The sequence below is a fragment of the Metabacillus bambusae genome (assembly GCF_017497975.1).
GTDB lineage: Bacteria > Bacillota > Bacilli > Bacillales > Bacillaceae > Metabacillus > Metabacillus bambusae.
In genome coordinates, this window is sequence record NZ_JAGDEL010000019.1 from 1 (window position 1) to 57,671 (window position 57,671).

Below are 57,671 nucleotides of genomic sequence, written 5' to 3' on the forward strand. Positions count from 1 at the left end.
AATCAAATGTTTTCTGGATCCAATCAGTCACATCATTAGGGCCAAAAAATGCTGCAATCGTTGGTGGTGTAATGATGAATGACACCGCAAAGATAACAGGAATAACGCCAGCAGGATTAACTTTCAACGGAAGATGAGTCGATTGCCCTCCAGCCATATTGTTATTCCCAGAACGCTTAGCGTATTGAATTGGTATCTTACGAAGTGCTTGTTGAATGAAGATAACTCCAACCACAACTGCTAATATTGCCAATAAAAGAATGACGACTGTTACGATTCTAATAAATAGTTGGTCACCCGCATCTTCAAATTGTTGTGCATAGATTTGGTTAATTGTTGAGGGAATTCCTGCAACGATCCCAGCAAAGATGATAATGGAAATACCATTACCAACACCTTTAGAAGTGATCTGTTCTCCTAACCACATTAAAAATGCTGTACCAGCAGTTAATACAATTGCAATTAATAAGTATGTTCCAATCCCAGGATTCTCAATAAGCAATCCACCTGACTGAGTATTAAATCCGTAGGACATACCTAACGCCTGGATGAATCCTAATATGATCGTAAAGTATCGTGTAAATTGAGCGAGTTTACGACGCCCAACATCACCTTGTTTTGACCACTCAGTAAATTTTGGTACAACATCCATCTGTAAAAGTTGAATGATGATCGAAGCAGTGATATATGGCATAATCCCCATCGCTAGGATAGAAAAATTATACAACGCACCGCCACCGAATGTGTTTAAGATTCCGAATACATTCAGCTCATCCTGTGCTTGAAGAACATCTGCATTAACATTTGGCACAGGAATGAACGTACCAATACGAAATACCACTAACATTAAAAGGGTGAATATGATCTTACTTCTAATATCACCTACGCGCATAAAATTGGAGATTGTTTTAAACATTAGATCACCTCAAGCTTTAGCTCTAGTAAATTCAATAACCTTTTCGCAGGGAATTTGTTAACTTTCCCTATCAGATCAATTTTGCTTTTTCCACTTAACTTTATAACTTAATCAGCAATTATTGTATTTGTTGATACAAAGACATAGACGTTAAGTAAAAAATTTGCTGATAATAGTAACACATCTTAATTAGTTATTTAAAAAAAACGAATAAGAAATGAAATACATAAGTCAATAATTGCAAAAAAAGCACTTGTTACTATTACAGTAGATAGAACTATAATTGTATACCTTGATAATTCTTTTCTCTTTGGCCAACTAACCTTCTTCATTTCACGATTTATATCACCGAAAAAATTCACAATACCTTTTTTTCCTTCTACTACATCTACTTTTAGAACATCCTTATAAATAAGAACCACCCCCTAATTTTTTATTGATCGTTCTTTTTTATTGGCTCTTTTCTAAGAGATTGTTACTTTTAAAACAAAAACTGTTGAAGGTTGATTGGAGCAGAAGTGCGAGACTCCTGCGGGAGCAGCGGGACAGGTGAGACCCCGCAGGCGTTTACGCTGAGGAGGCTCACCGCCCGCCCCGCGGAAAGCGAGCAACTCTCGCTGCAATCAACCACACCGCAATTCTTGGTAAATAGCAACAAAGTTTGCGAAAACAGCCTTTTTATTAAATGATATATATACTATATTGTAAAGCGCTTTCACGATTAAGGAAATAGAAATTTTTTTGAGAAAAGTATAATTTATTTCGCTCTCCCTACTAATGAGTAATATTCTGTAATTATGTAAGGAATATAAACTATGGTCCAAAATCATATTACATATAAAAAACTAGCTTCTTGTTCTAAGACTTGGAAGCTAGTTTTTATCGTTTTTACTCTTTCATTTGTTTTAATAAATTTATCAATATTTTTGTATTTTCCTCTGAAATTGATTTTCCACTTTGAGCTTTTAATTGATTTTCATAAGCATTTAATTGACCATTCATCGCCTGATTATTATCCTTTGCTGCTGATTCTTTCGCAGATTGAAGCTTTTTCACTAGTGATTCAGCGACTCCTTCTTTCGTGACTAGAGCTTCCGTTAAACGACCTAAACTATCAAAGTCAACAGTCACTGTAAATTCGATTTCAGCTTTCGCAGTATTTCCAGCGTTATCTGTCGCTGTTGCCGTAATTTTATTTATTCGCAGTTCAAATTCATAGGCTGGTCCTTCAACATTTTCACATTCTTTTGAAGCAATCCCTGACAGCTCATCAATAATACTGCAAGTGATTTTAATAGACGAATCAACGGAATAAGTTTCTTTATAACCCGTAAACTCTATCACTGGTGCAGTTGTATCTAGAGTTATCTTCTGTTGATATGACTCGCTGATATTTCCAGCATGGTCTTTAAATTCAACAAAGACTGTTTTCTCTCCATCACCAGCTGGCAACGTTAATTCTATTGAAGGTTTAAATTCTTCCCATTCACTCCACTCTTTTGCATTAGTTGAATAGCGTACCTGACTAACTCCGCTTATATCATCCTTCGCTTCTAGAGATAGATTGGCAGTTGATTTATTCGTAAACTCTGCACCATTATTAATGGTAAACTGACCTTCTGGAGGTGTTTCGTCAGCCTCTTCGCCTGGCTCTTCTGGATCTTGATTGAATACGTGATTAACCTGATCATCTGTTAACGCTCGGTTATAAACACGAACATTATCAAAAGCACCTTTGAAATAAGGGTCGTTGTAAAATGCTTTGCCTAAATAAGCTTTTAGATCAGCCCCCATTGTAGAAAGATTCGCCACTAACTGAGTTTCTTCTCCCACAAGTACACCATCTTTATAGAGCTTCATCGTACTATGATTACCGTCCGCATTTCTCTCAAGTACAATACCAATATTCGTCCAAGTGTTTTTTATTGGACTACTCAGTTGTTCTATTACTTTTTGTTCTTTTGACCATGATTTTACGGTTAATGTTGAGTAAATTTCATTTGGTCTTGTTCGCAAAAATAAATACTTTTGTTCATTCTGCCCAACTCCGAAGGTAAAAAAGAATTGATTATCCATTTCAGACTTAATATCCATAAAAATAGATACATTATCTTTACCATCAAAATAACCCTGCGGGAATTCCAAATACGGACTTTCCGTACCTGCATTTCCTCCACCAAGATACAATACCTTTCCTTTCTCTGCATCTTCTTTATAACTTGCACCATTATGAAGCTTACCATTATTTTGTACACTAGATGCACTTGTATTTTTTACTGTCGTTCCTTGTAAGTCTTCATCAAACGTATATTTTAAATCAGGAATGATTTTTTCACCAGTATCTGGTGAAACTGGTTTTACAAGAGCTTTGCCCCACTTTTCCATCACTGCATCATACTCTTTTTGAGTAACAGGCAAAATGCTACCGTGTTTTGCCCCTGTTGGCATCCTAAACTCTGTATTTTCTAATCTTCTAAAATTACCTTTGTCTAAATCCTCAGCGCTTTCCGCAATTAATGGAAAGAAACCAGCACCTGAATTAGATCCTGCATAACCATCTAATAACAGAATCCATTTTTCTATTCCGTTCATCTTAAAGATTCCAGGACCCTCCACTCCGCCTTGGTCCCCTACTTTATTTTTAACTAATTCAAAATCACCAAGAACAGAATCACTTTTCTCTAAGAAGACACTTATATCCTGTTCATTTTTTGTAAAACGATAATAGCTTCCATTGTGTTCGATCATTGATGTATCAATGAATGTATTTGTTTCTGTTTTGGGTACATAGATTTCAGGCTTTGTAAATGTCCAGAAATCACGAGTTTTTGCATAATATATATTGTGTCCATCAACATTTGATGCCCAATATACAACATATTCGCCAGTTGTTGGATCGTAAATAGTCTCTGGTGCCCATGCATTTCCTGCATCCTCAGGAGCAATTTCAATCATTCTTTGGTCAGACCAATTTATTAAGTCATCTGATTCCCAAACCATAATCGATTTACTTCCGTTATTTGCATATTGCGGCCAATTCCCGGCATTTGCATCTAAATCTGTTGCAATCAGATAAAATTTGTCACCTTCTGGTTATCTGACAACATAGGAATCACGCAGACCTTTCGTTCCTAAAGTAGATTCTAATATTGGTTCATTGTTATTCATATCATCCCAGAAAAGTCCATTTTTACTTGAAGCAAGATGAATTTGTTGGCTTTCCCCATCCCCATATAAGTTAGCACGGAAATAAGTATAAATATAACCTTTAAAGTCATCTAATTGAATTGCTTTTTTTACGACTGTATCGAATACCTTTTCACTAACTTCTCCATTAAATTGAAAGACTGCCGTTAATTTTACGTTTTGATCTGTAGATTGCCGTTTAACAACACCAGCAGGTATTTCTCTACTTTCTCCTGTTTCTTTATCAGAAATGACAGATGGATTCGAAGATTCCCAGGTGATATTTATCTTATTTCCATTTACATTTATTTCGTTTGGTAATGTAATATTTCCACGTATATTCTTTTCATTTGGAATAACTAATTTTGATTTCCCTTCTATTAAAATTGGATTTTCACCTTCCGCTTTTACAAGTAAACTACCACCAATAACATGATACAGGTTACTGAATACAAAATTAAAAACCAAAAAAATTATAAGTGTTCGTTTTACCATTTTCTTCATTACCTTCCTTCATTTGTTGATAATAGTTTAACATTTAAAACGCTTTCATACTTAAAATCTTTAGAGCTGATTTTCCACTATTTGAATAAACTAGTTATAAAATTTTCCAATGAAAAAACTAGCTTTCTAGTCTAAGACTTGAAAACTAGTTCTTCTATTTAAACGATACCTTCAAAGTATTATTCTAATTCATTTGTTTTACTAAATTTATCAATATTTTTGTATTTTCTTCTGGGATTGATTTTCCACTTTGAGCTTTTAATTGATTTTCATAAGCATTTAATTGACCATTCATTGCCTGATTATTATCCTTTGCTGCTGATTCTTTCGCAGATTGAAGCTTTTTCACTAGTGATTCAGCGACTCCTTCTTTCGTGACTAGAGCTTCCGTTAAACGACCTAAACTATCAAAGTCAACAGTCACTGTAAATTCGATTTCAGCTTTCGCAGTATTTCCAGCGTTATCTGTCGCTGTTGCCGTAATTTTATTTATTCCCAGTTCAAATTCATAGGCTGGTCCTTCAACATTTTCGCATTCTTTTGAAGCAATCCCTGACAGCTCATCAATAATACTGCAAGTGATTTTAATAGACGAATCAACGGAATAAGTTTCTTTATAACCCGTAAACTCTATCACTGGTGCAGTTGTATCTAGAGTTATCTTCTGTTGATATGACTCGCTGATATTTCCAGCATGGTCTTTAAATTCAACAAAGACTGTTTTCTCTCCATCACCAGCTGGCAATGTTAATTCTTTTGATGATTTAAATTCTTCCCATTCACTAAACTCTTTTCCATCAGTTGAATAACGAACTTGATGAACACCGCTTAAATCATCCTTGGCTTCTAGAGTTAAAGTGACAGTTGAATCATTTGTATACTTCTCACCATCATTAATAATAAATTGTCCTTCAGGTGGTGTAGGATCTTGTTGTTTCTCTACTGTGACGACACTAACTGCCATTAAACCGCCATCAACTGTTGTTGCACTGATTTTCGCGATCCCTTCCTTCAGGGCAGTTACTTTTCCGTTTTCGTCAACAGTAGCAACCTCTTCATTATTACTAGACCAAACAACAGCTTTATTGACTGCGTCATTAGGTGCAACTGTTGCAATTAGCTTTCCTGTCTGACCCTCTGACAACTTCAATGTTTCTTGATCAAGTGTTACACTTGTTGGAAATTGTTCGGCGCTTGGGACTTTAACTGCTGGAACATTTGCAAGTATTGCCTCATGCTCAGCTTTTGTAACAGGGATTACTGTTCCATGACGCGGACGTGCTGGTAAGTCATAGTCTTCAGACATTTTCCATTCACCTGACTGCAAATCGGTTGTTTCAAAAGGAACATATCCTCTACCGCCAAATTCATCAATGAACATATACCATTTTTCTTCTGTATTCGATTTGAAGATTGTAGGCCCTTCCCCAGCACCAATTGAGCCTTTGCCAATTCCTTCTTTAATAAGATCGAAGTTAGGGTCAAGTACGGAATCTCCTACCTCTTGGAAAATAAATTTACCGTTTGGTGAGGATGTTGTATTGTTTCTTTCATCCTTTGATAATCGATAAACTTTATCGTCATGTTCAATCATCGTTGTATCAATAACTGAGTATCCACGATCAATATATACTTCAGGTTCTGTAAATGTATAGAAATCTCTTGTTTTACTGTACATCATTTTGTTATAAGTTGATCCACTATGTTCTTCATTGTCGTATAGCTTTGAAGCCCAGAAAACAACATATTCTCCTGTTGAGTCATCGTAAAAGATTTCAGGTGCCCAAGTATTTCCTGCCTCTTTTGGTGCTACATCGACCATTCTTTGCTCAGACCAATTAATCAAATCAGTGGATTCCCAAACCATGATCGATCTACTTCCTGATCTTTGTGCTCGATCCCAATTCCAATCGCCATTGATTTTTAAATCTGTTGCAATTAAATAGAATTTATCTCCTTCAGGAGAGCGAATGATAAACGGATCTCTCAGTCCTTTTTCACCTAAATCAGAAGTGATTGCTGGTTCTCCATTGTTTAACTCATTCCATTTAAGTGGATTGTTCCCTTCACTTAAGGAGAAATAAATTTGCTCACCATTCGTGTAGCCTTCGCCTGTAAAGTAACTGAAAACGTAACCTTCATACTTTTCTTTTTTCGGCATTTCTTTGACATTTGCTAAAAATGCCTTTGTAATCGTTTCGTTATTTAATTTGATCGTTGCTGTTAACTTAACTTTAGTATTTCCTTCACCATGTTCAGGGCGTTTTACCTCTCCAGTTGCTGTAATGATCTTTGAATCACTTGATTTCCATGTAATCGTTGACCCGTTTTCTCCAGATGTCGGTAATGTTAGATTTCCGCGAACATCATGAATGTTATATACCTTTAATGCTTCTGCATCTGTTCTGACTGCGACAGAATCATGCGGTTTCTTTACTACAGTTACTGTAAATTCTTTTGTTGCCTCGTTGTTTCCGTCTGAAATAGTTGCTGTAATGGTTACTGTTTGATTTCCTTCTTCAAAGGACGGTCTAGTAACCTTCCCTTCATTTGTGATGATATCTTGATTTTGTGATTCCCATGTGATGGTTGTTCCATTTGCTCCCGTCTTAGGGAATGATAAATCTGTTGTGATTTCATCTTTCGTTTCGTTCTTATTAATAATAGTTGAGTAGTCTAATTGTTTGAACGCATTTTGAAGTAATAAACCATTCATTTTAGCAATTTTTGTATCTGCTGCTTCTTTCAATTTACTCACCTCTGATGCCGATAAGGCTCCATCATATACTTCAAAATCAGAAATCATTCCGCCAAAGTATGGATCACTAGAATAGAATGATCGTCCGATAAATCCGCTTAATCCATTACTATTGTTTATCTGTGCTAATGTATAACCATTTGTAGATCCAGTTGCAACTTCAACACCATCAATATACAATTTCAATGTTTTATCTTCACCAGACATAACGGCTGTAACCAATTTCCACTCATTTGACTTTAAGGCACCAGTTGTTGCATTTGCCCCAGCCTCATTTTGCCAGCTTGTGATTCCAAGACCTACACGTGCAGATCGGTCACCTGAATTACGTTTTGGAGTCGTAAATAAATATTTATTGCTATCCTGACCTAAAGCAAATATCCATTCAGCCTCATTTTTGCCTTCCCAATTCACTAATGAAGAAACGGTCACACTCTCTAACCCGTTTAGTACACCTTGAGGCATCTCAATATACGAGCTTGTGGAACCGCCTTTAAAGCCGATAACTCCTGTCTCATCCCCTTTAATCAGTTCAGCGTTCTGAGGATTGATAAGCTTCCCTTCAAAATTACCTGTACCATCTACTACTTTTGTACCTTCAATATTGTTCATATCATAATCAAGAATTAACTCAGCTTTTTCCGGCTTCTCAACTGGAGTTTCCGTAACCTCTTCATCTGCTAAACTAGCAACTTCTTCGGCATTAAGAGCACGGTTATAAATTCTAAAGTCATCAAATTTCCCGTTAAAAAGACTGTGATTTTCATTGCTAGACTTACCTAAATAGTTCATCGTTGTTTCTATAAGCATTCTTGGCTCTACATTATAAGTTGAGCTCCTTGAGACTTCTTTTCCATCTACATATAATACTGCGTCAAATCCATCAACCGTCATTGCTACATGATGCCAATTTGCAGTAGTAAGCATTGGAGCTCTCACAGCATATTTATAGGTACTTCCTAAAAGAGAATTTTGATTTGCAAACTTTTCGGTGAATGGTGTAACAATGGCAAATTCTAAGTTACCTGCATCACCCTGTGTGCTTAAATACATTGTATTACGGTTTGCAACTCTTCCAGTATTAGATGAAAAATCAAAAATTCGTTGGTTTGCTTGATCTCCCTGTACTTTAACCCACGTAGACATTGTCATACTTTCTAGGTTAAGGTCTTTAATTGTATTTTTCGGTAACTCAACATATCCTGAACTTCCATCTAATTCTACTGCTCCTGTTGATTGACCAACTGTGTCAGTTGAATCAATCTTAGATCCACCTACTAATTTTGCATCAAAACCATTATTTGAAACATCTTTTACAGTTGTTCCATCAATATCTTCCTTGTCAAATGTATAATGAACAACTGGTTCTTTAGATTGCTCTGGTGCAGGCATGCCATATTTGTCTTGAAGGGCATTATATTCCGCACGGGTGATTGGAATAACCGTACCATGTCGTGGTCCTGGTGGCAGCGCATATTCAGATTCTAGAAATAAATTGTTGACAAATTGTGATCCATCTTCCAGATCTGTAGACCAACGAACATGATATGGCCAAGAATCTAAGAACATATACCATTTATCATCATGGATGTCTTTAAATATTGTTTGACCCTCATTGTTTCCTTGATGACCGATAAGTCCTCTGTTTCCATCTTTTGTACCTGAAATCAGATCATATTGAAACCCATTTTCCTTGATTCCATCTTTATCTTGGAAGATATCTGTTGCTTTTTCGTAATACACTCTGTAATTCACTTCCGATTTAGTAAATCGATAAAGAGTGTTGTTATTTTGGACGATGCTTGTATCAATTGTAGGGAAGCCTTCATCAATAAACACTTTTGGCTCAGAGAACGAATGGAAATCCCTAGTTGTTGCGTAATACATCACATTGTACTGTCCTGCTGGTCTTCCATTTGGGAAATCACCATATGTTTCTTCATTTTTCATTGAAGAAGCCCAGAATACAACGTATTCGCCAGTTTTTTCGTTATAAATAGCTTCAGGTGCCCAAGTATTGCCACCAGTTTTAGGAGCAACTTCTACCATTCGCTGTTCGCTCCAATTTACAAAATCATCAGATTCCCAGATCATAAGGGAATGACTTCCAGTGATTTGCGCCTGGTCAAAGTTGGTGCTCTCGCCCATTTTTAAGTCAGTTGCCAACATATAAAATTTATCCCCTTCAGGAGATCGAATGATAAATGGGTCTCTAAGCCCCTTTTCACCCATATTTGATTGAATAACGGATTGACCATTATTTAATGCTCGCCATTTTAATGGATCTTCTGCAGTAGCGAAGGAAATTTCCTCTCCACCTTCATATTCACCAGTGAAATAGGAGAAGAAGTAAGCATCATAAGTCAATTTGCCAGGATCTTTTATTACGTTAAGATTGAATTCTTTTTTCGTTTCAGCTTCTCCATTAGAAATTGTTGCTGTTAATGTAACCTTTGTATCTACTTCAGGTCTTGTTACCATGCCAAGTTGATGCGCATTATCAGTTGCTTCTGCAGATCCTTTAACAATTAATGGATTGGAAGATTCCCATGTAATGGAACTCCCATGTTCACCTTTTACTGGTAAACTTAAGTTTCCTTTTACTTGATTTACGTTTTGTAAAGTTAAGTTTGAAGCATCCAGCTGTACTATTTGTTCATCCGCATACTCTTTTAAAACGGTTACAATAAATGGTTTCTTTGTTGCAAGTCCTTCATAAGAAATAGTAGCTGTTAATTCAACTTCTACATCCGATTCTGTTTTATCAGGACGAGTAACTGTTCCGTCATTTGCAACGACTTCAGTGTTACTTGAACTCCAAGTAATATCTACTCCATGCTTGCCCTTTGTAGGAAGTGCGAGATTATTCGTTATTTTATCAGTGCTTTCATCACTGCTATCTAAATATTCAGCAATATCAAGAGATTCTGAGGCTTCATTTATAACAAGCTGATTGATTTTGGCAATTTTACTAGATGTTTCTGTATATAAATCAGTCACCTGTTCATCTGATAATGCACCATTATATACTCGGAAATCACCGATCATCCCTTTAAAATATGGATCATTTTTAAAGATTGATTTTCCAAGAAAACCAGAAAAGTCTGCTGATGGATCAATAATCTCCGATAACTTTTTCCCACCGGCTGATCCTGTTGCTACCTTATTCCCATTTACATATAATGTCAAAGCATTCGCTTTTTCTGAGAAAACAACAGTTGCAACTTCCCATTTTCCAGCTCTCATTGTCGATGTCCCTTTGACTAGTGATTCATTTCTCCATCCAGCTTTGGAAATCCCTGTTGCTGCTACATTTCCTGAACCATGTCGGGGTGTAACAAAGAAATATTTATTCCCATTCTCCGCATCATCTGTTACTGCTCCTAAACCAAAAATCCAACGGTTTGCTCCGTCATTATTCCAATTCACAAGTGCCGAAATGGTTACATCTTGTAAACCAGTTAATAAATCAGAACCATTCTCACCTTTTGGTATTTCAATATATCCACTATTTGAAGTTGAACTTCCACCATTAAAAGAAACATATCCAACTTCATCATTATGAACCAAATGACCATTTTCTGGATTTTTAAATATTCCATCAAATGCTACATCATTACCTGATACATCCTTCATCGTAATTTGATCACCATTTTTAACGTTTGATTTCATATCATAATGCAGAATCAATTCAGGGGTTGTAGAATTCAATTCTTCCGCAAATGATGATTGTGGGACTAATCCTGACAAAGTTTGAAAGATCATAATAGATAATAGAAAGATAGAAAATCTTTTTCTATTTTTCATTTTTTCACTCCTTTACTATATTAGCGTGACGATACTGTTGTTTGATTCGTCTTGCTTCTAGCTACTATTACTCTTTGCAATACAATAAACAATAATAATAATGTTCCAATTGCAATCTTTGTCCACCAAGAGCTTAACGTTCCCTCAAATACGATAACGGTTTGGATAATACCTAAAATAAGTACCCCAACAACACTACCTGCTACATATCCTGCACCACCTGTGAGCAATGTACCACCAATTACAACAGCAGCTATCGTATCAAGCTCTAGACCGTTTGCATGAAGTCCATATCCTGATAACATATAAAAAGTGAAAATTATGCCAGCAAGGGATGAACAAAAACCACTAACTGTATAAATTAATATTTTTGTTTTCCCTACAGGTAATCCCATTAATAATGCAGATTGTTCACTTCCACCTAATGCATATACATTACGTCCAAATTTAGTGTAGTGAGCAATAAAAATTGCTGCAATTACTACTAGCATAGCGATTATGACACTTATGGAAATAAAATTCCCTCCCCCAACTGGGATTCGAGTACTAGCCATAAAACTAAAAAATTTATGGTCAATCGTAATTGATTCAACACTAATTAGATAACATAGCCCTCTAGCAAGAAACATTCCTGCAAGTGTAACGATAAATGGTTGTAAATTATAGTATTGAATCAGACATCCCATACAAAAACCTAGAACTGTACCAACAAGTAGACTTATTGGAATAACAAGGACTGGTGATAGTTGGGCATTCATTGTAAGACTGGCTGCTACCATACTGGTTAACGCAATGATGGAACCAACAGAGAGATCAATTCCCCCTGATAAAATAACAAATGTCATTCCCACTGCAACAACGATCAAGAATGCGTTATCAATAAACAAATTCAGAAAAACTTGTGTTGAAAAAAATCCAGTATATCTAAGTGAGCCAAAAATAAACATCACGATAAACAATCCGATTGTTGCTATTAAAGGGAGATGTTTAGAATCTAATTGTAATTTATTTGTCATGATACCGACACTCCCTCACTTTTCTTTTCTATTTTTTTCGCTGTAAAACCGCCAAATACTTTCTTTCTAAACTCAGGTGATTGCAAAAGACAAACAATTAATACTACAATTGCTTTTACGACAAGGTTTATTTCTGGAGCAATTCCAATCGAATAAATAGTAGTGGTTAAACTTTGAATGATAAGGGCACCTATGACTGTTCCCATCAAGTGAAATCTACCACCATTCAATGATGTTCCACCTATTACTACAGCTAGAATAGCATCCAGCTCATACCAAAGCCCAGCATTGTTTCCATCTGCGCTTGCTACATTTGAACTTAAGATTAAGCCAGCAATTCCTGCACATAATCCGGAAAACACGTAAACCATTAATAAAATATTTTTTGAATTTATTCCGGAAAGACGGCTTGCTTCTGGGTTCGTACCTACTGATTCAATAAATAAACCGATTGCTGTTTTTCTAGTTAAGAGTGAAGCAACTGCCATCACAGCAGCTACGATAAAGATTGAAAAAGGTAGCATTAACAAGTAACCACCACCAATGAACGTATATGGATCATAATATACAGTCATGATTTGACCATCTGTGATTAATTGAGCAATTCCACGCCCTGCAACCATGAGGATTAATGTTGCAACGATTGGTTGAACCCCAATTCTAGAAACAAGTACACCATTCCATATACCAGTTAATACAGAGATACCAATAACTAAACCAATTGCAGTGAATAGTGGTACTAAACTATCTCCACTTGCACCACTTACTGTCATAGCACCTACGGCACCAGCCATTGCTATGACGGAACCAACTCCGAGATCAACTCCTTTTGTAGCAATGACAAGAGTCATTCCAATTGAAACCAATAACAATGGAGCCCCTCGATTAAGAATGTCTATTAGACTACCTGTTAAATAGCCATTTTTCACTTCAATTGAAAAGAAGTTTTTATCAAAAAAAAGATTGATTAATAGAATGATTAATAAAATGACTATTGGCCAAAATAATTTTGATTTCATCACGTCATCCCCCAGCCATTGCCTTCATTATGTCTTTTTGTGTAATTTGCTGATCATTCTCAATCTCGGAAACTTTCTTATGATCTCGTAGAACAGCAATCTTACGACAAGTACGTAACACTTCTTCTATTTCAGAAGAAACAAATAAAATCGACATACCTTCTTTACTTAATGAAAGCATTAATTTTTGAATTTCCGCTTTTGCTCCTACATCAATTCCTCTTGTAGGTTCATCTAAAATTAATAATTTAGGATTCGTAATCAACCATCTAGCGAGCAAAACCTTTTGTTGATTTCCACCACTTAAATTTTTAATTAATTGCTCTGGATTTGGCGGATTAATGTTCAATAGTTTGATATATTCATCAGCAATTTCAATTTGTCTTTTCTTTGGAATATATCTAAACCATCCTTGGATTCCTTGCATAGCTAGGATCATGTTTTCTCTTATTGTTAGGTCAGCAATGATTCCCTCTGCTTTGCGGTTTTCAGAGCAAAAAGCGATTCCATTGGAGATAGCTTGTTTAGGGGAAGAAAGATTTGTTTTACTACCAGTTATCTTGATTTCACCTGTATCAGCTTTATCTGCACCAAACATTAATCTTGCTAATTCCGTTCTTCCTGAACCAAGGAGCCCAGCAAGTCCGACAATTTCACCTTCATGTATATCAATATCAAAAGGTGCAATTTTGCCTTTTTTCGAAATGTTTTTTCCTTGCAAAAATAGTTTTTTCTTATCAAATGAATTTCTACTAGTTCCTTTTTCTGTACGATTAAGCTCGTTTAAGTCTTTACCAATCATCTTAGAGACTAATTCAAGCCTTTCAATTTCATTTGTCTTATATTCACCAATCCATGTGCCATTACGTAAGACCGTTAGTCGATCTGTAATTTCATAGATTTGATCAAGGAAGTGACTAACAAAAACAATTGCTAAGCCTTCCTGCTTTAATTTTCGAATTACATTAAACAATTGATTAACCTCATTTTGATCAAGGCTTGATGTTGGTTCATCCAAAATGAGTACTTTTGCAGATACTTTTAGGGAGCGTGCGATCGCTATCATTTGCTGAATTGCTACAGAATAGGAAGACAATAGCTTTGTTACATCGATACTTAAGTTTAGTCTTGTTTTCAATAACTCTTTTGCCTGTCTCGTCATTTCTTTCCAATCGAGGCGGCCTCTTTTCGTAATTTCTCGACCAATAAAGATATTTTCTACTACTGATAAGTTTGTACATAAATTCACTTCTTGGTATACCGTGCTAATCCCTAAGTTTTGCGCCTCAAGTGGATTTGTAACGCGAATGGATTTACCTTCTAGAGTTACTGAACCTTCATCAAACGTATAAACACCTGTTAATACTTTAATTAATGTCGACTTCCCTGCACCATTCTCCCCCATCAATGCTTGAACCTCACCAGGGTATAGTTTTAACTGAACGTTAGATAAAGCTTTAACTCCTGGGAACTCCTTTGTTATTCCTTCCATTATTAGTATCGGAGTCTGATTCTTCACAATTTCCCCTCCTAACAATCTCTTATTTTAAGAGCCACTAGTTAGTTAATAGTAAAGGATATACTACCTATCTAGTGGCTTTATTTGTTATTTTATTCCCTAGTTTAATACTCTCGTGTTGGGAGTAATTCCTCAGCTTGATCCATTGTATACATGCTTTCTTCTACAGCTACACGCTTTTCAATCTCTTCACCAGCTAAATGTGCTTCAATTAAATCGACCATTTGCGGACCAAACAATGGGTTACACTCAACTGTTACGTTCATTTTACCTGCTGCCATTGCTTCGAACGCACCTTTTACTGCATCAACACCAATGATTTTAATATCTTCACCTGGTTTTAATCCGTACTCTTCAATTGCTTGAATCGCACCAATTGCCATATCATCGTTATGAGCGTATAAAACATCAATGTTGTCTCCATCTGATTTTAAGAACGCTTCCATTACTTCTTTTCCTTTTGCACGTGTAAAGTCACCTGTTTGAGATTTGATAATTTTAAGATTAGGGTGATCTTTGATTACTTCTTCAAACCCTTCTTTACGGTCAATAGCTGGTGCTGAACCTACTGTACCTTGAAGCTCAACGATATTAACATCGCCTTCTTCATCCTTTGTTTCTTCCACTAACCAATTCGCAGCTTTTCTACCTTCTTCAACAAAGTCTGAACCTAAAAACGTTACCCAAAGTGAGTCATCTTCAATATCAACAGAACGGTCTGCTAGAAATACTGGAATCCCTGCATCCTTTGCTTCTTGTAACACCGTTTCAAATCCTGTTTCAACAACAGGAGAGAAGACAATTGCATCTACTTTTTGTGCGATGAATGAGCGAATGGCCTTAATTTGATTTTCTTGCTTTTGTTGGGCATCTGAAAATTTCAATTCATGACCTGCAGCTTTAATCGCATCCTGCATTGACTTTGTATTTGCAGTTCTCCATTCACTTTCAGCACCTACTTGTGAAAAACCTATTACTAACTTATCGCTAGACTTAGAATCTCCTGAACTAGCACCAGATTCTGTTTGCCCCCCTGTACCAGATGAGTTACATGCTGATAATAAGAGCATAAGTGCCATCATAAGAAGTAAAATCATTTTTCCTTTAAGTAACTTTTTCATAATATGAAGCCTCCCCTTTTTCTTCAATTCAAAAGTTTTTTAACTTTTTTGAATTTGTATATTCTGATTATAAAGCGTTTACACATAATTGGTGAATGGAATAACTTTCGAAAAAATTGTAAATTTATTTAGTTCAAAATCCTCTACTAAAAAGGAAAAACTTCAAATTCTTTTTAAAAATTGCATTATTTTTTGCCGAAAACTAATAGAATAAGAAACAGGAATCCAAATCTTATCATTTCTACTTAAAGCTAGCATACTAATTTATTTGTTTGGAGGTAAGAATGCTATTATTAACATGCTTTTTACTTATTCTACTTTGAAAAAGAAAACAGACATAGAGGATATCCCTATGTCTGTTTCAAATCTGGGCTATTTATTTTCTTGATATACTTTGTTCTGAGGTTGTAAATTTCCAATAATCCATATTAAATAAGTTGTTTTCTCCTTCTCCTTTGAACATGAAGAATATATTGTGTCTACCGCTAACGTTCTTTACTTTGGTTTTCATCAGTTGCCATTCTTGGTCTCCACCAGTAGGTTTAACGTCGAGCGTACCAATAACTTTACCAACTGGACTGTCCAGGCGAATTTCAATTGTACCGCCTGAAGTTGACGCAATATTTGTTTCGAATGATACAGCTCGATTTTTACCAAAATCTGCTTGTGATACAGCAATCCATTCTCCATTATTGATGTCCGTTACATTAAGGTTAATGCTCTCTACCAAGCTGCCAGGTGCTTCGGATTTCTCAGTCGATATTCCAGCATTCCATGCGATTGTTTCAGCCTCGTTCCTCTTATATGGATCAAGGCTGGTAACCTGGGATACACCTTTCATATCTGCTTTGACATCTTTTATATGACCATTCTCATCATATTCAACCTTATTAATGTGAGGAGAACGGTACCCTTGAGCAGTTCCTAATTCTTTCGCTAATGTTTGTGCATGATAGGTTATATACGTTTGGCCTTTAAACTCAAAGAAATCCTGATGATTGTTTCCTCCAACACCAAAAAATAGATATGGATTTTTAAGTGCTGTACCCACATACTTAAACGGTCCCATCGGATTTTCACTTATCATATAAGCAATTTCACCAGTCTTCGGATCGTCTGCCTCACGTACACCAGAGAAATTTGTACTATATGAGTAGTAGTACTTACCATTACGTTTGTGAATACCTGAAGCTTCGAACAAGAATGGTGCATCAATTACTTTTGCTTCCCCTTCTGTATGAATCATATCATCACTTAACTTAATAACTCTGGCAGTTTTCGGAGATTCAGCTTGCTCTTGGGTTGGTGGTGAACCTGGTACACCGCCGCCGTAATACAAATATGCTTGACCATCATCATCGACAAAGGCTGCAGGGTCAAAGAGCCACGTTACACCCTCAGCTTCAGGTGTATTCCGGGCTACTAAAGGTTTTCCAAGCGGATCTGTCCAAGGCCCAATAGGACTATCTGATGTAAGTACGCCAATTCCTGACGCGTTATTTGAAAAATACAAGAAAAATTTATCCTTACCTTCAATATTCCTATGTTCAACAGATACCGCCCACGATTGAGTCGCCCATTTTGCTGCGCCATTAGGTCCTGCTACAGGAATTGCACCGTGGTCAGTCCAGTTGACCATATCATCAGAAGAAATGACGGTAACCGTATTAATCTTGCCATAGGTATTCGGTACGACATTTCCGTTTGCATCATATTCGTACTGATCATTTGTTAAATAAATATAAATCCTTCCATCGTAAACCATAGCATGTGGATCGGCACCAAATTTATGGCTGATAAGTGGATTGGCATAACCAGGAATCTTCGCAACTGCACCTGTATCCAGTAGATTTAATCCAATGTTAGCCACTGCATCATGTACTGAATATTCAATGTCTCCACCATCGACCTTGATATAATTGGTCCTGATAACATCCGTCTTATCGGATGTCACAAAATCTTTTACTTTTAATTTAATCGTTGCGAATAAATCAGATTTTTTATGTGAGAAGCTTACATTACCACCCTTTACATGAAGAATTAAATTATTATTGGAATAAGTATATGAACTTGCTCCAGTAATATTTTTCGAGTTGAATTCCACCCCAGTCACAGTTAGACTATTAGGGATATTGAATGATGCAGCAATGGAGGTATATCGTCCCTTTGACAACTCATCCAATATCACTGGGACTTCTAACTCTATATTTGGAGCACCAATGACTTCAAAAACATCTCCTAACTCCGCATTCAGAACTGTTGGTGATGTAACTGTACTTCTTTCATTTATTTGAGCAAATGACGTTTTACTTGGTACAAAATTCAGTAACATTGAAAACATTATTATGAGTAAAAACAGCTTCTTATACACTCTTATAAATCTCCTTCTACTAAGATTTTATTAATCAATAGGATTTTAAATCGAATGACTTAGAATCCTTTTTATTTCCTTTTTAGTAAAAAATTCTGTTGTACCACCAATTACTATAAAATTCTCCCTCCTATCGTTTTTATTTTATTACAAACATTATTTTGCTTATAGGACAACACCCCCTTTAATTGAAGAGATAGAAACATAGAATACCCTATATTAAAGCGCTTTCAAGTTCTATAGAGTAACTAGATCTTTCTTGCAATTATTTAATCCAATTCAAGCTATTGTTGTAGTTTCGGTTCAATCACCCACTTCAAACATTGAAAGTAACATAGTGTAGATTATCTAAAACTAGTAATTTTATGAAACGCTTGTTTTGGAAGCTGATTGTCATCAAATAATAACGGCCAATTTTTTCTGCCTCTTACAGGGAAGTTGTCTAACCATGTATAATCATCTGCAACACCCCAGAAGGTAACGCAACTGATAACGTCCCTATATTCACGTAACAAAGCAAACAACTGCTCATAGCGTTCCTCTTGTAACGCAACCATTTCAGTCATTGGATCTTTTAGATCTGTTCTTCTGTCGGTAGTATCAAATACCGAAACATCTAGTTCAGTAAGCTGAATTTGCAAGCCAAGAGATGCATATTTTTCAATCGCAGCACGAATGTTATCTAACGTTGGACTGGTTAAATTCCAATGTGCCTGCATGCCTATTCCATGTAGTGGAACATCTTTTTCGAGTAAAGATTTTACTAATTTATAAATTTTGTCACGTTTTTGTGGGTGACTCTCATTATAATCGTTATAAAAAAGCAATGCCTTTGGATCAGCCTCATGGGCAAACCGAAATGACTTTTCTATAAAATCTTCTCCTACGATATCCAAATAGGTTGATTTTCTTAAAAAGAAATTCTCACTATCATCAATTACCTCATTCACAACATCCCAACTATGGATACGGCCTTTATAACGACCTACAACGGTTGAAATATGCGTTTGCATTCGGTCTAATAGCAATTCTCTTTTTGCAACAGAACCATCTGGTGTGGTAAACATCCAATCTGGAGTTTGATTATGCCATACCAATGTATGACCACGCATCTTCATTTTATGTTCTTCGGCAAAAGCTACAAATTGATCTGCCTTTTCAAACGTAAATTTATTTTCCTCAGGCTGGAGATTTTCAGGTTTCATATCATTCTCAGCTGTTATACTGTTAAAATGTTTGGTTAAAAGTTGTTTTGAGTTTTCAATTGTACGTTGATTGATAGCGGCACCAATTGAAAAGAAATCACTATATACGTCTGAAAAAGATGGAATATTCAACTTAGATTGTAGTTGACTCATATCTTTCCCTCCCTATGGCTAATAGATTTTATAAATATAAGTTACAAAGACCAACTTTTTCCTTGATTAAGCCTAAACGATTTGTTATTTATCATTTTTTATATAAGGCTATTTTGACTTTCTTCTTATCTAGAAAAAGAGGTTGCCCTTTCATCTAGAAAAGGCAACCTGCGAATGGTTAATCCATAATTGACCAATATGCAGGTTTAACTTTGTAATCTGGATCAAAAACAAATGGAGCATCTTTACCGACTCCGTTATTGTACTGCTGTGCACGACCGTCTAACCATGTATGGTTATCAGCAATGCCCCAGAATGTGACATTACTAATCTTATTATCTAATTTCTCATATAAAGCAAATAAAGCATCATAACGTTCAGCCTGTGCTTGGAGCTTCTCTTCTGGAATGGTTTCATAAGTCTCATAAGCAGGTCTTGGCGGCCAACCATAAAGACTAACATCAAGCTCAGTAATTTGATTATCTAATCCAAGACTGGCAAACAAATTAATCGAATCTTCAATCTCTTGAATAGACGGCCAGCCAATTTGAATATGAGACTGATGCCCAACACCATCGATCGGAACCCCCTGCTCCAGTAAATCTTTCACTAGATTATATAAGTAAGTTCTCTTCGGCTCTACTTCTGTATTGTAATCATTGATATAAAGCTTTGCGTCTTTTCCGGCGTATTTTCTAGCTGTTTCAAATGCAACCTTAATATAGTCAGTGCCAGTAACTTGGTACCATGGTGATTCACGTAAACCTTTTTCATTCTGTGGGGAATCATCGATTACTTCGTTCACAACATCCCATGAGTCTACATCATCTTTATACCGTTTAACGATTGTTTTTACATGGGTTTCTAAGCGCTTTAATAAAAGCCTTTTATTTTTCTCGCGTTTTTTTGGGTCTGTCTCATCTACCATTGGATTTCCTTCCTTATCAAGGAAAAACCATTGTGGTACTTGGCTATGCCAGACAAGAGTATGAAAACGTAAGTCCATATCATTCTCTTTAGCAAACTTCACGATTTTATCAGCCTCTTCAAAGTTAAATTTGCCTTCTTCTGGCTGTATATTAATAGGCTTCATAACATTCTCTGCAACGATGCTATTATAATGGTGCTTTAGTATTTTGGCGGTCTTTCCTTCTAATTGATAAGGCTCGACGGCAGCACCGATTGTGAAAGAATCTTCATATCTTTCATCAATTGGATCTACATTTAAAGCATCTAATGGTTTATCTAAAGCAGATACACTATTTGTACCTAGAGGTAATAATAAGGCTATTGCTAATCCAGAGAAAATTTGTTTTCGTAAAATTTTTTTCATGTCCTGACTCCTTTACATTTTTTAAAGATTTTTAACATTAAATTAAATAAAAATGGGCTTATTTGATTAATTATCCATGTAGTCCTTAACTTGAGATTGAAATAATATCCCTACTTCGTTTACTCATGCAATAAACAAAGTTTTCAATAGTTAATATTGATATTTTTCAAAATTCCATTTTAATTTCCTTCTCTAAAAATAGTATCTTCTATCCTGAAATAATCAAAATCTACGAATCCACCAGTTGTTTTTGTTGCATAGTTAAATAAAGCAAAACGATAGCCCATGAAATGGTCTAATTTATAGCGCATTTGTAGGTTATTCCCTATTAGATTCCAATTAACATGATCAAGACTATAATAGAAAAATGCCTTGTCAATCTGATTCCTGAAATCAAAATCAATCTTAAAATAAACTCTTTCCTGGTTAATAGGAATAGATTCAATAATCTCTGCTGAGCCCAAGCTTCCATTTACCATAACAATGGATTTAGAATCGCCGGACATTTTTACACCAACAAACCCGTAATTTTTCTGAAATGCAGCAAAACCTGAAATATCTCCATCCTTCATGTTTGTGACTTCCATTGCCGTATGACCCGAGCATTCTGGTCCGAATGTTCTTTGAGTGAGCGTATTTCTAGCATCCTCCAAGTTTGTACAAATCTTTCCGTTTCTCAGCCTTAAATAACCAGGTCGTTCGATCAATGACCAATGTTCATTGTCCGGATTATGATTCCATTGCCAAACTAATCCAACAGTACCAGTGTCGGAATGAAATTCATCGGAATTCACAATGAGACTACTGGACGGTTTATCAGTCATTGGAAGAGGCATACGTTTCGGAAGCTTACCTTGCTCGCCAAAAACTGGCCACCCGTCTTCCCATGTAACTTGAATAAGACACGGAGTACGACCAACGGATTCGTTATCGCAAAACAACATGCTGTACCAAGCACCGTTAACCGTATCAATAATTCCTCCCTGTGCAATACCTTTAGGATCTGCCACAGCAATTCTTCCTTCATATTCACCATCGATTCGATTTGCACGGTGCACGAGATGAACCCGGTTACCATTCTTTGGCCATGTTATCGTGAATACATAATAGTAGCCATTCATTTTTTGGATGTGTGAGCCTTCAGCGAGAAGACCAATGTCCTTCTTTGCACTTGCAACTAGACTAGCATTTAGAATAATTACTTTGTTTAGTCCACCCCCTTTAATTGCTGTTGCATCTTCAGTAAGCTCAATAACTTTTATATCACCATTGCCATAAGTCAAATACACCCGTCCATCATCATCAAATAGTAGAGACATGTCATGATAATACTCATTTAGAGTAAAGCGTTCCCAAGGACCCTTTTCAATATTTGCCGTTTGAAAGATATATGTTTTTCCAGTAGCTAAAGAGCCCACCACTACGTAAAAAATGTCCTGATGATAACGAAGACAGCTTGCCCATGAACCTTTCCCATACTCATTCTTACCGTTACTTAGCATCTGTTCGTCATTTTCAGCAAGAATGTCATAAACATAATGAACGATTTCCCAATGCAAAAGATTGCTTGATTTCATGATTGGTACCCCAGGGTTCATGTGCATAGTTGTACTAGTCATGTAATACGTATCACCTACTCTAATAACATCAGGATCTGGTACATCTGACCATATTATCGGATTTTCAAAAGTGCTTTGATCCTGCTTAGTAAATAATTTTGAATTTACATTTTCACTCATTGTTTTGAATTTCCTCTCAATCTTTTTTTAGGATTTAATTCTTCTCGCATACATGAATCTTTTATAGAAAAGAGTGAATTATTTAACTGCACCTAAAGTCATACCCTTAACAAAGTATTTTTGTAGAAACGGGTACACACAAATAATTGGAAGACTCGCAACGATGGTCATAGTAGCCTGAATCGACTTAGGTGTAACAGCTTGGACAGCATGTTCACCATTTGCTTGGGCGGTATTCCAATCACCATTTGAAGTTGCAGTATTCTGAAGAATTTTCATTAACTCGTATTGCAATGTCGTTAAATTCTCATTGCTTGAGTTATACAAAAACACGTCAAACCATTGGTTCCATTGTCCTACAGCAACAAATAGTGCTACGGTTGCTAATACCGGTAAGGACAGAGGCAACACAATTTGAAAGAAAACCCTAAAGTCCCCAGCCCCGTCAATCCGCGCTTGTTCAAAAAGACTTTTTGGAAGGCCTTCTATAAATGAACGCATGATTATAAGATTGAATGCACTTATTAATCCCGGAATGATATAAACCCAAAATGTTCCGATTAACTGTAAATCTCTCATTAAAAGGAAGGTTGGAATTAACCCGCCATTAAAATACATAGTCATAATAAAAATAATTGTTACCGACTTTTTAAGAACAAATTTTTCTTGAGCAATCGCATATGCCACCATTGCAGTACATAATAGTCCAATTCCTGTACCAACAACTGTTCTTGCTACCGATACAAAAATTGCTTGAATGATTGATGCTTGAGTAAATACATATTCGTAGTTTCTCCAAGTAAATTCTCTTGGCCATAAATGGATTCCACCTTTTACAGAATCTGTTGCAGCATTAAAAGAAAGGGCTACTTGGTTTAGAAAAGGGTATAGCATGATGACACTAAGTAAAATCATAAAAATAATGGTACAAGTATCAAAAACTACATCTTCTCTCGTTCTCATCAAGCTCTTGCTTTTTTTACCTCTTAACATTCTATACCCCTCCTAATATAAACCGCCTTGGCCCATTTTTTTCGAGAATGAATTTGCCGCAATCAAGAATATTAGGCTAATAACAGTTTTAAACACTCCTGCTGCCGTGGCCAATGAGAAATTAAACATAGAAATACCATAGTTGATGACAAATACATCTATATTTTCTGAGAACTCTACGTTCTGTCCATTCCCTAATAAATATTGCGGTTCAAACCCAGCCTCAATAATGTACCCAATATTCATAATTAAAAGGATCACAATTACTTGCTTCATTCCAGGAAGTGTAATATAGCGAATTCTTTGTAAACGAGATGCTCCATCAATTTTGGCTGCTTCATATTGTTCTTGATCAATCATCGAAATGGCCGCTAAATAAATAATGGTATTCCACCCTACATTTTTCCAAACTTCTGAAGCACCTAAAATCCCCCAGAAATACTCTCCGATTCCAAGCCAAAGAATTTCCTCGTCAATAATATGAAGCCCCATCAATATTTCATTAATGACTCCATCAATAGACAATACAGATGAAACAAGTGCAGCTGCTACAACCCAAGAAAGAAAGTGTGGCAAATAGCTAATCGTTTGAACGACTCTTTTAAATTTAAGATTTTTTAATTCATTGATTAATAGAGCTAAACCAATCGCGGTTACAAATCCTAAAACTAAATTAATGATACTTTGAGCCAAAGTATTTCTCAGAACTCCTAAGAAACGAGCATCTGTGAATAAAAAGGTGAAATGTTTAAAACCTACCCATTCTTGTTCTGAAAAAGGACGAGCCGGCTTAAAATCCTGAAATGCCATTGTCCATCCCCAAACAGGGAAATATTTAAAGATAAAGACCCAAATCACAAAAGGCATTGTCATCAATAATAATGCTTTTTGGCTACGACATTTTTTTAGGAACGCTTTCACTCCCTTCGCCTCATTTGGTAGCACTGTTGGAGATGAAAGTGCTTTTTCTTTTGTTTGTGCTTGCATTTTTGTCCCTCCTATCCTATTTAATAAGTAAGCTCTAAAAATTCATTCCATTCGTCGCAAAATTAACGTAAATAGAAAGAAGGCTGAACTTCCTTTTATAACTCATTCAGCCTTCTTATTAAGTTCTTTACTACTTCATAAGTGAGGATTCTTTTTTAACTGATTCCTCCATTACTTCTTCATAGGCTTTATATGGAAGCTTTTCAAAATCTTTCTTAAATTTGTTCCACTCGGAATCAAAATCTGATGGATTCGAAAGTATAATATCTGGATATGAACGTTTGATTAAATCACGAGACTGTTGATCATATAACTGTGCCTCAGATCCTGTCTCGATCGTTGCATCCCAGAAAGGAAACCATGGTGCTGGTTCTGGCTCAGTGAATAAATCAGTAAACGTTTCAATGTTATATGCTTCTAAGAACTCTTTATCCACTTCATCATAAGCAAGCTGGGCAACTTCAGGCTGTACATTTGGATCAACAGAGTTACCGTCATCAAATGTACCACTCATAATTGGCCAGTACCAACCAAGTGCAGAAAACCCAAATTCATCTCTAAACTCTTCTTTATTAGCTAAATCAATTTGTTCTTGTGTTCGAACAAAACGCCCTTCTTCATTTACATTATATGTTTCTCCCTCTATACCCCAAGTAATTAATTTTTGGGAATCAATTTTAGCCATATGATCTAAAAATTTAATAATTCTAATTTGATCTTCTTCAGGAGTACCTGTTGTTAATCCCATCCCTGGAGAGGTTACAAACGATTCCGGATTCAAGTATTGGTCTTTGATTCCTTCCTCAAATACAATAGGGAATCCCATAAAATCATTATACGGATCATCATCTTGTTCAAGAGTATCTAACGCTGTACCAGACTCCCATCGAGGTCCAAACCATCCTACAACACGTCCTGAGGATATTTTAGCTAAATACTCATCATAGTTTTGTGTAAAAGATTCCTTATCAAGTAGGCCCTTTTCGTTTATTTCATTTAATTTTCCTAACCATTTCTTTGTAATATCCTTATTATGGTAAATGGATACATCTAGTGTTTCATTATCAACAATGATTCCTTCCTGTTCACCTGATAGAAATGCTGGAGGATCAAATAGTTGTCCTACATGCCAATCATATTGTAATAATGTATATGGAATCGTTTTTGCACCGTTTGTCGTTGGGTGGGCTTCTGCATATTTTTCAATAATATCGAAATATTCATCTATCGTTTTAGGATGTGGATAACCTTGCTCTTTTAGTGCTTCACGTTTTATAAAAAATGCACTCTGTCCTATATTTGGTGGCTTTATATATCCATTAGATACACCAGATGGTAGAATATAAATGTTTCCATCCTCTAGTTTCATTTTTTCCCAAATTGGGTCATACAATTTTCTTAAATTTGGAGCATGCTCTTCTATAAGATCATTCAGTGGTACAAATCCACCTGCATCAACCACATCGGCTGTGGCATTTTGTGCATTAAGCAATTCCGGATATTCACCACTAGCGATCATTGTCCCGATCTTCTGGTTACTGTCCCCTACAATATGCTCAATATCAAAGTTAACACCTGTTGCCTCTTCGAACATTTTTCCAATTTTGGTATCACCCGTATTGACATCTTTTCCTGTAGAAGATGCATTAAAGAATGTGTAAGTAAATACTTCCCCGTTTTCATTAGAGTTACTTTCTTTTCCACTCTTTTCTGCATTCGTACATGCTGAAGTGACGAGCAACATGACCATTAGTGCAAAAGCTAGAATTGTAGATTTCCTTTTTAACAATTTAACTCCCCCTTTGTTAAAGTTAAGTAATAGCTAAGCAACACTGATACCACAATATTGTAAGCACTTTCATTATAACTTTCAGGCTTATCTTTAGTGACCATACAAAGTATAGTTTTTACTTTGTAAACTTTAGTACCTTATGGAAAAACGAAAACACCAGAATCAAAAATACATGTAAAAGATATAGATTATTGGGTGGATATAAAGAAAAAGCAACTTGTTGAGCACTTAATCTATCATGATTTGCTACCAAAAAAAACGAAACCAACACACATCGATCATACGATCGACATGTATTGGCAGCAAAGTTTATTTATTATCTACTTAATAGGGCTATTTTTGAAATGGTAAAACGATTCTAACAGTCGTTCCTTCTCCCTCAACACTTTTCACTTTAAAATCAAAATGATTTGAATAATGCAGCTTTAAACGATAGTAAACATTTTTTATTCCCACATGTTCTCCAATGTTTTCAACCTGTTCTATTGATCGCATTAACTGTTCAAATTCCTCTTTTTCCATCCCCTGCCCATTATCTGTTATCTGACATATTAAAGTATCACCATCACGTTTTATCGATATGTTGATCATTCCGTTTCCTTTTATCGGTTCAATTCCATGTATACTTGCATTTTCTACAAATGGAATAAGAGACATATTCGGAATAATGCACTTCTTAGCTTCTGGATCAACGTCAATATGGTATTGCATTTTATCATCAAATCGATAATGCTGTATTTCTAAAAAGCATTTTATTAAATAAATTTCTTCGTCTACACTGACCCAATCTTTTCCCCAAATGAATGATTTCCTAAGCATTTTCGCCATATTTTGAATGATTTTTGCCGTTTCTTCTTCTTTCTTTAAAATACTTCTCATCCGAATGGTTTCCAATACATTAAATAGGAAATGTGGGTTAATCTGACTTTGTAAGGCACTTAATTGTGCTTGTTTACGTTGCAATTCTAAATCCTTTTTTTGAATATCTGCTTTATATACTTCATTGATGAGCCTCTTAATTTTAGATGCCATCCTATTAAATGCTTGTGTAAGCTCACCAATTTCATCCTGGTAGTTCACACCCTTGATCAGTTCAAAGTTTTGATCTTCAACTTTCCTCATATGCTTTAAAATACGTAATATACGTACATGAAGAGAGCTTGTAATATAAACAATAAAAAGAGATGGAAAGACTAAATTGATAAGAGCGAAATAGAGAATAAAATTTCGAGAACCCTGAACCTCTTCAAGTAATACCTTCTCTTGAGCAACACCCACTACCTTCCAATTATTTAAATAAGGAACATTAAAGGGTACTTCAAAAACTAACATATCCTTTGAAAATGTAATAGAATCATACTGAATATTTCCTTCTGACCAATTTACCTTTGGATTTGTTGAATATTCAATTGTTTCTTTCTCATCTAACAAATAAATATCACCCGGAAACGTCACATTATGAAAAATACGGTCCATTATTCCAAAATCAAATTGTAATTCTAATATTTTCTGTGTTGAATCTTTCGTGGTGAAATAGTCCATTTCCCTTATTAAACTAAATGTATCTAGTTTTCCTGATTCTCCAATTCTACGAGTCAAAACTGGATATGAGCTTCTTATTGACTCTGAATCCTTATACCAATGAGACTCTTTAACAATGGTATCAATTTTATTGACACCCCCTGCATAAATAACCGTATCATTATTTGTGTATAAATTTAGAGAACGAACAGTCGAAAAAAGTGGCACTTCTTTATAAATTCTACTGTAATAATTATAATAAGCATGGATAAAATCGATGCTTGATTCATACTTGGTTTCTAAAAAATTGTACAACTCATATTCCGTATATAACTTAGATGAAATTTCGACTGCATCATCTATCGCTGTTCGGAAATCATTCGATATTTGTTTTAAGGAAAGGGATATATCATTCATCTTTTGTGCTCTTACATTGTTGGAAGTAATTTCATAAAATGCAATATGCGTTAATGTAATTGGAATGAAAACTGAAACAATATAAATGATTAATAGCTTATTTCTTAATCCTATATTATTAAAATTGAATAGATTCATTTTATCTCCATCTCAAAATCTTCCTTTATAGTTTTTTTCGATATTGAGTTGGGGTCATACCAGTCGTTTTCTCAAATTGAGTGACAAAGTAATCAGGATTTGAAAAGCCCACACTTTCTGCTACCTGATAGATACGCAAATCGGTCTGCCTTAATTGTTTTTTCGCTTCATTTATTCGGACTTGTAGAATATATTCTTTAAAATACATGCCATATGTTTTTTTAAATAACTGCCCCATGTAAACTGGGTTCATATAAAATGTATTCGCTATATGCTTCAATGTAAGATCATTTTTATAGTGTGTATCAACATATTTTTTGATCCTTCGTATGTTTCCTGAACCACACTCCTTGTTCAGTCGGTTTAACAGTCCTGCTGCCTCTAATAAAAAGTCTAGAAACATGTTCTTAATCTCAACCAAAGTACTAGGCTGGTTGTCCCAATTTAACATGCTCTGTAGTGTAGTTAAATTTTTTTCATCTCCATCCATCGACTGTAAGGTTTTCACAACTTCATGAACAACCCGATTTATAGATGTCCTTACTGCATCTTTTGCGAAAGCCTCCTCTTGAAACTGTTCAAACATCATGACAACGTCTTTTCTAATCTCAGAGATTAGATTTTCTTCGATATGTTCCATTAACGATTGGTATTGTGTTTGATCAAGCTCAATGTAATTAACAGACCTATTTTTTGTTTTACCATATACGATCGGTTTTTCGGATGCTTCCACATACTTAAATTGCAGAGCTTTTATTGCCGTTTCATATGATTCCTTAATATCAATTGCATCATCTACAATCCTTCCGACGTAGATGGTGACATCTGTTTGTAAATGTATCGTTAGCTGAGCCTTTACTATTTCTGAAAAATGAAAAATCCCCCCGCTAAATGGTTGAATTTCTTCATTATTGACTAGTAGGCCTATTCGGTTACTTCCGTGTTCACGAAACAAAGTAGTAGAATTTACAGCCTCACCATGAATGGTTCTACTAATAATTTCACGAATCTTTATCGTATTTACAGCCACATTATTTATCTCTATGATGATATAGGCAAATCCAATTGTTTGATCAATATTCAGTTTTTTCACACAATCAAGGCGGAGATCTTCTTCAAGTTCAATTGTTAATAAATCATTGAACGCAGTCTCTGCAACTATATTTTCTCTGTTTCTGTTTAACTGTAATTCTTTCGTATACTTATCTGCTACCTTTCTAAGTGTCTCTTCAATTTCCTCTTTATCTACTGGTTTTAAGATAAAGTCGTGTACACCATACTTAACAGCTCTTTGGGCATAGTTAAAATCACTATACCCACTAATAATAATGAAATTTGGGTTTGTCTTTTTAAGTTCAACTGTATGTTTTATTAATTCCAGACCATCTAAGACAGGCATCTTAATGTCTGTAATGACTAAATCTGGATGAAACTTCTGAATATACTCCAAAGCATCTTCCCCATTATCTGCTTCTGCACAAACTTCAAAACCACAGCCTTCCCAATCAATAAGATTCATCAATCCTTTACGAACATATCGATCATCATCTACTAAGAATACTTTGAAAGCCACCGTAATCATTCCTCCATTCAAAAAGGCACTAGATCAATCAGTACCCCGCATTATAGCGCTTTCATTTTTTCTCGTTACCATTTTAGCCCTACTAGAGTCACATAGAGGTCTCATTGATTAAGTTTGTTTATTCTATAAACTAACTATATATTAAATATTCTATATTTACAAACTCTTCGGGTGAACTAAATTGAGAAAATCACGACAGGAAAAATCCTTCACCTGTTGTTAAATCAAGTTCATATCCGCTTGGAATATTTTTTTATATGATTGTTTTTATTGTGTAAACAGGAAAGATAACGAAGGAAAGCACATTTCAACTATTACGAATATGTGCTTCCTTCCTTTTTTTCATCTTTTATCTAACCGATTACGATTATTTATTTAAAAGATCCGCAAAAGATCTTAATAGATTACTATCTTGTTCAGAAATAGCTTTCCCGCTTTGAGCATGGAGTTGATGTTTGTAAGCATTTAGCTGACCATTCAACGCCTTAGTATTTCCTTTGGCTGCTGATGCTTTTGCTGCTTGCAGCTTTTTCATCAGTGAATCTACCACACCTTGTTTTGTCACAAAGGCTTCTGTTAATCGACTTAAACTATCAAAATCGGCCGTTACTGTAAATTGGAATTCGACTTCTGTTGTATTACCAGCTTTGTCGGTTGCTGAAGCAGTAAATTTATTGACTCCTACCTCAAACTTATAGGCCGGTCCTTCCACATTTGGGCATTCTTTAGAACCTATTCCTGACAGCTCATCCATGATCTTGCAAGTAATCGTAATTGACGAATCTATCAAATAAGAATCTTGATGACCGGTCAATTGGATGACAGGAGCTGTTGTATCAAGAATAATCTTTTCTTGGTATGTTTCACTGATATTTCCAGCTTGATCTTTAAATTCAACAAATACGATCTTCTCTCCATCTTCAGAAGGTAACTTCAATTCTTTTGATGTTGCGTATGCTTCCCATTCCGTCCACTCTTTTCCGTCAGTTGAATAGCGCACTTGATGCACTCCACTGCTATCATCCGTTGCTTCAAGAGATAAGGTGACAGTTCTTTCATTTGTGTATTCGGCACCAGCATTAAGGGAAAAGTGACCTACTGGACTTTCTGTATCTTTTTGTTCTGGTTCCCCTACAATTATGGTAGCAGTCACCGTTCTATTTTTAGGAAGAATCTCTCTTTCAGGTATCATATCTAGAACAGGTGTACCATCAGCTGCCCAATGGACTATTCTTGCAGATACATTTCGTTGACCGCCCCCAGCAGGCATCGTGTGATAAATGTTAACCAAATTTCCATCCTCATCAAGTGTATATGAATTATGCCCTGGTCCATATTCTCCAGGTACAGATTCTGAGTTTAAAAGCGGATAACTATTTTTCGTCCAGGATGCAGGGTTTAATAAATCACTATCTTCATTTGCTGTTAACATACCTATAGAATAGGTAGTATCTACTCCTGAAGCTGAATATGTGAGAAATACCTTATCTCCATGTTTTAGGATAAATGATCCTTCTACAACCTCTGTTGTTAGACGCTCCCATCCAAAATTAGGTTTGTTTATAACAACAGGATCGGTCGTTAACTTCCATGGTTCCTCAGGATTTATTTTCGCAATTAATAGAGTAGAAATTTCATCCGGAGTTCCCGCTGGACCTCCATAATTATAAATGACATAATGTTCATTCTTATGTTCGAAATAGGTCATATCATAAGTAAGACCTGATGTGGAAAGGAATTCACCATCTTTTTTAAGTACCCTTTTTGGTGCTTCCCAGTCTGATGGTGAAATTGGATTTCCACCATCCTTTAACTTCATTACATAAGATTGAACGGTATACCAATGCGGACTGCCACCAGCAAAGAATACATATAAATCACCATTAATTATATGGAATTCTGGCGCCCATAGGGAACCAGATAATTCTCCTGATGGATTACGGTTGAATATTCTATTAACTGGTGCATCTTTTAAGCCTAATATTGTGTCTGCTTCCCGAACATCTAAATAATTAAAGCCGCTTTCACTAGTAGCTATCAAATAGTATTTACCGTTATACTTAATGACATTGGGATCTGCATACCCTTTTATCATCTCTTTTGGATAATTTGTTTGTTTGACTGTTCCGCTGACTGAATAAGTACCCGACCCGCTAAAATCAATTTGATTAAACTGCTCCTCATTCCAATTCACAAACTTTTCTGCAGTTGATCCATCACTATAAGAAGCAGTAACTTTCATATTTTTGAGATCATCAAAAGTAAATTCTTGATTGTTTTCCACATAAACCTCAATGTTTGAAACACTCGTATTGGTTACCTTTGCTAGTTTTTTCGTAATTACTTTAGCTTCAGCCTTTGTAACTACAATGCGATTACTAGGAAATGAATGAGCAATATTTGTATTTACTTCATTTATTCGAATTTTAGCTCCTTCTTTTGGCTCACTAACAGTCATAAAATCTTGTGTTGTATTAAAGTAGCTCTTTCCATTTGAAGTTTTCCATTCAATACGATACACATCTGAAGAAGAGTCATATTCAGCAATAGGCTTAACGACTGTTTCATTTGTGTTTAGTGATACTAAACCTACTTCTTCATATGAAATTAAATCCTCTGATTTAAATAATAAAATAGATGACTTTTCAGCTTCGCTTTGAGAACCACCCTTGGTGGATCTAGTAGCAATTACACCAAAAGTTCCGTCTTTCATTCTAAAAGTGTAGGGATTCACTAATTTTTTTGTTAAACCTTCTTTTGCACTCCCAGCATTAAAATCAGCATTTGCAAATAATACACCCGTATTATTATTTAGAGCAGTATAGTTCTCTCCATCTTCACTATAACCCATGTGCATAGCATCTGTGACAACACTGCCACCAGCACGATGATAGCTTAGAATATAAGTTGCAGATGATTCAATCACTTTTACTTGGAATTCTTTTTTTGTTTGTTGGTCTTTATAAGAAATCGTTGCAGTTAATGAGACTTCCTTCATGCCTTCTGAAGGTGAATGAATGGTCCCGTTCTTGTCAATAACCGACCTATCACTGCTTTCCCAGGAAATAGATGCTACGCCACTAGTAGTAGGCAACTCATCATCCTCTGTAAGTACATATGGAATGTATAACTTATTTCCAATCGTTTCAGTAACATTGGCTAAAGAAACAAGAGTTATAGTAAATTCTTTTGTGGCTTTGTAACCATTTATTTCAAGTGTTGCTGTTAATTTTGCTGTTTGTTCTTCATCACTTAATGTTATGACACCAGTATTTGAAATGATACTTTCATTACTAGACTGCCATGAGATGGAAGAACCATTACTTCCCGTGGCAGGTAAAGTCAAATTGCCTACAACTGCGGAAGTATCACCCAAAGTAAGATTTTCTTTGTCTTGTTGTAGTGATAACTGGCTAACAGACTCCTCATATACGTTACCTATATTCGTATCATCTAATGCTTCACCATAGATACGTAGATCTTGGAATGAACCTGCAAACGTATGGTCATTTAAATAATTGGATCGCCCTATATAAGCATTTAATCTAGTACCAAAATCTCTTGTTGTTCTCGTTTTATTTACAGTGCCAATCTTCTTCCCATTGATGTATCCTGTCACAGAGGTAGGTGTGATCACTGTTGTATAGTGGGTCCACTTCCCATTGTTAGCTGTTGTATTTGTGGATGTAACCCCAACTTCCGTACTCCAAGGGGCACTGCTGTTTAAAGAGTTGGTAAATACCGATTTAAAGTTGCCACTTGGATTGGTTGGATTGAACAACCAATAATTCCCAGGAACTCCACTTGCATTTGCCGGTGTTCCGAAAAACAATGCAGAATAATTTCCACTACCTGTATTACTTTTCAGCCACGTAGAAATAGTTAAGCTATCTTGATTATCAAACAATCCATCTGGTAACTTAACGTAATTTGTATTGCTATTCGTTCCACCTGGTAGAGTTAAACCATCTGTAAAGGTGATATTCCCAACAGCTTCTCCATGTTTTTCGTTACCTGAAACATCTTTAATATCTTCAATTAAAGGGTAGTGTGCTAAAAGGTGTTCGTCATTACCTATTGTTGATTCTTCTACTGCTAAAATAACCTGATGAGAAAACAAACTACTAAGCAGTAGTATCGAAGCTAAGACTAATAGTTTAATATTTTTGAAAATCACTCTATTTTTACCTCCCCAAAGTAATATACCTTTATTACATACTTCTTTAATATTGGCTGTTTACAAACTTTGTTGCTAACGTGGTTGATTTCCGCTCCAGATGCTCGCTTTCCGCGGGGCGGGCGGTGAGCCTCATCGGCGCATAGTGCCTGTGGGATCTCACCTGTCCCGCTACTCCCGCAGGAGTCTCCTACTTCCGCTCCAATCAACCTGAAATAGTTTTTGTTGTAAAAACAACAATCTCTAAATAACAGCCTTTTCATTTTACAAAAAGGTACATTTTCAATAAAAAACAGATAATAAAAGAAAGCACATTTCATCTATATCAAATATGTGCCTCCTTCTGTTTTCATATTTGTACCTATTGAATCTAACCTATAAATATATTATTTTTTTAGTAGATCAGCGAAAGATACTAATAGATTACTATCTTGTTCGGTAATGGACTTCCCGATTTGAGCATTGAGTTGATTTTTATAAGCATTTAGTTGACCAGCCAATGCCTCTTTATTTTCTTTGGCTGCAGATGCTTTTGCCGATTGAAGCTTTTTCGTTAGTGAATCTGCAACTCCTTGTTTTGTTACAAAAGCTTCTGTTAATCGACTTAAACTATTAAAGTCAACTGTTACTATAAACTGGATTTCTACTTCTGTTTTATTACCAGCTTTATCAGTTGCAGAAGCAGTGACCTTATTTACACCTACCTCAAAGCTGTATGCTGGTCCTTCAACACTTGGACATTCTTTAGAGGCTACTCCTGACAACTCATCGACTATATTGCAAGAAATCTTAATTGACGAATCGATTGTATAAGAATCTTGATTTCCCTTAAATTCGATTACAGGAGCAGCCGTATCTAATATGATCTTTTGTTGGTATGTTTCACTGACATTTCCAGCTTGATCTTTAAATTCAACATATACTGTCTTCTCACCATCACCAGATGGTAACGTAAGTTCTTTTGATGTTGTATACGCTTCCCATTCTGTCCATTCTTTTGCGTCAGTTGAATAGCGAACTTGATCAACTCCACTACTGTCATCCGTTGCTTCAAGTAATAAGGTAACAGCTGACTTATTTGTATACTCCGCGCCAGAATTAATCGTAAAGTGACCTACTGGACTTTCTGTATCTCCTTTTTCTATATAAACAGGTTCAGTTATACCGTTTAATGTTGGTTTAACTTGTTTGATCGTACCATCTGCGTTAAATTCCATCTTATCAATGACAACTTCACGGTTAAAACCGTTACCATCAGGAATGGCATGTCGTGCATAAACAATATAATAATCATCTGTATTCGGTATGTTTAATACAGAGTGATGACCAGGTCCTTTGATTCCAAGGCTTAAATCTTTACTAAGAATGACACCTTTCTTCGTCCAAGGCCCCATTGGAGATGATCCTGTTGCATATGCAACCTGATAGTTCTCACTACCAGTATCATCCTCTGACCACATTAAGTAATAAATACCGTCCCGCTTAAAAACAACAGGAGCCTCTCTAAAGTTCGCAGGTGTCATATTCACTGGATCCTGGGCAAATGAAACCATATCATCGTTTAGCTTCGCACCAAATAAATTTCCATTCCCCCAATAAAAGTAATACTGTCCATCATCATCTTTAAATGCATAGGGGTCAATGGCTTGGCCTGGATATATTCCACTTGGCACTAATGGTTTATCGAGAGCATCTTTAAACGGTCCTGTTGGAGTTGTGGATGTTGCTACACCGATGTTGGCGTCTGCTGAAAAATAGTAGTAATACATTCCGTCTTTTTCAGTAATCGTAGGCGCCCAGGCACGATTATCTGCCCAAGTCACATCATCTGTTGCAAGATCTAAAATGACACCTTCATCCTTCCAATTGATTAAATCCTTTGAAGAAAACGCTTTAAATTGTGAGCCTGACCAGCCATCAAATCCATCTGTTGTAGGATAAATATAATACGTATCACCAAAAACAGCGATTTGTGGATCTGCATAAAGTCCTGACAATGTACCTGATGGATACATCTTCAATTTCACAGTCCATTCCTGCTTGTTTCCATCTTTGTCTGTCACTGTATATGTAACAGGGTTTGTAAAATCTTGTGTTTCACCTGATGCTGGACTCACTGTAGAACCAGGTAAAAGAGTAATCGTCGGTGTTAATTTTGTTATATCTATATCTTGCCCCTCTTTAATAGGAACAGCAATTGTGTTAGCTTTCTTATCAATTTCAGCTTGACCTTTTTGACCAGGAACTTGGAAGTTACCAATACCAGTAGGTTCAATGGTCATTTCAAGGATCTCAGCTTCTGAGAGAGCACGATTATAAACCTTTACATTGTCGAAAGATCCTTTAAAGTATTGATCTCCTGAATAGAAGGATTTTCCTAAGTATGCTGATAAATCTGCTCCTAAGTCTTTCATTGCCACTGTAACATTGTTATTTTCAGCTACAAGAATACCATCCTTATACATCTTCATACTAGTAGGTGTCATGACAAGTTTGATATTCATCCACTTGCTCTTAATGGAAGATGTCTTCGTTTTAACCTCCTGCTCGCTAGACCAACTGTTTACCGTAATGGCATTTCTTATTTCACTATCACGTGTTCTTAAGAACATATATTTTTGGTCATTCTTACCTACTGAAAAGGTAAAGAAGTTTCCAGCTACTGTTTCCGCCTTAATATCCATGGAAATGGATACTGTATCTCTTCCATCAAAGAAACCAGTTGGAAAGGCAACAAATGTATTAGTCGTACCGTCAAGAGATAATACCTTTGAGTCCTTTTCTTCATCTGTCACGTAAGTTGCATTGCCATTTAATTTACCATTATAGTTGTTGCCTGAATCATCTTGAATCGTGTTGCCAGTTGTTGTTTCTTCAAAATTGTACTCAAGGATTGGCTCTTTTTGTTCTTCTTCGTCTGGTGCCTCGATCACTTTGTTCCATTTAGCCATGACAGCTTCGTACTCTTCTTGTGTTATAGGTAAGACAGAACCATGTCTTTTTTTGTTAGATCCTAAGGAATAGTCTGAAGTTGTTAATTTAGTAAATTGTCCACTTGAGAGATCGCTCGTTAGTAACGGAAGATAACCTTTTCCTGTTGCATACTGATCGACCATTAAATTCCATTCTTCTCTATCATTAAATTTAAATATTAACGGACCTTCTACATCATGCCCTGTTAATCCTGTTGAATCTTCAATCGTTCCCAGCTTTGACCACGTACCAAGTATTTGATCGCTTTTTTCGATCGTAATTTGTCCATCACCCGAGTAACGGTAATACATATCATTTTCTTTAATGATTGTTGTATCAATAATATGAGTATCACCTGGACGGTCAATAAATACTTTTGGTTCAGTAAACGTATAGAAATCTCTAGTCTTTGCATAATAAATATTATGTGGTGCAAATACTCCTTGTTCATTACTGATCGTAGAAGCCCAAAATACAACATATTCGCCTGTTTTTTCATCATAAAAAGCTTCAGGTGCCCATGCATCTCCTGCATTAGGTGGGGCTACTTCAACCATCCTAGGTTCAGACCAGTTTACTAAATCAGTAGATTCCCAAATAATAAGAGATTTACTTCCAGCAGTTTGCGCTGCACCCCAACCTTTTCCATTCGCAATACGTAAGTCTGTTGCGATGAGATAGAATTTATCCCCTTCTTGAGAACGTAGAATATAGGGATCACGCACACCTTTTTCACCAATATCAGATGTTAATACTGGATTACTTTCGTTTAAATCTTTCCAGTTTAATCCATCTGTACTACTAGCAAAATAAATCTGTTCCCCGATATCGTGTTCACCTGTAAAATGAGTCATTAAATAATTAGTGAAATTCTTTTTTTCTGTTTTCGCCTTAACAGTAAGTAGAATTTGCTTTGTATCACTTACTTCACCAGATTTAATAGTTGCTGTTAATTTTACTTGTGTATCAGAGTCCTGTCTTGTTACAACACCAGCGGGAATATCATCATAATTTTCATTTTCTTTTTCATTTACACTTACTACATCGGGTCTGTCGGTTTCCCACGTGATTGATGCTCCTTTATCAGAACTTGTAGGTAACGTAAGATTGCCGCGGATGTCATCTGCATTTGGGATTATCAAGTTAGCTTTTGCTAATTCAACAATTTCCACATCAGTTAATGTTGCATTTTGTTTGACCTCATCTGGCGATAATGTATAGTTATATACTTTAAAATCAGCTAATTTTCCACTAAAGGCAGCATCAGGTTCAAATAGTGATTTCCCAATAAATCCAATAGAATTTGCTGCAGGGTCAACACCTTCTTTTAAAATGTCCATTACTGAATAAGTATGTGGTAGAGTTCCAACTGGTTCCCCATTAAGATAAAGAGATATTTCCCCTTCTTTAAAAGTCGTTGTGAAGGTATTTTTTTCTCCTGAACGAATCGTTGCATTTTGAAATAATAGCTCTTTATCTGAGTTCTTAATCCCAAATCTAACAGTACCATTTCCTTGCTTTGGATTTAAAAAGATATAATTTTTCACATTAGGCCAAACACCTGTCTTATTACCAATACTGTAAAGCCAATGTGCAGCACTTGTGCTTGTGCTAAATGTTGTTTCAATAGTAAATGTCTCATCATCAATAAGCCCCAAAGGTAATTTTACATATTTAGACTTATCACCAGTGAAGTTTAAGATTTTATCGTTTTCTTCTTCTAAGAAGTCTCCTTCAGTAAATCCAACATATTCTGCATCAAATCCACTGTTCGTCACATCTGTTAACTTACCATTAGCTATTGACATATCATAATGTGCAATTAAGCTGTCTTCCACATTAACAATCTCCTCTGCTTGAATCACTGGTATTGGGAGAAGTGAAATTATTATTACTATTGTCATAAATAGTGATAACCACTTTTTACCCTTCATAGCACTTTACCTCCTTGGCTAATAACGCTTAACGAACTTAATAGGCTTTAGAAATCATTCTATTACTTATTTAAAAACCTTACTTTTTTAGGAATCACCTCCAGCACATTAGGAACTAACGTTTAAAAAGTTTTACACTTTTATCGTCCACCCCCTTTCAAGTATCGATTTGTATTTTAAGAACTGGATGTATTTCTATAAGAATAATTAGAATTCAATTAAACAAATTTTTTAGGAATTAATCTAATTCTTAAATGGGAAAGGCTGTATTTATTAGATGGATAGAGAAGAGTTCTAAAGAAGTAAATGAAACTAAAAAGGTAGTATTTAGTATTTTTTCGTGGTTGTTTTTACTGGGAAGTAAAATCACAAGGAATTACTGTATCTTTAATAAACTGTTCCCTCATGAAATTGATACTCTCTAATTATAAAGCGTTTACATAACTGAGGTTAATGGAGTAACTTTCGAAAATAATGTAAATTCATTTTGAATTTTTTCACTTAAGTGTTCAAAAACTTCAAAATTTTTTGATGCATTGCAATTTTTTTTGTAACTAAAATGGGAAGTGGGGATAAAATTCCTGGAAACTGAATGGGCTTCTTAAAAAAGCATTAAGAACCAGAAAGGTAAGTGTTGAAGTTTACTATCTAATATAATTGCATCAAATTCGCTACAAAGTCCAAAAAGAGGTAAGAATGAGAACATTCGAACCCCCTTTTTAAGGAAATGTGACTGATATTAAAGCTGCTTCTTCATTTTTGAAATAATAGAGAAATTAAATTTATTTGTCATCAAAAAGTCGTTAAAGGTCCATCTATTGATGAACCCCCATTATTTCATTTTAAGAAGTTATTTCTAATTTCTTTAATTTTTCTCACTAAATTTAACTGTATATTTTGCATTATTCTTCCCATCTTCTGACTTAACGGTAATAATAGCCTCACCATCTAACGAAGATGGTGTTTCAATTTGATAGTTCGCAAATAAATCATTTGTAACTACCTCAATAGTCGGGATTTCTTGCTGGTTCTTCTTTATTTCAACATCATAATTAAAGGTATACTTATCAAATCCTTTAACTTGCTTCCCATTAATGATAATAGATTCTAATGTCGCATCACTACCTTGTCCTGGAATTTGGTTTTCACCAATTCCTAATACTTCCATTTCTGAAATAGCTATACAAGCACCTTCCATGGCCTTCATTACAGCACGAATATGTTTTGTTTCAATTTGGGTAAAGTCAATTGTTAGCTCCTTGTTCTGAACATCTGTTTGTGTACCTTCGATTTCTTTCCACTCTGTTCCATCCAAGTATTCAAGTCGTAAAGAGGCTGCAGGTCTTGTGCCACCATTGTCATCATAGAAGTGAAATTTCACTTGTGAGACTGTTTCCGCTTTGTCGAATTCAATAGCAACCCAATCTTCTTCTCTCCAGCTATTTGGATCCCAGTTCGTCCATCTTGCACTAGAGATAATTCCATCATTGACATGACTCGTGCTATCCCATTGGCCAGTATAAGAAGCGCTCACTTTTGGGTACTCATTTTCTGAACTAGAAGGCTTTACAGCTAAATTTTCTAGAGCAGGTTGTGTAACTTGGATATTGGCAATTGCTTTAACAGGACTTTTTAATATTGATCCTTTCACTGAAAACTTGCCAAAATCTGCATACTCATTTTGATCAATTTCATTCCATTCAACAGGTACTTTTCCGAATGTACCACTTTTTAATTTAGCTGTTACTTTACTAGGTAAAATTGGTGCTTTACCTGGAGTTGTTTTTATTTTTATTGGTTGAATACTTTCAATTTTACTTACTGTTATTGTCGCTACTGCTTTAATTGTTGTTCCCTCAACAGTGCCTTCAACTTTAAAGATATTTTCATTTGCATATAATTCAGGATTGATTGTATCCCAAACTACTTTTTTCTGTACCTTTTCACCATCACCGTAAATTGTCGTTACCTCATCAGGTAATTCTGGTGCAGTCTTTTTCTTCGTAACGACGACATCAACTGGCTCTACTTTGGTAATTCCGGCTTTTACTAGTTTCCAAATCTGGTGGTTACCTGTTGTTGGTTTCCAAAGGCCAACTTTAGCTCCCTCTTGCTTTGATTCCCCGCCAACTTCTATTAGGTTTCGGCTATGAAGATTTATAAATGTGTATTCTCCATTCCCATAGGTTGATAGCATCCATTTTTGATTTGATTTATTTTCATAGTCTTGGAGAGTAATGGAACCATTATCATCACTAAGTACACTTCCACTATCAATGTTGACAATTCTATAGATTTCTTTTGTACTATTTCCATCTGTTATTTTTTGGATACTAAAGTTTTGTTTATCCTCATCACGAATATTTGTTTTTTGAACAATGGATTTTCCATCTTGTCCTATATCAAGCACTTTCCCGCTATTTTTATTAATGAATTTGTATGTTTCGTTATTATTCAAAAACGAGTTATCCTTATTCACACCTGATACACCTGTTACAACAAATGTCGTAATAGATTGTGGCTGAACAACTGCTGAAAGCTCCTTACCTGAGATCATTACATCTGACTTTTGGGCTAAATTTTCTGTATTAGATGTCACATAAGGGGTTGCTTTTGCATTCGCTTCTACAGTATCGAACCCAGACAAATCAAAGTTGATTGCTTTCTCTTCTGTGGTTGTATTTGTATAAACAACAACAACTGAATTGTCATCTTTATTAATTGCGGCTAATGTATCGCTGCTATTTGAATTAATGACTTGGTATCCTGGTCGAATAAACTTACTGTAATTCCCCATTGCATAGTACTTTTTATTTTTATAGATTTTTACGTTTTCAAAATTAGCTGGATCAAAATCAACTTGGATAAGTCCCCAGTTGCCATTTTCATGTTCTGGGCTCATATTCACTTCGTCTTCAATTGACTGCCAAAGCACCCATGCTTCTGATTCCAATTGCTGAATATCAGTCGTAATTCGCTGTGATAATGCAAGACCTGGTTTTATATCTTCATGATTTTGTGCACCAGAACTAAGATCAACCTCAGACATCCACAGTTTTTTTCCTGCTGACTTTGCAATATCTCTTGCACCAATCTGCTGTGTAGGACCGTAAGTATGTACGTTTAACTGTCCAATGTTATTTCTCGTTGTGCTATCATATTGCTCCCAATTTTGTCTGAATTTTTGTGGATTCGTTTCGTCCATTCCTGATACAACTGTACTAAGACCTTTTTTATCCAATTGCTTTTTTACTTCATTAATAATTTTAGCTTGTGAAGCTGGAGACCAGTTTGATCCTTCCTGTCTGCCTTTTGCTCTCCAATAGCCAGTATTTGGCTCATTTACAGGTGAAAGAGTTTTAAATGCAACATCCATGTCCTTTTGTAAATGCTCAACTACTGTTGTTAAGTATGAAGCAAAATTTTCAAATTGATCTGGTTTAATATTGTCATCCCATGAATTCCAGTTACCTGATACATAACCACTTTGAGTCATAAAATATGGCGGTGAGTTTGAAAATGCTTCGAAGGTATCAGCTCCCCTGGCTTTTGCAGCACTAACCCACCAGCGTTGGTTAGCATCAGCTTCCCAGTTCCAATGCTCAGGATTTTCCGGATTCCACCAGTTTTCCTGCTCTGTCCATTCATCTGTGTTACCTTCTGGTGGGCTATATTCGGCAGGACGATTCCAATATCCAGGAACTGCTCCACCTTTACGCATATAAGGCTCTGTCTCAGGAGAATCACCACCACCAATATTATAGCGGGCAATATTAAAATTCAGTCCTTCCTTACCAAAGAGATCATCTGCAAGCTCATTTCTTAATTCATCAGGCCAGCCACCTGTAACATTCGCGAACCATACAAGAGCTGTCCCCCAACCATCAAATGGTTCATGTTGATAACTAGGATCTAGTTTTATTTGCTCTGGATCAGTAATCAATTCATTCTCCCCCTCTTCTGCATTAGTCATATTAGGTAGGGCAGGTAAGATACTTCCTACTACAAGGACTAAGATCAAACAATTAACTAGTAATCTTTTAATAAACATTTCTTGCAACATAAAATTATGTCTCCTTTCTATTCTATTAACTTTTCATGATTTCCAACAAATACATACATACAAGTTTTTATTTCTCAATTACCTCAAACTATTAATAAATCAACCACCCCCTTAAAGGAAACGCTCTCGATTTAATTTTGAAGTTTTTGATTATGTCACTTGATAGATAGGAAGGGTTAAAATGAAAATGTGTTGCTAAACCTGTAAGCGTAAGTTGTTAGCATAATGTTCCTCCATATCGTTTTAAAAAAGGAATACTCGGAACGATCAACGTCCTGAATAGTTCATGACTTACCACTAAATACATCCAATCAAGTATTATTGTTTCTAGCCAAGAAAAAATGAAACCGGTGTCATTTTTAACTATACAATATTTTGTTCTGTGTTTTTATAGCAGTTTTAACTTCTTAGAACACAAATTTTTACAGCAGTTTACTAACTGCTCATAAAACATATGAAAATTAAAATCTAACTTCTGGATGGGCCACTGATACTGAAGCTTCTGATTCTATTATTAAGCTTTCCGTCAACACTATATAACTTAACTTTTACTCTCCTATAATGTGTTCAACATGATACTCTTCTATAGCCCCCTGTACTGAGGCAAAAATCAGGAGTAAACAAAAGAAAATGATAGAAATTGAAATAGACATTCTATTAGATAGTTTAGCTATTTTTATAAGACCTATTGAGAGTAGAATATAATACCAAATACTAAACAATTCTATTACTCCTAATATCTCGCCTAATACACCATTTGCTCCAACAAAATAATTTAAACTTGTTAGTAAATGGTCTTGATCTCCATTGATGGCTACAATAATCATTTGGTTAATACTTTGTCCTATCACACGAATAAAACTTATAAAAATGATTAATGAGAACATTTGTTTAAATGTGACAGTTGATTTCGCCTTTTTTGCAATCCCCCATAAAATGACAGCATATAAAACATAACCAACTGGAAGACCGATTAAGGTACCTAATGCTCCAACAATCGTTCCTACCATTTTGGCTGCTTCTATGTCTTTCTCAGTCATACCGAAACTAGGAATATAGTCAATATTTATTGCTACAAGAATTGTTACAGCCATTGAAATCAAAGAGAGGATAATTAATGGGTACCAAATTATTGGATTGATTTGAATTCGTTTAAACTGTTCATTAGGATTTAAGATCATTCCAATAAGTGCTGGCTTTTTTAATTGAGATTTTTTCTCCGCCATACCAGTTCCTCCAATTTATTAATAGAGCTAGACATAATTTTAAAGATGCCTCGGGTTAATCAATGATCTTTAACCGCGAGGCATTTTAGTAAATACTTTAGATTAAGGTCTATAAAAAATTCAGCATGTTTTCATTTAGAGCTTACCTAACAATGAAATTAAAATTTTTGCTTGTTGATCAGTAATAGATTTTCCGCTTTGAGCATTTAGTTGATTTTCGTAGGCGTTTAGTTGACCAGTCATTGCTTTATTTTTACCCTTTGCAGCTGATTCCTTTGCTGATTGTAGCCTTTCCGTCAATGAATGAGCTACTTCTTTTTTTGTTATAAAACCTTCCGTTAGTCGACTTAAACTATCAAAATCAACAGTCACTGTAAATTGGATGTCAACTTTCGCTGTATTACCAGCGTTATCAGTTGCTGAAGCAGTTACTTTATTTATTCCTAATTCGAATTCATAGGCTGGCCTTTCAACATTTTCACATTCTTTTGAAGCAATACCAGACAACTCATCGGTTATACTACATGTCATATTAATAGAAGAATCAACAGAATAAGTATCCTGATGATCTATGAATTTTATCACAGGGGCAGTTGTATCAAGTATAATCTTTTGTTGATAGGTTTCACTTATATTTCCAGCCTGATCTTTAAATTCAACAAATACTGTCTTCTCACCTTCGCCAGACGGTAACGTTACTTCTTTTGTGTTTGTATACGTTTCCCAATCTGTCCAATTCTCTGAATCTGTTGAAAAGCGTACTTTATCAACTCCACTTGTTTCATCCTGTGCATCAAGTGTCAAAGTTACCTTTGGGTTATTTGTATACTCAGCTTCTGAATTAATTGTAAAATGACCTTCTGGAGGTGTAGTATCATTTTCACCTTTAACAATATGAATGGTATATTGTTTTGAAGTCTTATGATCTTCTGCTTTGGAAGTAATCACAAGATCGGTTGTGTTTTCTTTCAATGATATATTGCGTTCCATTTTATCATTTATCAGAATATCCCCAACATAAACTAAGCCATATTCGTCTTGCGGTACTACAGACATATTTACAGAGTCTGCTGTTGATGGAACAGTTAGTGTATATTCTGTAACTTTAGGATCAAAAGACTTCGATAAAGTTCCTTGATCAAAGGATAAACTCTCTAAATTAGGGTTAGTTTTATAGTCAGTGATAACTCTAAAAATATCGAATATTCCGCCAACAAAACCTCCATTGCTAGCAAATTTAACCGTGACATAATGAATTTCTCTTTCTACAGGATTTCCGTTATTATCTGTTTCTTGAACGATCTTTGTTCTACTTTTATCAACTAATTCCTGTGTGATTTTATGTGTTTGAGTATAAAAATCACCTGGATTTTTATTCTCAATAATCTCCGTTACTAGCTTTTTATCATCAACAAAGATATCAAATGTTCGTCCTACATCACCACTAAAGTAAGTTGAATATATATAGTTTGCTGCATCTGGAGTAACTTCCATGTCATAACTAAAATATCCACCTGCTCTTGTATCTCGGTATGAACTACCATTATGAATTCCAGTTGTAGAATTCAGAGTTTGACGGTTTGCAGCCAACTCATACTGATCATTTGCCACAATAACAGAACTGATCGTGGCATTTTCTGCTCTACCTTTTTCCTTAGATAGGAGTATGGATTTTTGATAACTTTCTGAATCAGCAGTAATCAGTTCAAAATAGATACCATATCGGTCCTTATATCTTTCATAATGAGGTGTAAAAGTAAGGATGCCTTCATCTGCATCGGTTCCTCTTAATGTAAATTCAAGTTTGCCTTCTGTTTTGACAAGATTCTTTGTGATATTCTCTTTCCATGTCTTGATATCTGTGCCTTCAATCGTTATAAAATCTCTTGCAGCAGTATCTTTGTTTGGTTTTAATACATTGACACCATGTTGACTAGTAGTCATATTATTTGTACCTAATCCTGCACTCAAAACAACTGGACCATATTTAAAAGCAACTGTGTTTTGATCATCTGGAAGATCATACAATTTAACTTCCATTGGAAAATCTAAAGTTACGATAGAGCCATCTGTCCAATTTTGTTTTAATACAATATAACCTTCTTCAATCGTATAGTCTGTTACAGGTTCACCATTGATTTCTAGATTAGGGTTAGACGAAGCCCAATCAGGAATTCTAAACTTTAACTTTGTATTTGTAGAACCATTTGTATTGATTGTGAATGTAACTTTCCCAGTTGATTTATCACCTGCACCAGTATTCGGAAGCTGAGATTCTTGGGTGAGTTTTAAGTTTTTTTCTTTCAATGTTAGTACTGAAGAAAGATAAATATTTACATAAACACTATCTTGGTCAGTAAAATAAATACTGTCATTTAGTTTTGTAAAGTTCTCCATACCTGTTCCTGTACAGCACCAGAAATGATAGATTGCACTACTAAACACTTTAAAGAAACCTGTAGCCATAGGTTGGAAGTACATCGACATTCCAGTTTCTGGGTTTTGAGAAGCCATTATGGCATTGGTATGTGCATTTTCATAGTAATCTGCGTATTTTTTATCTTTTGTAATTTTGTATAGCTCTCTTGACAATTTCAACATGTTATAAACATTACAAGTTTCGTTGTTTACATTTGTACGCTCTGTATTTAGGATTCCAGGTTCACCAAAATGCTCATTTTCACTATTTCCACCTGTAATATAAGAATGATTATTAACTACCATCTCCCAGAAGTTTTCAGCAACTGTTAGGTAATACTCTTCACTCTCAGCTTCCTCTAAAGCAGTGTAACGCTTTAATGCTCCAATTACTTTTGGAATTGTCGTATTGGCATGCTTGCCATTTAAAACATCTTGATTATTATAAAGAGAATCAAAAAGGCTATGCTCATCAAATTTCTCCGCTGCCTTTAAAAAATGATCATTTCCTGTAAGAATATATAAATCATATAGACTTTCATTCATTCCACCGTATTCTACCTTAAGTACTCTTTCTTTCTTTGCTTGATCCCAAGTGGAAGTACGGCTATAAATATATTCGCCAAATCCTTCTGCAACCTCTAGAGCTTTTTCATTTTCACCATATTTGGCAACACTTATCAAACCGGCTAGTACCTTGTGAATCGTATACCATGGAACCCAAACTGCCTGACCATTTTCAACTCGATCTAAGAATGAAGTTGGAAATGCAGATACATAGCCATTTCCATTTGCATCCTGAACCTCTGCCAATTCGTTAATTATATAGTCCATCCGCTCTTTTAAAAGGGTTTTGTCCTCTCCAGTTGCATTTACATAAGCAGTAGAAATAGCAGAAAGATAATGACCTAATGTATGACCTCGTATTTCTGTATCTTCCCACCCCCCATAAATTGACGCTTTTGCTTCAAGTCCACTAGTTGTACGGAATGCACTCAGTAGTTTGTCAGCTTCCAAAGATAATAAATAGTCTATTTCTTTATCAAATGCATTCGTATAATACTCGTCAGTTAGAATAACATTCGTCATCTCAACGTCCTGTAAAGTATCTGACACTGTCTTTGCAGGTACTATTACTGTAAAATTCTTTGTAACAGACTTATTCTTATAAGTTACGGTCGCGGACAAGGTCACCTCTGCATCATTCTCACCTGCTGCCGGTCTATGAACGGTTCCACTTGATTCGATTACTTCTTCATTGTCAGATGTCCAAGTAATTGTTGAACCGGATGATCCTTTTAAAGGAAGAGGTATATTCATTGTTGCTTTTTCAGGCACAGAAATTGCCTCTGCATCCTGTTTGGCAATAAGTTCATAATCAAATGTGGTTCCTGACTGTTCTTCATACAAAGAAATAATATCTTCATTACTTCCTGCATGACTGTACAGTTCAAAATTATCAATTGAATACTTACCATAAGCACCATTATATGACGGACCATTATAACCGATAGATTTTTGTGTCGTTTCGTCTGAGGTTATGATGCCATCTGCTCCATCTTCACCATATGAATAGTCAACGGTAGTTTTTTGTTTAATACCATTTCTGTAAATACTAACATTTTTTGTTTCACTATCATAAGTAACTGCCACATGTGTCCAAGCATCAATAGGAAAGAACTCTGCTCTTGAACCAATAACGCTTACTTTATATGGTTGTTTATTCTCATCGGATGATCCTAGGGAAATAACAAGTGGCTTATTATCATTTTCTGATCCTAAGTACAACCCATCACTATACCAAACGGTTTTATTCCACATAATCATTTGCTCACCGGTCATTTTTTCATTTGGCTTAAACCAAAATGACGCTGTTAAATCTGATGGCTGCAATGTTGCACTTTTCCCAAGATTAACAGCAGTGTTGCCACTAAGCTTTAATGCCTTTCCACCATTTACACCATCTACATAAGAATAATTAGATCCAATTATCGTTCCATTGTTTCCCTTACCAGAGCTGTCTATTAAATTTTCTTCGAATGGAAGGGAAAGTACTTTTGAAGCTTCCAAATTATCTGTTGCATATGTAGCTTGACCAGTAAATAAACTAGTCCCTAACATTAGAACAGATAGTGTAGTAGCTGTTATTTTTCGGTAGTACTTCATCTTCTTACCCCCAAATTCATCTGGTTTCCTTAAATGCGAAATAAAAATTATTCTTAAAAAATCAACAAAAGCCACTAGTTTCAATCCGTTCTATGATTCCTAGCGACTTTTATGTTTTATTTCATTAATACTCTCGAGTTGGTAATAACTCTTCAGCTTGATCCATTGTATACATACTTTCTTCAACAGCTACACGTTTTGAAATCTCTTCACCAGCTATATGTGCTTCAATTAAATCGACCATTTGCGGACCAAATAATGGGTTACATTCAACTGTTACGTTCATTTTTCCTGCTGCCATTGCTTCGAACGCACCTTTTACTGCGTCAACACCGATGATTTTAATATCTTCACCTGGCTTTAATCCGTACTCTTCAATTGCTTGAATCGCACCAATTGCCATGTCATCATTATGAGCGTATAAAACATCAATGTTGTCTCCATCTGATTTTAAGAACGCTTCCATTACTTCTTTTCCTTTTGCACGTGTAAAGTCACCTGTTTGAGATTTGATGATTTTATGATTAGGGTGATCTTTGATTACTTCTTCAAACCCTTCTTTACGGTCAATAGCTGGTGCTGAACCTACTGTACCTTGAAGTTCAACGATATTAACATCGCCTTCTTCATCCTTTGTTTCTTCCACTAACCAATTCGCAGCTTTTCTACCTTCTTCAACAAAGTCTGAACCTAAAAACGTTACCCAAAGTGAGTCATCTTCAATATCAACAGAACGGTCTGCAAGAAATACTGGAATCCCTGCATCCTTTGCTTCCTGTAACACCGTTTCAAACCCTGTTTCAACAACAGGTGAGAAGACAATTGCATCTACTTTTTGGGCGATAAACGAACGAATGGCCTTAATTTGATTTTCTTGCTTTTGTTGAGCATCTGAAAATTTCAATTCATGACCTGCAGCTTTAATAGCTTCTTGCATTGACTTCGTGTTTGCCGTTCTCCATTCACTTTCAGCACCGACTTGTGAAAACCCTATTACTAACTTATTACTAGACTCAGAATCTCCTGAACTAGTACCAGATCCTGTTTGCCCCCCTGTACCAGATGAGCTACATGCAGCCAATAAAAGCATGAGCGACATCATTAGGAAGAGCACTGTTTTTCTCTTGAATAATTTTTTCATCATTTGATTCTCCCCTTACCTTTTTCAATTCAATAATATTTTTCAGCATTATTCTTTGAATTAGATCACTCTAATTATAAAGCGTTTACATTCCGAAGATGAATGGAATAACTTTCGAAAATGTTGTAAATTCATTTTGTTTATAGAGTACTTTTCAATTTAAAAACTATAAAATTTTTCAAAAAAGTGTAAAATATTTTTATCTACTTTTAACTCTTACTATAGTAAAATAAGTCAAGGAAGGGGGATTTGAATTGAAAGCGCATTCAATGTTATCTAATCTATCTTTACGAAAAAGATTAATCCTTGGTTTCATGGTCATTTTATTATGGCTTGCAACAATAAACTGCGTACAAATCTATCTTTTCCTCGGATATGTTAGTCAATATAATGCAATGATGGAAACAATCACATTGACGAATTCAATTAATGGTTCACTTAAGCAAAAGCTAGATGAGGAAATTAGGGATATTGCATATGGAAAAGTACTTTTTGAAAATGGTACTCAATATGATCATCTAAACAATATGTATCAAAACTTAGATAAAATTGAACGCGATGATAAAAATGGCCAATTTACTAAGGAAATTTCAGAAGTTCGCCAAACATTAACGACTACGACTGAATATATTGACAAGCTTGGAGAGCAAATCCAAGAAAATGTTCCTGCAGATTCACGAACGATCACCTATGAATATATTACAATTCTTACAGACCTCATCGATGAAAAGGTTCAGTCACTCTTACAAAAAACCCTTTTGGTAAAAGGGGAATCACAGAATATCATTTCCACTAACTTAACAAGAGACATAACGATTTATATTTGTGCATTTATTGCCGTTATCATAATTTCATTATTATTTGCCATATATATATCAGGAAGTTTTGTAAAACCTATTCGTAGTTTAGGACAAAAAACAAATGAAATTGCAGAAGGAAACTTAACGATAGGAGCAATAGCAAATCCGTCTAAGAATGAAATAGGAGAATTATGTCGTTCTTATAATCGAATGTTTCATAATTTAAAGGATATTATCTTAAGCGTGAGAAATACAAATGATTTAGTCGTTTTAACTTCAAAGGATATTCACCAAAGTATTCTTGAAAACCGACTTGCTGGGGAAGAAGTTGCTGAAGCAACACAAACAATTTCAATCAATCTTCATTCACAAGATAAACTGATTCAAAAATCAGTAACTACATTTGAACATTTACTTTTTAAATATAATGAAGTACTAGGAAAATCAAATAAAATAAACCTTCAATCAAATGAAACCTTACATATTACAAATGAAATAAGTCATGAACTTGTCACCTTCCATCAGCAACTTGAGCAAGTAAGCCAAACTATCTATCAAGTAAACAGAGATACAGAAGAACTTCAGAGATTGTCAGGGGAAATGAATGAATATTTACGATTAATTAAGCTTGTTGGACGAGAGTCTAGTTTATTGTACCTCACTCTAATAAATGAAATTCCTAAAAGTTCAATAAATGAAAAAATAGAAAACGCTTTAACTCGTATAAAAGATGTTTCTGATGAAACAAACAAGGTTTCACAAGACTCCGATTACAAAGTAAACCATATCTTGAGCCTAACATCTTCAATCAGAAAACAAAACTCTGAAACTCTAGAAAACATTCAAGTTTGCAGATTAAAAACTGAGCAAGTGAAGAGTCAATTCCAAACGATTCGTTCAATTAGAAATAGACAGCAAGTTGAAATTGAAAGCATAAAGCAAGACATGCAGGAGGCATTTGATCAAATGCTTTCTATTCGCCAAATGATCTCAGACATTGAGCAGAGCTCGCAAATTACGAATGCAGAAGTTGCTGGAATTGCAGCCATGGGTGAAGAACAATTAACTACTCTTGAGGAAGTTTCTGATGCATCTTATAAACTTGTAGAACGAATTCAAGAAATGAAAGATAACATAAGACAGTTTAAAATATAAGGCTCTTTTCTAAGAGATTAAAAAAAACGAAAACTATTTAAGGTTGATTGGAACGGATTGCGAGACTCCTGCTTAGAGTAGCGGGACAGGTGAGACTTATGCAGGCATTTACGCCGAGGAGGCTCACCGCCCGCCCCGCGGAAAGCGAGCATCTCTCGCTGCAATCAACCACACCGTACTACTTGGTAAATAGCAACAAAGTTTGCGAAAAAAAAGCTAAATATAATTTCAAATACTTATAGTTTTATTCAATTGATAACATATCTACTTATTTTACTACTGACAGGTTGGTTAGCTTATGAAATTCAAAAAATGGGTTGTTTCAAGTTTACGTACAAAACTTCTTATGATGTTCCTTTTTTTAACGGTAATACCTCTCATCCTTGTTGGGGTGATATCCTATATGAAATCTTATAATATTGTTGCCGAAAAATCATATTCATTAGCTCAAATCCAAGTAGCACAATTACGCAGTGAATTTGATGATGTACTGCAAGATATTAAAAGATTTACTGAAGTTGGGAAAAAGGATAGTACTGTTCAATTTTTAATTGACAAACATAATACGGCTGAGGAATCGAAAAGTATTTTAGGAATGATAAAGCTTTACAGAGAAAGTTATCAATATAGTGATAGCATCATGAATATTAAAATTATTGGTCTTGATGGAAAAGCTGTTAGTGAAGATCGTGGGGTACATCAATTAGATGGACAGGAGCTCACTAAACCTCCCTATGTGAAACTACTAGATCAGCCAACTAAAACACTAATAGAACCAATCTATAAAAACAGTAATCCAGCACTTTCTATGACAAGTACAATTATTTCGGATAATTCCAAAGAAGTAATTGGTTTTATAAATATAGTTATTAAAGCTTCGGTTTTTAAGAATATTCTTAACGAAGCTTCATTAAAAACCTCTAGTACAATTCAAATTGAATCTGAATCGGGTAATATTTTATTTTCACATCCACAATTTGCAAAGGCTTCACCTAACTTAGATAGAAAACGAATAGAAGAAAACCACTCTGGCTATTTTACGAAAGGTGCAACATTTTTCGTCTTTGAAACATCTGAATTGACTGGTTGGAAATTCATTAGATATACACCATTATCAGATATTACAAAAGAAGCAAATGAAATAAGAAGTCTAATTGTATTAACTGTAGGCTCAGTTTTAATTTTCACCATTGGATTATATTTCTTTATCACTTCAAGATTAATTCTTCCACTTCGTATATTAAAAGAGAAAATGAAACAAGTTTCACAAGGGGATCTAGATGTGCAGCTCGTTAATAAAGGTACTGATGAGATTGCAGACCTAGGTGAAAATTTTAATAGTATGATTATGAAAATCAAGGCTCTACTAACCAAAAGTGTTAATGAACAAAAACAATTAAAAATTGCAGAATTACGTACTATGCAAGCCCAAATCAATCCACACTTTCTATATAACTCACTTGAAACAATTATTTGGATGGCAGAAGCAAAAAAAAGTCAACAAGTAATTGAGATTACAAAGGCATTATCACACTTTTTTAGAATTTCTTTAAGCAAAGGAAAAGATTTAATTCTTTTAGAAGATGAGATTGATCATATCCGAAATTACCTAATCATTCAGAAAATGAGATATCAAGATATTTTAGATGTCACTTTTCACTTAAATGAGGATATTTTACAATATGAAATTATTAAATTAACACTTCAGCCAATCGTTGAAAATGCTATTTATCACGGCATAAAAAATAAACGTGGTAAAGGATTTGTCAGAATTAAAGGTGATTTTACTCCAGAAGGATATATTTCTATTGATGTGATAGATAACGGGATTGGCATTAAAGAAGACAAGTTAAAAGATATTCGATTTCAATTATCCCAAGGTGTCCCATTTGAAAAGGATCAAGGAGGCTTTGGTATGGTAAATGTTCATAATCGGATTCTTTTACATTATGGGGAGCCTTTTGGTTTAACAATCAATAGCTGGTATGGTTCTGGCACGCGTGTAAGTATAATCATTCCAGCAGAGAGGGGATATAAATGAAAAAAGTATTCTTAGTAGATGATGAAATGGCTATCCGTGAAGGGGTTGGGAAAAGCATTGATTGGAATCGCGAAGGGTTTATTTTTTGTGGTGATGCTTCAGATGGCGAAATTGCTCTTCCTTTAATTGAAAAACACCAACCTGATATTGTCATTACGGATATTAAAATGCCTTTTATGGACGGTTTGGAACTCAGTCGTATTCTACGCGAAAAAATGCCCTCAATAAAAATAATTATACTTAGTGGACATGATGAATTTGAATATGCAAGAGAAGCAATGCGCATCCAAGTTACTGAATATTGCCTAAAGCCTGTTAGTTCACAGGATTTACTTACTATATTAAAAAAAGTTTCTGCAAAAATTGATGAGGAAGAAATGAACAACAAAAGATTAAGTGACTTAGAAAATCAAGTATTGCAAAATAAATCTGCTACTAGAGATAAATTTTTATATGACCTCTGTGAAGGGTTGTATACTTTTTCAGAGGCAGTAAAAGAAGCTTCAAAGTTAACTATTAATCTTATCTCAAGTTATTATTATATCGTCATCATAGAATGTACAATTGATTCGGATTCCATTAACTGGATAGAAGCTGAATATAATTGTTTGCGATTTAGTAGAAAATTGAAAGAATCGATTTTTATTATGATGGGAGAATCAAAACAGACTCTTGAACGGGAGTCCGAGATAATAAGACAGCGCTTGCTGTCACATGAAGAACTACAACCTGAGAACCCATTGATCTTTGGAATCGGAAGAGTAGAAAGCCGTATTCAAGGTATTACCTTATCTTTCGCTGAAGCCGATGAAGAGAAAAGCTATTCAACTATTATTCATAAGTACAGTTCGAAGGAAACTGAAATAGACATAGAGTCCAAAAAGGAATTGCAACATTTTAACCGACGAGATTTAATTGACTTTCTAAAATTTGGACTATTAAGCGATATTTCTAGCTTTTCTCGTTCTTATTCAGCTTATCTAGAAAAAGGAAATGTTCGATCTCCTTTTACAACGTATTATTTTTTAATGGATTTTACTATTACGATTTCACATTTTTTGAAGGAAATAGAAATGGATAATCTTGAAGTTATGCAGGAAATTAATCAATTAGAAATGAAAGCAAGCTGGATTAGGAATTATAATGAGGTTCTAACCTATATTGAAGAAATGCTACACATCGTTACTTCAACTAGAGATCGCTTAACTACAAAATACTCTTCATCAGTTCAAATGGCGTTAGGTTATATTAACGAAAATTTTACTGACTCTCAGTTATCTCTGCAAACTGTTGCAGACGCAGTGAATGTAAGCCCCTCCTATTTAAGTCATATGTTTAGTCAGGAAACAGGTAAAACATTAATCGAATATTTAACGAACACCAGAATTGATATGGCCAAAGATCTTTTGAAGACAACAAATAATAAAACATATGAAATTGCCCATCAAGTTGGGTATATTGATTCGCATTATTTTTGCAGAACTTTCAAAAAAGTAACTGGATTGACAACAAAACAATTTAAAAATCAAAAGCAAGTTTTTTCAGTTTAATTGACAAATATAACTAGTAAGGAGCTGCTAAATAGTAAGCTTCTTACTAGTTATATATGCTTGAGTAGTAGATCGTTGTTTTTTAATGTTAAGCTGGCTTATTTATCCTTCCCTACTAAATGGAATACAACTGATTGATAATCTCCTCCACGTTTTGCAAATGGGGCGTTTACTCCATTAAATTCAGTAGGTAATTGCAAACCATGGTAATGTAATTCATCACCAAAGTATGTTCCTATTCCATTCACTTCATAAAGCATATTTTCATCAAGCCCTTTAAGTTTAAGCACTTGTTGTTTCTTTGGATTTACTGTGGCAAGCACTTTATACCACCCAACCAATGCCTCATTCTTATCTTTTGATACGATCATCCATGCTGTTTCATTTCCATCAAAAGGACTTTGAAGGCGATAAAAATCTCCATCTCTGACTAATTTACGCTGATTTTTATAAAATTGAACTTGAGTCTTAATCAACTCTCGTTCTTCTTCGCTTAATTCTAGTGGGTTCAATTCATACCCAAATGTCCCAAAGTATGCTGTATTCGCTCTTGTTTCAATAGGTGTTTTTCTTAATGTTTGGTGGTTTGGAACAGCCGATACATGTGAGCCCATACTATAAATTGGATAAACAAGTGAGGTTCCATACTGAATTTTTAAGCGCTCAACCGCATCCGTATCATCACTAGTCCAAGCTTGTGGAGCATAATAAAACATACCTGAATCGAATCTGCCTCCACCACCGGCACAAGATTCAAATAACACGTTCGGAAATTCATTCGTAAGTCTCTCATATAAATCATACACACCTAAAATATAACGGTGGTAAAATTCACCTTGTTGATCAAGTTTTAGTGCTGCTGAATAAGCATCCGTAATATTTCGATTCATATCCCATTTAATATAAGAAAGCTTTGTTTTCTGAATGATTCCCGCCACTTTTTCATAAATATAATCCACTACTTCACGTCTTGAAAAGTCCAACACTAATTGATTTCGGCCAAATACTAAGTGCTCTCCTTGTCTTCCTACAATCCAATCTGGATGTTCCTTATATAACTGACTAATTGGATTAATCATTTCAGGCTCAAACCATAAGCCGAATTTTATGTCTATTTGCTTTAATTTTTCTACCAAAGATTCTAAGCCATTTGGAAGCTTTTCTTCATCTTCAAACCAATCTCCAAGTGAGGTTGTATCATCGTTCCTTTTCCCAAACCAACCATCATCTAGAACAAACAACTCAATTCCTAGTTCCTTTGCACTTTCTGCAATATTTACAAGCTTTTCTTCGTCAAAATCAAAGTAAGTCGCTTCCCAATTGTTAATTAAGATTGGTCTTTCTTCAATTTTCCATGGGTCACGGATTAAGTGCTGGCGATATAGATTGTGATAGGCTTGACTCATTCCATTTAATCCTTCATTTGAATAAACGATTACAACTTCTGGAGTTTGAAAGCTTTCTTGGTTATTAAGCTGCCAATTAAATTGATGTGGATGAATCCCCATCATGACTCTTGATGTATCATAATGATCAACCTGTACTTGTGCTAGGAAATTACTGCTGTAAACAAAATTAAATCCATACACTTCATTGTCATGCTCTGTTGTTTCTTTTCTTTTCAAAGCAATGAATGGGTTATCATGGTGTGAGCTTGCACCTCTTATGCTGGAGATAGAAGAAATCCCTTGTACAAGCTGTCGTTCTTTAATATGCCGTTCCCTTGACCATGTCCCAGACAGATGAACCATCGTATAATCTGCATCAGGTAAATCGATTGAGGTACTCATAATCTTTTTCAGAGAAAGAGAGTGATCTCCATTATTTATGAACTTTACATTACGTGTAATAACTGGATACTCGTGAAAAATAGTATAAGATAGCTGAAGGCTGGCTCCAATCAATTGATCTTCAAGTGTAATAATAAGAGTTGTTGCTTCTTCTTCATTT

The 57,671-nt window shown here is 35.2% G+C and carries 27 protein-coding genes and 1 pseudogene (1 of these 28 running past the window's edge); 3 read left to right on the forward strand and 25 right to left on the reverse strand.

All coding sequences use genetic code 11. The features are described from left to right. The 24 genes and pseudogenes from secY to I7822_RS20660 all read right to left on the reverse strand — a co-directional run. A partial coding sequence (gene secY, locus I7822_RS20545) for a preprotein translocase subunit SecY (RefSeq protein ID WP_207980944.1) occupies positions 1-916 on the reverse strand: 916 nt, incomplete at its 3' end. A 197-nt stretch (positions 917-1,113) separates the two neighbouring features. Beyond that, the gene (gene secE, locus I7822_RS20550; RefSeq protein WP_307847830.1) at positions 1,114-1,281 is read right to left on the reverse strand and encodes a preprotein translocase subunit SecE; all 168 of its coding nucleotides are present in this window, start codon (positions 1,279-1,281) and stop codon (positions 1,114-1,116) included. Positions 1,282-1,804: 523 nt separating this feature from the next. Further along, positions 1,805-3,301, reverse strand: coding sequence for a LamG domain-containing protein (locus I7822_RS20555; protein WP_504739660.1), 1,497 nt, complete (start codon positions 3,299-3,301; stop codon positions 1,805-1,807). Between the two features lie 18 nt (positions 3,302-3,319). Then, positions 3,320-4,606 (reverse strand): annotated as a pseudogene (locus I7822_RS30850) (immunoglobulin-like domain-containing protein); the annotation flags it as partial. A 184-nt stretch (positions 4,607-4,790) separates the two neighbouring features. After that, complete coding sequence (locus I7822_RS20565) at positions 4,791-11,171, reverse strand: immunoglobulin-like domain-containing protein (RefSeq protein ID WP_207980947.1); 6,381 nt, start codon at positions 11,169-11,171, stop codon at positions 4,791-4,793. A 20-nt stretch (positions 11,172-11,191) separates the two neighbouring features. After that, complete coding sequence (gene yjfF, locus I7822_RS20570; protein ID WP_207980948.1) at positions 11,192-12,187, reverse strand: galactofuranose ABC transporter, permease protein YjfF; 996 nt, start codon at positions 12,185-12,187, stop codon at positions 11,192-11,194. Beyond that, positions 12,184-13,206 carry an ABC transporter permease gene (locus I7822_RS20575; RefSeq protein ID WP_207980949.1) on the reverse strand — a complete coding sequence of 341 codons (1,023 nt, stop codon included), beginning with the start codon at positions 13,204-13,206 and terminating at the stop codon, positions 12,184-12,186. The genes yjfF and I7822_RS20575 overlap by 4 nt, the downstream gene beginning before the upstream one ends. A gap of 4 nt (positions 13,207-13,210) precedes the next feature. Further along, the gene (locus I7822_RS20580; RefSeq protein ID WP_207981016.1) at positions 13,211-14,698 is read right to left on the reverse strand and encodes a sugar ABC transporter ATP-binding protein; all 1,488 of its coding nucleotides are present in this window, start codon (positions 14,696-14,698) and stop codon (positions 13,211-13,213) included. 131 nt (positions 14,699-14,829) lie between these two features. Next, complete coding sequence (locus I7822_RS20585) at positions 14,830-15,846, reverse strand: ABC transporter substrate-binding protein (protein ID WP_207980950.1); 1,017 nt, start codon at positions 15,844-15,846, stop codon at positions 14,830-14,832. 376 nt (positions 15,847-16,222) lie between these two features. Then, positions 16,223-18,217, reverse strand: a complete 1,995-nt coding sequence (locus I7822_RS20590; protein WP_307847828.1) for a glycoside hydrolase family 43 protein — start codon at positions 18,215-18,217, stop codon at positions 16,223-16,225. 344 nt (positions 18,218-18,561) lie between these two features. After that, complete coding sequence (locus I7822_RS20595) at positions 18,562-19,575, reverse strand: endo-1,4-beta-xylanase (protein WP_207980951.1); 1,014 nt, start codon at positions 19,573-19,575, stop codon at positions 18,562-18,564. Positions 19,576-19,753: 178 nt separating this feature from the next. After that, a complete protein-coding gene (locus tag I7822_RS20600; RefSeq protein ID WP_207980952.1) occupies positions 19,754-20,908 on the reverse strand; it encodes an endo-1,4-beta-xylanase in 1,155 nt (384 codons plus the stop codon). Positions 20,909-21,087: 179 nt separating this feature from the next. Further along, on the reverse strand, positions 21,088-22,647 hold the full coding sequence (locus I7822_RS20605) for a glycoside hydrolase family 43 protein (RefSeq protein ID WP_207980953.1): 1,560 nt from the start codon (positions 22,645-22,647) through the stop codon (positions 21,088-21,090). A 78-nt stretch (positions 22,648-22,725) separates the two neighbouring features. Further along, entirely contained in the window at positions 22,726-23,640 is a 915-nt protein-coding gene (locus I7822_RS20610; RefSeq protein ID WP_207980954.1) for a carbohydrate ABC transporter permease, read from the reverse strand. Positions 23,641-23,652: 12 nt separating this feature from the next. After that, positions 23,653-24,627 carry an ABC transporter permease gene (locus tag I7822_RS20615; RefSeq protein ID WP_207980955.1) on the reverse strand — a complete coding sequence of 325 codons (975 nt, stop codon included), beginning with the start codon at positions 24,625-24,627 and terminating at the stop codon, positions 23,653-23,655. A gap of 130 nt (positions 24,628-24,757) precedes the next feature. Further along, positions 24,758-26,416, reverse strand: coding sequence for an extracellular solute-binding protein (locus tag I7822_RS20620; protein ID WP_243459588.1), 1,659 nt, complete (start codon positions 26,414-26,416; stop codon positions 24,758-24,760). Between the two features lie 336 nt (positions 26,417-26,752). After that, positions 26,753-28,495 carry a sensor histidine kinase gene (locus I7822_RS20625; RefSeq protein WP_207980956.1) on the reverse strand — a complete coding sequence of 581 codons (1,743 nt, stop codon included), beginning with the start codon at positions 28,493-28,495 and terminating at the stop codon, positions 26,753-26,755. A gap of 25 nt (positions 28,496-28,520) precedes the next feature. Further along, on the reverse strand, positions 28,521-30,068 hold the full coding sequence (locus I7822_RS20630; protein ID WP_207980957.1) for a response regulator transcription factor: 1,548 nt from the start codon (positions 30,066-30,068) through the stop codon (positions 28,521-28,523). A gap of 376 nt (positions 30,069-30,444) precedes the next feature. Beyond that, the gene (locus I7822_RS20635) at positions 30,445-34,254 is read right to left on the reverse strand and encodes a family 43 glycosylhydrolase (protein WP_207980958.1); all 3,810 of its coding nucleotides are present in this window, start codon (positions 34,252-34,254) and stop codon (positions 30,445-30,447) included. Positions 34,255-34,640: 386 nt separating this feature from the next. Beyond that, on the reverse strand, positions 34,641-39,161 hold the full coding sequence (locus tag I7822_RS20640) for a family 43 glycosylhydrolase (protein WP_207980959.1): 4,521 nt from the start codon (positions 39,159-39,161) through the stop codon (positions 34,641-34,643). Positions 39,162-40,026: 865 nt separating this feature from the next. Continuing rightward, a complete protein-coding gene (locus I7822_RS20645; protein WP_207980960.1) occupies positions 40,027-43,224 on the reverse strand; it encodes a glycoside hydrolase in 3,198 nt (1,065 codons plus the stop codon). 548 nt (positions 43,225-43,772) lie between these two features. Continuing rightward, a complete protein-coding gene (gene yknW / locus I7822_RS20650) occupies positions 43,773-44,450 on the reverse strand; it encodes a YknW family membrane protein (RefSeq protein WP_207980961.1) in 678 nt (225 codons plus the stop codon). A gap of 135 nt (positions 44,451-44,585) precedes the next feature. Continuing rightward, positions 44,586-49,034: a beta-L-arabinofuranosidase domain-containing protein gene (locus I7822_RS20655; protein WP_207980962.1), complete on the reverse strand. Its 4,449-nt coding sequence runs from the start codon at positions 49,032-49,034 to the stop codon at positions 44,586-44,588. A 124-nt stretch (positions 49,035-49,158) separates the two neighbouring features. Further along, positions 49,159-50,178, reverse strand: coding sequence for an ABC transporter substrate-binding protein (locus I7822_RS20660; protein WP_243459589.1), 1,020 nt, complete (start codon positions 50,176-50,178; stop codon positions 49,159-49,161). Positions 50,179-50,429: 251 nt separating this feature from the next. Between I7822_RS20660 and I7822_RS20665 the strand changes: the two genes are divergently transcribed. From I7822_RS20665 to I7822_RS20675, 3 genes are all read left to right on the forward strand, one after another. After that, complete coding sequence (locus I7822_RS20665; protein ID WP_207980963.1) at positions 50,430-52,130, forward strand: methyl-accepting chemotaxis protein; 1,701 nt, start codon at positions 50,430-50,432, stop codon at positions 52,128-52,130. Positions 52,131-52,533: 403 nt separating this feature from the next. Continuing rightward, complete coding sequence (locus tag I7822_RS20670) at positions 52,534-54,171, forward strand: sensor histidine kinase (protein ID WP_207980964.1); 1,638 nt, start codon at positions 52,534-52,536, stop codon at positions 54,169-54,171. Next, positions 54,168-55,721 carry a response regulator gene (locus I7822_RS20675; RefSeq protein WP_207980965.1) on the forward strand — a complete coding sequence of 518 codons (1,554 nt, stop codon included), beginning with the start codon at positions 54,168-54,170 and terminating at the stop codon, positions 55,719-55,721. The genes I7822_RS20670 and I7822_RS20675 overlap by 4 nt, the downstream gene beginning before the upstream one ends. Before the next feature lie 98 nt (positions 55,722-55,819). On the opposite strand, the gene I7822_RS20680 is transcribed toward I7822_RS20675, so the two are convergent. Continuing rightward, positions 55,820-57,671, reverse strand: the 3' portion of a protein-coding gene (locus I7822_RS20680) for an alpha-galactosidase (RefSeq protein WP_207980966.1). It continues 377 nt past the right edge of the window; the window shows 1,852 of its 2,229 coding nt (coding positions 378-2,229); the start codon falls outside the window, past its right edge — the gene reads right to left on this strand; its stop codon occupies positions 55,820-55,822.

Coding starts and splice junctions, on each gene's coding strand:
- I7822_RS20555 (WP_504739660.1), bottom strand. CDS start 3,301: ATGGAAAAGTGGGGCAAAGCTCTTGTAAAACCAGTTTCACCAGATACT.
- I7822_RS20565 (WP_207980947.1), bottom strand. CDS start 11,171: ATGAAAAATAGAAAAAGATTTTCTATCTTTCTATTATCTATTATGATC.
- yjfF (WP_207980948.1), bottom strand. CDS start 12,187: ATGACAAATAAATTACAATTAGATTCTAAACATCTCCCTTTAATAGCA.
- I7822_RS20575 (WP_207980949.1), bottom strand. CDS start 13,206: ATGAAATCAAAATTATTTTGGCCAATAGTCATTTTATTAATCATTCTA.
- I7822_RS20580 (WP_207981016.1), bottom strand. CDS start 14,698: ATGGAAGGAATAACAAAGGAGTTCCCAGGAGTTAAAGCTTTATCTAAC.
- I7822_RS20585 (WP_207980950.1), bottom strand. CDS start 15,846: ATGAAAAAGTTACTTAAAGGAAAAATGATTTTACTTCTTATGATGGCA.
- I7822_RS20595 (WP_207980951.1), bottom strand. CDS start 19,575: ATGAGTCAACTACAATCTAAGTTGAATATTCCATCTTTTTCAGACGTA.
- I7822_RS20600 (WP_207980952.1), bottom strand. CDS start 20,908: ATGAAAAAAATTTTACGAAAACAAATTTTCTCTGGATTAGCAATAGCC.
- I7822_RS20605 (WP_207980953.1), bottom strand. CDS start 22,647: ATGAGTGAAAATGTAAATTCAAAATTATTTACTAAGCAGGATCAAAGC.
- I7822_RS20610 (WP_207980954.1), bottom strand. CDS start 23,640: ATGTTAAGAGGTAAAAAAAGCAAGAGCTTGATGAGAACGAGAGAAGAT.
- I7822_RS20615 (WP_207980955.1), bottom strand. CDS start 24,627: ATGCAAGCACAAACAAAAGAAAAAGCACTTTCATCTCCAACAGTGCTA.
- I7822_RS20625 (WP_207980956.1), bottom strand. CDS start 28,495: ATGAATCTATTCAATTTTAATAATATAGGATTAAGAAATAAGCTATTA.
- I7822_RS20640 (WP_207980959.1), bottom strand. CDS start 39,161: ATGAAGGGTAAAAAGTGGTTATCACTATTTATGACAATAGTAATAATA.
- I7822_RS20645 (WP_207980960.1), bottom strand. CDS start 43,224: ATGTTGCAAGAAATGTTTATTAAAAGATTACTAGTTAATTGTTTGATC.
- yknW (WP_207980961.1), bottom strand. CDS start 44,450: ATGGCGGAGAAAAAATCTCAATTAAAAAAGCCAGCACTTATTGGAATG.
- I7822_RS20655 (WP_207980962.1), bottom strand. CDS start 49,034: ATGAAGTACTACCGAAAAATAACAGCTACTACACTATCTGTTCTAATG.
- I7822_RS20660 (WP_243459589.1), bottom strand. CDS start 50,178: ATGATGAAAAAATTATTCAAGAGAAAAACAGTGCTCTTCCTAATGATG.
- I7822_RS20670 (WP_207980964.1), top strand. CDS start 52,534: ATGAAATCTTATAATATTGTTGCCGAAAAATCATATTCATTAGCTCAA.
- I7822_RS20675 (WP_207980965.1), top strand. CDS start 54,168: ATGAAAAAAGTATTCTTAGTAGATGATGAAATGGCTATCCGTGAAGGG.